At 36.6% G+C, this 57,671-nt stretch carries 43 protein-coding genes and 2 tRNA genes (1 of these 45 only partly in view); 24 read left to right on the top strand and 21 right to left on the bottom strand.

Annotation, left to right across the window (positions count from 1 at the left end; all coding sequences use genetic code 11):
* The 6 genes from AC07N0_RS21115 to AC07N0_RS21090 form a co-directional block, all read left to right on the top strand.
* Nucleotides 1–730 carry the 3' portion of a HAMP domain-containing sensor histidine kinase gene (locus AC07N0_RS21115; RefSeq protein ID WP_494590876.1) on the top strand. It extends 638 nt beyond the left edge of the window, so only the last 730 of its 1,368 coding nucleotides appear in the window; the start codon falls outside the window, past its left edge; the stop codon is at nt 728–730.
* Nucleotides 731–913: 183 nt separating this feature from the next.
* Nucleotides 914–2,173, top strand: coding sequence for a TolC family protein (locus AC07N0_RS21110; protein WP_494590875.1), 1,260 nt, complete (start codon nt 914–916; stop codon nt 2,171–2,173).
* Between the two features lie 4 nt (nt 2,174–2,177).
* Nucleotides 2,178–3,227: an efflux RND transporter periplasmic adaptor subunit gene (locus tag AC07N0_RS21105; protein ID WP_494590874.1), complete on the top strand. Its 1,050-nt coding sequence runs from the start codon at nt 2,178–2,180 to the stop codon at nt 3,225–3,227.
* 276 nt (nt 3,228–3,503) lie between these two features.
* Nucleotides 3,504–4,877 (top strand): magnesium transporter, encoded by a 1,374-nt coding sequence (mgtE, locus tag AC07N0_RS21100; protein WP_494590873.1) that lies wholly within the window; start codon nt 3,504–3,506, stop codon nt 4,875–4,877.
* An 11-nt stretch (nt 4,878–4,888) separates the two neighbouring features.
* The gene (locus AC07N0_RS21095; protein ID WP_323251916.1) at nt 4,889–5,191 is read left to right on the top strand and encodes a DUF190 domain-containing protein; all 303 of its coding nucleotides are present in this window, start codon (nt 4,889–4,891) and stop codon (nt 5,189–5,191) included.
* Nucleotides 5,192–8,329, top strand: a complete 3,138-nt coding sequence (locus tag AC07N0_RS21090) for an efflux RND transporter permease subunit (RefSeq protein WP_494590872.1) — start codon at nt 5,192–5,194, stop codon at nt 8,327–8,329.
* Between the two features lie 380 nt (nt 8,330–8,709).
* On the opposite strand, the gene AC07N0_RS21085 is transcribed toward AC07N0_RS21090, so the two are convergent.
* A tRNA-Ile gene (locus AC07N0_RS21085) sits at nt 8,710–8,783 on the bottom strand.
* A gap of 139 nt (nt 8,784–8,922) precedes the next feature.
* On the opposite strand from AC07N0_RS21085, the gene AC07N0_RS21080 reads away from it, so the two are divergent.
* From AC07N0_RS21080 to AC07N0_RS21055, 6 genes are all read left to right on the top strand, one after another.
* Complete coding sequence (locus AC07N0_RS21080) at nt 8,923–9,336, top strand: DUF4890 domain-containing protein (RefSeq protein WP_492801262.1); 414 nt, start codon at nt 8,923–8,925, stop codon at nt 9,334–9,336.
* Nucleotides 9,337–9,597: 261 nt separating this feature from the next.
* Entirely contained in the window at nt 9,598–10,830 is a 1,233-nt protein-coding gene (locus AC07N0_RS21075; RefSeq protein ID WP_494590871.1) for an HD domain-containing protein, read from the top strand.
* A 54-nt stretch (nt 10,831–10,884) separates the two neighbouring features.
* Nucleotides 10,885–11,919: a UDP-3-O-(3-hydroxymyristoyl)glucosamine N-acyltransferase gene (gene lpxD / locus AC07N0_RS21070; protein WP_492803637.1), complete on the top strand. Its 1,035-nt coding sequence runs from the start codon at nt 10,885–10,887 to the stop codon at nt 11,917–11,919.
* Complete coding sequence (locus AC07N0_RS21065; RefSeq protein ID WP_494590870.1) at nt 11,912–13,306, top strand: bifunctional UDP-3-O-[3-hydroxymyristoyl] N-acetylglucosamine deacetylase/3-hydroxyacyl-ACP dehydratase; 1,395 nt, start codon at nt 11,912–11,914, stop codon at nt 13,304–13,306. Before lpxD ends, AC07N0_RS21065 begins: the two co-directional genes overlap by 8 nt.
* Nucleotides 13,307–13,344: 38 nt before the next feature.
* Nucleotides 13,345–14,121, top strand: coding sequence for an acyl-ACP--UDP-N-acetylglucosamine O-acyltransferase (lpxA, locus tag AC07N0_RS21060; RefSeq protein WP_309922908.1), 777 nt, complete (start codon nt 13,345–13,347; stop codon nt 14,119–14,121).
* Between the two features lie 75 nt (nt 14,122–14,196).
* Nucleotides 14,197–14,817, top strand: a complete 621-nt coding sequence (locus AC07N0_RS21055; protein ID WP_494590869.1) for an ABC transporter ATP-binding protein — start codon at nt 14,197–14,199, stop codon at nt 14,815–14,817.
* A gap of 51 nt (nt 14,818–14,868) precedes the next feature.
* Here the strand turns inward: AC07N0_RS21055 and AC07N0_RS21050 are convergent, their stop codons facing one another.
* From AC07N0_RS21050 to AC07N0_RS21015, 8 genes are all read right to left on the bottom strand, one after another.
* Nucleotides 14,869–15,651, bottom strand: a complete 783-nt coding sequence (locus AC07N0_RS21050) for a fatty acid desaturase (RefSeq protein ID WP_494590868.1) — start codon at nt 15,649–15,651, stop codon at nt 14,869–14,871.
* Nucleotides 15,652–15,894: 243 nt separating this feature from the next.
* Nucleotides 15,895–15,966, bottom strand: a tRNA-Arg gene (locus AC07N0_RS21045).
* Between the two features lie 28 nt (nt 15,967–15,994).
* Nucleotides 15,995–16,714: an RluA family pseudouridine synthase gene (locus AC07N0_RS21040; RefSeq protein ID WP_492801258.1), complete on the bottom strand. Its 720-nt coding sequence runs from the start codon at nt 16,712–16,714 to the stop codon at nt 15,995–15,997.
* A 53-nt stretch (nt 16,715–16,767) separates the two neighbouring features.
* A complete protein-coding gene (locus AC07N0_RS21035) occupies nt 16,768–17,766 on the bottom strand; it encodes a PPK2 family polyphosphate kinase (protein ID WP_494590867.1) in 999 nt (332 codons plus the stop codon).
* 95 nt (nt 17,767–17,861) lie between these two features.
* Nucleotides 17,862–20,699 (bottom strand): excinuclease ABC subunit UvrA, encoded by a 2,838-nt coding sequence (uvrA, locus tag AC07N0_RS21030; protein ID WP_494590866.1) that lies wholly within the window; start codon nt 20,697–20,699, stop codon nt 17,862–17,864.
* A 119-nt stretch (nt 20,700–20,818) separates the two neighbouring features.
* Entirely contained in the window at nt 20,819–21,445 is a 627-nt protein-coding gene (locus AC07N0_RS21025) for a hypothetical protein (protein WP_309922926.1), read from the bottom strand.
* A gap of 50 nt (nt 21,446–21,495) precedes the next feature.
* Entirely contained in the window at nt 21,496–22,773 is a 1,278-nt protein-coding gene (locus AC07N0_RS21020) for a hemolysin family protein (protein WP_492801255.1), read from the bottom strand.
* 161 nt (nt 22,774–22,934) lie between these two features.
* Entirely contained in the window at nt 22,935–23,273 is a 339-nt protein-coding gene (locus AC07N0_RS21015; RefSeq protein ID WP_309922928.1) for a winged helix-turn-helix transcriptional regulator, read from the bottom strand.
* Between the two features lie 167 nt (nt 23,274–23,440).
* On the opposite strand from AC07N0_RS21015, the gene AC07N0_RS21010 reads away from it, so the two are divergent.
* The gene (locus tag AC07N0_RS21010) at nt 23,441–23,791 is read left to right on the top strand and encodes a DoxX family protein (RefSeq protein WP_494590865.1); all 351 of its coding nucleotides are present in this window, start codon (nt 23,441–23,443) and stop codon (nt 23,789–23,791) included.
* Nucleotides 23,792–23,867: 76 nt separating this feature from the next.
* Nucleotides 23,868–24,446, top strand: coding sequence for an NAD(P)H-dependent oxidoreductase (locus AC07N0_RS21005; RefSeq protein WP_494590864.1), 579 nt, complete (start codon nt 23,868–23,870; stop codon nt 24,444–24,446).
* 53 nt (nt 24,447–24,499) lie between these two features.
* Here the strand turns inward: AC07N0_RS21005 and AC07N0_RS21000 are convergent, their stop codons facing one another.
* The 3 genes from AC07N0_RS21000 to AC07N0_RS20990 all read right to left on the bottom strand — a co-directional run bounded on the left by AC07N0_RS21000 (nt 24,500) and on the right by AC07N0_RS20990 (nt 28,745).
* Nucleotides 24,500–25,825: a sensor histidine kinase gene (locus tag AC07N0_RS21000; protein WP_494590863.1), complete on the bottom strand. Its 1,326-nt coding sequence runs from the start codon at nt 25,823–25,825 to the stop codon at nt 24,500–24,502.
* Nucleotides 25,826–25,942: 117 nt separating this feature from the next.
* Entirely contained in the window at nt 25,943–27,310 is a 1,368-nt protein-coding gene (locus AC07N0_RS20995) for a sigma-54-dependent transcriptional regulator (RefSeq protein ID WP_494590862.1), read from the bottom strand.
* 235 nt (nt 27,311–27,545) lie between these two features.
* Nucleotides 27,546–28,745: an MFS transporter gene (locus AC07N0_RS20990; RefSeq protein WP_494590861.1), complete on the bottom strand. Its 1,200-nt coding sequence runs from the start codon at nt 28,743–28,745 to the stop codon at nt 27,546–27,548.
* 223 nt (nt 28,746–28,968) lie between these two features.
* On the opposite strand from AC07N0_RS20990, the gene AC07N0_RS20985 reads away from it, so the two are divergent.
* Complete coding sequence (locus AC07N0_RS20985; protein WP_492801249.1) at nt 28,969–29,181, top strand: hypothetical protein; 213 nt, start codon at nt 28,969–28,971, stop codon at nt 29,179–29,181.
* 38 nt (nt 29,182–29,219) lie between these two features.
* On the opposite strand, the gene uvrA (AC07N0_RS20980) is transcribed toward AC07N0_RS20985, so the two are convergent.
* Nucleotides 29,220–32,108: an excinuclease ABC subunit UvrA gene (uvrA, locus tag AC07N0_RS20980; protein ID WP_494590860.1), complete on the bottom strand. Its 2,889-nt coding sequence runs from the start codon at nt 32,106–32,108 to the stop codon at nt 29,220–29,222.
* 200 nt (nt 32,109–32,308) lie between these two features.
* On the opposite strand from uvrA (AC07N0_RS20980), the gene AC07N0_RS20975 reads away from it, so the two are divergent.
* The 5 genes from AC07N0_RS20975 to AC07N0_RS20955 all read left to right on the top strand — a co-directional run bounded on the left by AC07N0_RS20975 (nt 32,309) and on the right by AC07N0_RS20955 (nt 38,982).
* Entirely contained in the window at nt 32,309–32,872 is a 564-nt protein-coding gene (locus tag AC07N0_RS20975; protein WP_494590859.1) for a hypothetical protein, read from the top strand.
* Nucleotides 32,873–32,935: 63 nt separating this feature from the next.
* Complete coding sequence (locus AC07N0_RS20970) at nt 32,936–33,181, top strand: hypothetical protein (protein ID WP_492801246.1); 246 nt, start codon at nt 32,936–32,938, stop codon at nt 33,179–33,181.
* A 291-nt stretch (nt 33,182–33,472) separates the two neighbouring features.
* A complete protein-coding gene (locus AC07N0_RS20965; RefSeq protein ID WP_494590858.1) occupies nt 33,473–34,675 on the top strand; it encodes an anhydro-N-acetylmuramic acid kinase in 1,203 nt (400 codons plus the stop codon).
* A 210-nt stretch (nt 34,676–34,885) separates the two neighbouring features.
* Nucleotides 34,886–35,593, top strand: a complete 708-nt coding sequence (locus AC07N0_RS20960) for a head GIN domain-containing protein (protein ID WP_492801244.1) — start codon at nt 34,886–34,888, stop codon at nt 35,591–35,593.
* A gap of 347 nt (nt 35,594–35,940) precedes the next feature.
* Nucleotides 35,941–38,982 carry a serine hydrolase domain-containing protein gene (locus AC07N0_RS20955; RefSeq protein ID WP_494590857.1) on the top strand — a complete coding sequence of 1,014 codons (3,042 nt, stop codon included), beginning with the start codon at nt 35,941–35,943 and terminating at the stop codon, nt 38,980–38,982.
* 127 nt (nt 38,983–39,109) lie between these two features.
* Here the strand turns inward: AC07N0_RS20955 and AC07N0_RS20950 are convergent, their stop codons facing one another.
* The gene (locus tag AC07N0_RS20950) at nt 39,110–40,390 is read right to left on the bottom strand and encodes a DUF349 domain-containing protein (protein WP_492801242.1); all 1,281 of its coding nucleotides are present in this window, start codon (nt 40,388–40,390) and stop codon (nt 39,110–39,112) included.
* A 583-nt stretch (nt 40,391–40,973) separates the two neighbouring features.
* Here AC07N0_RS20950 and ettA point away from each other — a divergent pair.
* The gene (ettA, locus tag AC07N0_RS20945) at nt 40,974–42,644 is read left to right on the top strand and encodes an energy-dependent translational throttle protein EttA (protein WP_492801241.1); all 1,671 of its coding nucleotides are present in this window, start codon (nt 40,974–40,976) and stop codon (nt 42,642–42,644) included.
* Between the two features lie 114 nt (nt 42,645–42,758).
* Here ettA and AC07N0_RS20940 read toward each other — a convergent pair whose 3' ends face one another.
* Complete coding sequence (locus AC07N0_RS20940; protein ID WP_494590856.1) at nt 42,759–43,820, bottom strand: PorP/SprF family type IX secretion system membrane protein; 1,062 nt, start codon at nt 43,818–43,820, stop codon at nt 42,759–42,761.
* A gap of 395 nt (nt 43,821–44,215) precedes the next feature.
* Between AC07N0_RS20940 and AC07N0_RS20935 the strand changes: the two genes are divergently transcribed.
* Nucleotides 44,216–48,415 (top strand): T9SS type B sorting domain-containing protein, encoded by a 4,200-nt coding sequence (locus AC07N0_RS20935; protein ID WP_494590855.1) that lies wholly within the window; start codon nt 44,216–44,218, stop codon nt 48,413–48,415.
* A 254-nt stretch (nt 48,416–48,669) separates the two neighbouring features.
* Here AC07N0_RS20935 and AC07N0_RS20930 read toward each other — a convergent pair whose 3' ends face one another.
* Both AC07N0_RS20930 and AC07N0_RS20925 read right to left on the bottom strand, forming a co-directional pair.
* Nucleotides 48,670–51,252 carry a M14 family metallopeptidase gene (locus AC07N0_RS20930; protein ID WP_494590854.1) on the bottom strand — a complete coding sequence of 861 codons (2,583 nt, stop codon included), beginning with the start codon at nt 51,250–51,252 and terminating at the stop codon, nt 48,670–48,672.
* Between the two features lie 173 nt (nt 51,253–51,425).
* Nucleotides 51,426–51,818: a TraR/DksA family transcriptional regulator gene (locus AC07N0_RS20925; RefSeq protein WP_309922962.1), complete on the bottom strand. Its 393-nt coding sequence runs from the start codon at nt 51,816–51,818 to the stop codon at nt 51,426–51,428.
* A 418-nt stretch (nt 51,819–52,236) separates the two neighbouring features.
* On the opposite strand from AC07N0_RS20925, the gene AC07N0_RS20920 reads away from it, so the two are divergent.
* Entirely contained in the window at nt 52,237–53,511 is a 1,275-nt protein-coding gene (locus AC07N0_RS20920; protein WP_309922964.1) for a Glu/Leu/Phe/Val family dehydrogenase, read from the top strand.
* Nucleotides 53,512–53,635: 124 nt separating this feature from the next.
* Here the strand turns inward: AC07N0_RS20920 and AC07N0_RS20915 are convergent, their stop codons facing one another.
* The 4 genes from AC07N0_RS20915 to AC07N0_RS20900 all read right to left on the bottom strand — a co-directional run bounded on the left by AC07N0_RS20915 (nt 53,636) and on the right by AC07N0_RS20900 (nt 56,608).
* A complete protein-coding gene (locus AC07N0_RS20915; RefSeq protein ID WP_494590853.1) occupies nt 53,636–54,400 on the bottom strand; it encodes a phosphoglycerol geranylgeranyltransferase in 765 nt (254 codons plus the stop codon).
* Nucleotides 54,378–54,776 carry a hypothetical protein gene (locus AC07N0_RS20910; protein ID WP_494590852.1) on the bottom strand — a complete coding sequence of 133 codons (399 nt, stop codon included), beginning with the start codon at nt 54,774–54,776 and terminating at the stop codon, nt 54,378–54,380. Before AC07N0_RS20910 ends, AC07N0_RS20915 begins: the two co-directional genes overlap by 23 nt.
* A 139-nt stretch (nt 54,777–54,915) precedes the next feature.
* Nucleotides 54,916–55,269, bottom strand: a complete 354-nt coding sequence (locus AC07N0_RS20905) for a phage holin family protein (protein WP_494590851.1) — start codon at nt 55,267–55,269, stop codon at nt 54,916–54,918.
* A gap of 28 nt (nt 55,270–55,297) precedes the next feature.
* Complete coding sequence (locus AC07N0_RS20900; RefSeq protein ID WP_494590850.1) at nt 55,298–56,608, bottom strand: Nramp family divalent metal transporter; 1,311 nt, start codon at nt 56,606–56,608, stop codon at nt 55,298–55,300.
* Nucleotides 56,609–56,784: 176 nt separating this feature from the next.
* Between AC07N0_RS20900 and AC07N0_RS20895 the strand changes: the two genes are divergently transcribed.
* Nucleotides 56,785–57,450, top strand: a complete 666-nt coding sequence (locus tag AC07N0_RS20895) for a metal-dependent transcriptional regulator (protein WP_492801233.1) — start codon at nt 56,785–56,787, stop codon at nt 57,448–57,450.
* The last annotated feature ends 221 nt before the right edge of the window (nt 57,451–57,671 follow it).

Here is a 57,671-nt window from a genome sequence, read left to right as displayed (position 1 = left end):
AGAGCTTTCTAGCACTTTCAATGAAATGCTCGACCGTCTGGAAAAATCATTTGATGCTCAAAAACAATTTGTTTCTAATATTTCACACGAGCTCCGAACACCTCTGGCCTCGATAATTACCGAATTGGAGCTTTCGACTCATAAAGAAAGAAGCATTGCTGATTATCAAATCGTTATAGAGAATGTATTAACGGATGCTCAGAAATTAGCAAGACTTTCAACCAGTTTATTAGACTTTGCCAAAGCGAGTTATGACCCTTCGGAAATTTCATTTAAAGAAATTCGTTTAGACGAAATTCTATTGGATGCACGCCAACAAGTACAGCGAAAGAATCCTAGCTATCTGATTGACATTTTGTATGAAAATGAAGTAGAAAATGATGACGAGATTTCTATCAATGGTAATGAATATCTGCTAAAAGTAGCTTTTGCAAACCTTTTCGAAAATGCTTGTAAGTTTTCAGCAAACAAAAAGAGTGTGGTATCTATTTCGGTGCAAAATGAAAAAGTAGTCCTACATTTTGTAGACGAAGGTATCGGTATTGTTGAAGAAGAACTCGCTCAAATTTTCACGCCTTTCTATAGAGGTAGTAACAAAAAATATAGTGAAGGGCATGGCATTGGTTTATCGCTTACCCAAAAGATTGTAAAGCTACACGATGGCGAAATTGCTGTTACCTCTCAAGTAGGCAAAGGAACAAAATTCACCCTTGAATTTCCACATCTTTAATATCCCTGTAGGGGCGTATTGCATACGCCCTTTTCTGGAAAATGTGAAATACTTGGATAAGTACAAATACCATTCGTACCTACCTTAATTTTCTAATGATTTTCTAATAATTTTCTAAAAACCCTCTAACTAACATTCTCCCCTAAATAACCCAATTTTACCGCACAATCAAAGATTAATAAGATGATGCGGCTTCGAGAAATTCCCATAATTATTTGTCTTCTTGTACTAGGATGCTTTTCATCCATAGCACAAGAAATTTATACTTTACAAAAAGCCTTGCAAACGGCAAAAGCAAACAATCCTGTGCTGAATACGCAACAGTTGAATGTTGGTATTGCAGAATCAGACATTATTAGTTCAAAGCTTCGTCCTAATCCGAATTTGAACAATCAGACACTTGTTTTAACTCGCCCGTCTTTGTATCCTGCCAATACAGATTTGGCAAGTGCACAAAACCGACAAGTTTGGTGGCAATTGACTAAAGTAGTTCAGTTACCTGCACAACGACAAGCCAAAATAGACTTTGCTCAGAAAAATGCTATCCTTTCTCAGAAAGCTTTTGCAGAAACTGAACGCAATGTTTTGCAAGATGTAGCGATGAAGTGGCTAGATGTTTGGATTGCCCACAAACAATTAGGGATTCTGAGAATTGCTAAAAACAATACCGATAGTTTGGTGAGTATCAATAAAATCAGACTTGGTAAAGAAGTAATTACATCAACCGACCTTGCTAGAACTGAATTGTTGGCTAATCAATATGCCTTACAACTCAAATCAAACGAGCAAGTATATCAAAATGAATTATCCAATTTAAAATTTTTATTAGGTACCCAAGACAATATTGAGATTGATGTAAATGATAATTTTCTATTTACATTCTCGCCTCAATTAAACACTCTCTTACAGCAAGCATTAGGCAATAGAAGTGATATTCAGGCGTATCAGGCAAGTATTCAGGTAGCCGAAAGTAATATTAAGTTACAAAAATCACTGGCTATTCCACAGCCTACCTTGGGGGCTATTTATAACCCTCAAAATACGGTTCCTTATGTTGGTTTTTTTGGCTCAATAGATATTCCTTTTTTTGCTAGGAATCAGGGCGAAATAAAAAAGTCGTATTTACAAAAACAACAAGCTGAAAAAGGTTTGCAGGCAACACAAAGCCAGATTCAAACAGAAATTTATACAGCCTATAATGCTTATCAAGTACAAAAACAGAATATTGAGCAGTTTAAAGATTTGCTAACAAAGTCTGAGAATATTCTGAGTAGCGTAAAATATTCTTACTTACACGGAGGAACAACCATTGTAGATTATCTGGAAGCCCAACGCAGTTGGTTAGATACTCAGCAACAATATTACGATACATTACAACAATACCGCCAAAGCTATATTCAATTGCTGTATGCTTCTGGTTTAATTAATCAAATGGCTCAATAAGACGATGAAAAATACCTTAAAAATAACACTGTTTTCTGTTTGGTTCCTTGCTGCTTGCGGAGGAAAAGAAAATCAAGGCGTTAAGAAAGTAGATGTATTGCCAAAAGTGCAGGAGAATGGTAGCAAAATCGTTTTCCCAACTACGGCAAGCATGAGCTTTTTTGCTACGGAAACCTTAGGTAGCTCTTCGCTAAATGATGAAGTAACAGCGCCTGCTAAAGTTTCGGCTACGGTGGTGTCTTCACAAGAGGGAGCTTCTCAGAATATTATCTTATTTGAAAATTCTGATTTAGCAACCAACTATACGTCGTTACTACAACATTTACAAAATATCAGACAAAAAGCTACCATTATTCAGCAAAAGAAAACAGTTATCGCACGCAAGAATGTTGAAGTAAATAGATTTGAAGATTTGCTAAAAAACGGTGCAGGTACTGGAAAAGATGTAGCCAATGCCCAAGTAGATTTATTAAGTGCAGAAACAGAATTAGCGATTGTTCAAAATGATTTGGCCAACGAAAAAACAGCCATTATTGAACATGAAACTAAGCTAAAAACTGGAGGATTCAATCCAGAGGCTTTGAGAAAGGCTTCAGCAGGAAAGGCATTTATCATTTGTGATATTCCTGAAAATCAGATTAGTAAAATTAAAGAAGGTGGAAGTTGTACATTACAATTTACAGCTTTCCCTACCGAAAAGTTTACTGGTAAAATAGAAGAAGTAGCTGATGTAATTGACGAGTCGACAAGAATGGTGAAACTGAGAGTTAGCCTAAATAATCCTAACCAAAAATTGAAGGCAGGAATGTTTGCTACTGTCTCATTTGGTGTAAGCGAAGGGGCTCATATTAATGTTAATAAAAATGCGTTGGTAACGGTTCAAGGAAAAACCTATGTTTTTGTAAAAAATGATGGGAATACTTTTGACAGAAGAGAGGTAAGTATTGGAAATCAGATAGGTGATAGAATTATCATTTTTAGTGGACTGAATAATGGTGAAAGCATTGCGGTAAAAGGTGTAATGCAGTTGAAAGGATTGAGTTTTGGATATTAGGAAAGACTTTAGGATTGAGGGACTTTAAGATGGAAGATTAAAGAGTTGAGTTTTGATGTATTCCAGCTCTTATTAGCGTTATTTCGGCAATGAAAAGTCCAAAGCTTATCACTAGCGAGGGACTTAAGTCCCTCGCTAGTGATAATAAATAATTTTGAGAATCATGTTCTTAAAAGAGCTATATAACTATAACGTGAAAGCTAGTGTTGACAACCAATTAAAACTGATAGCTAAAATCCGACGACCGAAAGCATATTAAAGCTTACCATATACAAAATGAAAGATGTAAGAGCAAAAATTTTAAAAGGCGATTTCAGCACATTGTTGGGCTTGGATAGCGACAAAAATTTTGTGCATCCCAACGATGTAGCAATCCTTATTGGCTCTTTACCATTAGAGGTTGCCACACAGTCTTTGATTTCTCTACCCAAAGGCTCGCAAGCTAAAGTATTTGCCTACCTTACTTTCGACTGGCAGTTACAAATCATCAAAGGGATTTCTAAAGAAAAGGCTTCTGTCATCCTTAATAATTTACCTTCGGATGACCGTTTTGAATTCTTCTCAAAATTGGTAGGAATAGAACAATCTCATTTCCTTGAATATCTCTCAGAGAAAAATCGAGCTGAAACACATGATTTTTTTGGATATCCTACCAACAGCATTGCTCGCTTAATCAACACAGAATTTTCTACGATTTCAAGATACATGACTGTCGGTGAAGCGATTGAACATCTGAGGAGTAATCCTAACGATACTGAGACTGCCAATGTAATATATGTGATTGATGAAGAAGGCAGACTGGTAGATGATATTCCTATTCGCAAATTGGTGCTAAATGAATCATATAAATCTATCGAAAGTATTCTGGATGGTTTTTGTGTTAGTCTAAATATTGAAGATACAAAGGAACTAGCCATTGATAAATTTAAAGAATATGACCGTGATGTATTGCCAGTAGTGGGTGATAAAAATGTTTTGATTGGTGTATTAACAGCCGATGATGTGCTGGATTTTGCAGAACAAAGAGATACAGAAGATATTCAGAAATTCGGGGGATTAGAATCATTAGATTTCCCGTATGTAAAAACGCCAATACTCACGCTTATCAAAAAAAGGGCTGGTTGGTTGATTGTACTTTTCCTAAGTGAAATGTTGACGGCATCGGCAATGGGTTATTTCGATGAAGAGATTTCCAAAGCAGTGGTATTAGCCCTTTTCATTCCTTTGATTATTTCAAGCGGTGGTAACAGTGGCTCGCAAGCAGCAACGCTCATTATTCGTGCGATGGCTTTAAAAGAGATTTCTTTTAGTGACTGGTGGTTTGTGATGAAAAGAGAATTTTCATCAGGTATTGTACTAGGAATTATCCTTGGTGCTATTGGTTTTCTCAGAATTGTCCTTTGGCAACACCTGCATTGGTTTAATTATTCTGAACATTATTTATTAGTAGCCACCACGATATTTTTCTCGCTGATTGGCATTGTCATGTGGGGAACATTGAGCGGTTCAATGATACCGATTGCTTTGAAGAAATTAGGCTTTGACCCTGCCACCTCCTCCGCACCTTTTGTCGCTACTTTGGTAGATGTAACAGGACTTATCATTTATTTCAGCATTGCTGCTTTCCTATTAAAAGGAACGTTGCTTTAATTAAAAACACTATGCTACAAGCTCAGATTTATATCGACGAGGACGAACTCTTTGGCACAAAATCACTGCATGAGTTCATCATCCAATTCTTGATTGCCCAAAAAATACAAGGATTAACTGTTTTTAAAGGCATTTCAGGCTTTGGCTCCAACAAGCACTTCAATCGTCCAAACGATTTATTTAGCTTCGACGAAACCCCCATCATGATTACGTTCATCGATGAAACAGCAAAAGTGAGAGCGGTTTTAACGGCCCTTAGAGTAGAAGTAAAAAGCGGATTTATTATTACCAACCCAGTTGAACAGTGGAAATAGATGATTAAGAACTTGTTAGTATTCAGCCTTCGCAATCGCTGGATTGTTATTGCGATAAGTACTGTATTAATGGCTGTTGGCTATTGGTGCTTTACACAATTAAAAATAGAAGCCTATCCAGACATTGCCGACACGTGTGTAATTGTAGTGGCACAGTATGACGGTAGAGCTGCCGAAGAAGTAGAGCAACAAGTAACTGTACCGATAGAACGTGCCTTACAGAATACACCCAATGTATTAGACCGTAGGAGTCGTACTATTTTCGGGTTATCTGTTGTACAATTGACTTTCAAAGACGGTACAGACGATTATTTCGCTCGTCAGCAAGTAATCGAGCGATTAAGTAGTGCTGCTTTGCCTGCTGGTGTGAGTCCAGAATTAGCACCAATGAGTACGGCTGTGGGAGAAATTTACCGTTATGTAGTAGAAGCTCCCGCTAATTTCAGCCAAACTCAATTAAGAGATTTACAAGACTGGGTGATTAAACCTGCCCTATTGCAAGTACCAGGCATTGCAGACGTAGTAACTTTTGGCGGTCCGCTGAAACAATACCATATCATTACTTCACCTGAAAAGTTAAGAAAGTATAACCTTACATTACAAAATGTTACTGATGCAGTAAATGTAAATAACCAAAACACAGGAGGAAACATCTTAGCCCGTGGCGGACAAGGTTTTGCCGTAAGGGGCTTGGGAGCTATTAAAAACGAACAGGATATTCAAAATATCGTGTTGAAGTCTGATAATGGCATGCCTGTATTTATCCGAGATGTGGCCACTGTGGAGATTACTCCGCCACCCGCCAGTGGTGTTTTGGGTTATACCGTTACCAAAGATAAGCTTGATGTAAATAGTGGCGTAGAAGGCATCATTTTATTAAGACGTTACGAAAACCCAAGTGAAGTACTGAAACTGTTGAAAGAAAAAATGGCGGATTTGCAAGCAAGCGAATTGCCAGAAGGCGTGCATTTACGTCCCTTATACGACCGCAGTTTCTTGATTGACCATTCGTTGGAGACCGTAGCACATACGCTTTTTGAGGGAATCTCTATCGTAGTGATTCTATTGATATTTTTCTTAGGAAGTGTCCGTAGTGCTTTTGTCGTAGCATTGACGATTCCTTTCTCATTATTGTTTGCGTTTATATTAATGCGTTTGACGGGCATTCCTGCCAATTTACTTTCATTGGGTGCTATCGACTTTGGAATTATTGTAGATGGTGCCTGTTTAATGGCAGAACATTTAATCAGGAAATACCGAACAGCCACGGTTGAAGAAAAGAAACAAGGAATCATCAAAATTACCTTGCTTTCTGCTCAAGAGGTAGGTCGCGAAATTTTCTTTTCTGTTACTATCATCATTTTGGCGTATATGCCTATTTTATTGATGACTCGTGTAGAAGGCAAGTTATTTTCACCAATGGCCCTAACCTTAGCGTTTGCAGTAATAGGTTCGATGTTGGCGGCACTTACGTTTATTCCAGTACTAATTTCTTTCAGCTATAAAAAAGCGTTGGCAGATTTTGAAAAGCCAATGAAAGAACACAAAAATTATGTGTTGGATTTTCTGTCCAAACACTATGGCAATGTATTAGTAAAGTTGCTGAAACATTATAAAAGAACAGTAATAGTAGGTTTTACTATTGTAGCAACTTTTATCTTATGTGGACTGAAACTAGGCACAGAATTCTTACCGAGCTTGGATGAAGGCTCTATCTTCTTAAGAGGGAATTTCCCCGCAGGTATTACCATACAAGAAAACGCAAGTTATGCTCCTAAAATCAGAAGTATCATTGCGAAGTATCCGCAAATTGCTTTTGTAATTACACAAACAGGTAGAAACGACGACGGAACAGATCCATTTCCTGCGAATAGAAATGAAATTTTGGTCGGATTGAAGGATTATAGCCTCTGGAGCAAGACTATTTCTAAAAAAGAATTGGTTGATAAAATAAAAAATGACCTTCAGCAACAATTACCTTCTGTATCTTTTTCTTCTGGTCAGCCTATTATTGATCAGGTGATGGAAATCGTAACAGGTAGTGCCGCAGACCTCGCTATTTCCGTTGTAGGGGATGATTTGAAGATGATGCGCCAAAAAGCAGATAGCATTGCGGTCATTGTAAAGCAAACTACTGGTGCTGATAATGTTAACATAGAGCAAGAAGGACCACAAGACCAACTAGCAATTAATATAAATCGTGAGTCCGCCGCACGTTTTGGCATAAATATTGCTGATATACAAAATATGATTGAAGCGGCGATTGGAGGCAAAGCAATTTCAACTTTATATGATGGTACCAAACGTTATGATATCGTTGTTCGCTTTTTACCACAGTTCCGTAATTCAATCGATGCTATCAAAGATATTTTAGTACCCTCGGCAAATGGTTCGTTAATTCCCATGAGTCAATTAGCAGATATACACTTTGTAGAAGGTCAAACGAATATTTATCGTTACGGAAGCAAAAGGATGGTAACTGTTCGTACAAATATCAAAGGCAGAGACCAAGGTAGTTTTGTGAAAGAGTTACAAGATAAGATTGATGCCAAAGTACACGTACCAAAGGGTTACCAAATAATTTATGGTGGTCAGTACGAGAACCTTGAACGTGCAGGCAAGCAATTAGCTTTCACGATTCCGTTAACAATACTATTGGTTTTTCTTTTCTTGTTTATGTTATTCAAGAATTTGCCTAATACTTTGGTAACAATGAGTTGTATTTTATTTGCTTTGGGTGGAGGTATCGTCGCCTTATTAATACGAGGATACTACTTTAACGTTTCGGCAGGAGTTGGCTTCGTAAGTATTTTTGGTATTTCAGTAATGGCAGGCGTTTTATTAGTATCAGCCATTAATCGAGCGAAAGGATATAATGATGCCGAGTTACAACAAAACGTGCTAGTATCATCAAAAGAACAATTAAGAGCATTATTATCCATTTTAGTAGTTGCTATTATTGGTCTTGTACCAGCTGCTATTTCATCAGGAATTGGTTCAGATGTACAACGGCCTTTGGCAACGGTTATCATCGGTGGTTTGAGCAGTACTTTAATTTTTGCACCATTGATTTTACCATCACTTTATTTATGGTCAGAAAAAAATAGAAAAATAAAAGTTATTGAAGAAGCTGAATAATTATTATTTGAAGATATTAAAATGCCCTAATCTGCTTTATTAATTCATACGGGAGCGTTTACCAAAACGCTCTCATTTTTAAAACAATGCGTAATCACTTTTAATAAGAGTACCTAACCATTTATAACACAATGCCTAACCACTTTTAAAACATTACCTAACTGCTTTTAAAAACAATTTGTAACCACTTTTAAAAAATCACCTGACTGCTTTTAAAAAATAATGCGTAACCATTTATAAAAACAATGCCTAACCACTTTTAATAGAATACCTAACCCTTCATTATATATACAGTACCGTTTAGGCGTGTTATTTTATGAAAGTAAGATAGACGCCTAAACAAAAAAACTCATAATCGATTGATTATGAGTTTTTTATTGTGGGCCCACTTGGAATCGAACCAAGCACCTACTGATTATGAGTCAGTTGCTCTAACCGAATGAGCTATAGGCCCTACAAAGCTTTTAATTTCTTTGTGGTGCAAAATTAGATGTTTAAAAGCATTTTTACAAAATATCTTTTTAAAAAAACATTTAAACCTTTTCAAGTAGTAGTTATCTAAGACTTGTTTTTAAATATTAACTATCTCAGCAATGAAAAGGAAATTAATCTTCGCAGCGTGCTTAGTAGCCGCTACTTTTATGGTAAATGTTCAGACTTCTGTAGCCCAAAGTGCTGAAACACAAAATGGTGGTCAACAAGATATGACTCCTGAACAGAGAGTGGACAATCAATTAAAAAGATGGACTAAGGCTTTAAGTTTGACTACTGAGCAAGTAAATCAGGTTAAGCCTTTGTTGATGGAAAGAGCGACAAAAAGAGAGTCTTTAAGAAATGCAACTGATAGACGTGCTGCTATGCAAGAGTTACGCGACCTTACAAAGGCACAGGATGAAAAACTGAAAACTATTTTTACTGCTGAACAGCTTACTAAATATGCTGAACTACAAAATGAAATGAGAGACCGTGGTGGAAATGGCGGTGGTCGTAGAGATGGCAATAATTAAGTTTTTTAACGACTAAATAATTGAAAAAAATAGCGATGCAGGTTTTGTATCGCTATTTTTGTTGGTATGGTTCTTTGGGGATTTTTTTTGGATTGAGGACTTTAGGACTGGATGACTCTGAGACTAGAGGACACAAGACGCTAGACTTTTACCCTTAGCCCGTGACTTAAGTCACGGATTAGGAATAAAAGAAAAATTAAACCCTACACTTCAATTATTAGTTATTTATTCATCGCTCATTAATTCTCAACTAACAAATACATGAATAAACGTAAAATAGTTAATGACCCTGTTTATGGATTTATTAATATTTCGAGTGAATTAATTTTTGATTTGATTGAGCATCCTTATTATCAACGCTTAAGGAGAATCAAACAGTTAGGCATGGCAGAATATGTTTATCCAGGTGCTTTGCATACACGTTTTCATCATGCACTGGGGGCGATGTATTTAATGAACGAGGCCTTATCTACCCTAAAAAGCAAAGGACATGAAATTTCAGATGCAGAATGCGAATCTGCTCAAATTGCTATTTTACTGCATGATGTGGGTCATGGGCCATTTTCTCATGTACTAGAGTCTGTCATTTTAAATCATGTATCTCATGAGCATATTTCATTTTTGTTGATGGAGGAACTGAATAAGCAACTAGGCGGTGCTTTGACTTTAGCCATAAAGATGTTTACTGGCAATTATGAAAGGAAATTCTTTACGCAATTAATTTCAAGTCAGCTAGATGTTGACCGAATGGATTATTTAAACCGTGATAGTTTTTTTACGGGTGTACGCGAAGGCTTTATTGGTGCCGATAGAATTTTGAAAATGTTGGATATTGTCGACAACCAATTGGTCGTTGAGCAAAAAGGAATTTATTCTATTGAAAACTTTTTAACTGCCCGTCGATTGATGTATTGGCAAGTATATTTGCACAAAACCTCTATTTGTGCCGAAACAATGTTAATTCAAATCATTAAGCGAGCAAGAGAATTAATCAGGGCAGGCGAAAGCGTTTTTGCGACACCAGCCTTCATGGTTTTTTTACAAAAAGATGTAAGTCTAGATGATTTTGTTTCAGACAAATCTTATTTAGAAGCCTTTGCAGAAATGGATGATTATGACATTTGGGCTTGTGTAAAAATATGGGCAAAACATCCTGACAAATTGCTTTCTAATATCAGTAAAATGTTGTTAGATAGAGATTTATTCAAAATTCATATTTCAGACTCACCTATTGAACCATCTTTTCTTGAAAAAATTCAAATTGATTTATTAAGCCATCCTGGTGTAGAGGTAAGTGATTTACCTTATTTAATGATAGAAGGAAGCACCTCTAATGCTGCCTATGTATCTGGCAAACAGAACATTAATATCCTAACAAAAGACAAAAGAGTACTGGATATTGCAGAGGCTTCTGATTTACCTACAATAAAGGCATTAAGTAACATCGTCAAAAAATATTATATATGTTGGGCAAAGAATGTATATTTGCGGTAAAATATGTTAGGCGAAGCCGTCCAAAAACAAAACACAACGACCACCACCCTAAGAATGGAATTTACCGTTGAACAAATTGCTCTGATGCTAAATGGAGAAGTAAAGGGAGATAAAAGCCTTAAAATTAGCCAATTAGCCAAAATAGAAGATGGAACAGAAGGTTGTATTTCCTTCTTAGCGAATCTTAAATATGAGCATTTTTTATATACTACCCAAGCAACTGCTGTAATTGTTGACAAAACATTTGAGCCTAAAAAGGGCTATTCTCCTTCTTTAATCTTGGTTGAAAACGCATATTCGGCTTTTACTACACTTCTTCAAGAATATCAAAAAATCTTAGCAAATCAGAAAAAAGGCATTGAACAACCCTCATTTATCAGTAGTTCTGCTACAATCGGTGAAGGTGAATATGTTGGTGCTTTTAGTTATATTGCCAGTAATTGTAAAATTGGAAAAAACGTAAAAATATATCCTCACGTAACAATCTTAGAAGCAAGTATTATTGGTGACGACTGTACACTTTATTCAGGTGTAAAAATCTATCCAAATACACGTATCGGTAATCACTGTACTATCCATGCCAATGCAGTAATTGGTGCGGATGGTTTCGGCTTTGCACCACAGGCAGATGGCACTTATCAAACGATTCCTCAGTTAGGCAACGTTTTAATAGAAGATTATGTGAGTATTGGAGCAAATGCTACAATTGACCGTGCTACGATTGGCTCTACCATTATCAGAGAAGGCGTAAAAATTGATAATTTAGTTCAAATTGGGCATAATGTAGAAATCGGTAAAAACACGGTAATTGCTGCACAAACTGGCATCGCAGGCTCAGCAAAAATAGGTGCAAACTGTATGATTGGTGGGCAAGTGGGCATTAACGGACATATTAATATTCCCAACAAAACGATTGCATTAGGGCAATCGGGGATTTCTAAAGCTCCTAATAAAGAAGGAACGATTTTAAGCGGTACGCCAGCTACAGAAAACATAGACTACTTGAAAACACAGGCTCTTATTCGTAAACTTCCTGCTACAGAGAAACGATTGAGAGAAATAGAAAATAAGTTAAAAAGCAATGAATAACAAACAGCATACCATCAAAAAATCTGTTACGATGTCGGGGGTTGGCTTACACACTGGTGTTGTAGCTAATATGACGTTTTTGCCAGCACCGCCCAATCATGGATACAAGTTTCAAAGAACAGATTTACCAAATCAGCCCATTGCAGATGCTGACGTAGATCATGTAGTAGATGTTTCAAGAGGAACAACCATAGAACATAACGGAGCTAGAATTAATACCGTAGAACACGTATTAGCAGCAATGGTAGGCTGTCAGGTTGATAATGTTTTGATACAATTGGATGGCCCTGAACCACCAATAATGGATGGAAGTTCTATTAAATTTGTAGAAGCCATTTTAGAAACAGGTTTAGAGCAACAGGATGCTCATCGTAAATTTTTTGAAATTCCTTCTGAAATCAGGTATAAAGATGCTGAAAGAGGCGTTGAATTAGCCGCTTTACCTTTGAACGATTATCGTTTGACGGCAATGGTAGATTATAACTCAAAATTCTTGACAAGTCAGCATGCCAATTTAACGGCTATCAGCCAGTTTAATGAAAGCTTTGCTAAGTGTCGCACCTTCTGTTTTGTACATGAGCTAGAAGCTCTATACAAAGCTGATTTAATCAAAGGTGGTGATTTATCAAACGCTATCGTAATTGCTGACCGCGATTACTCTGAAGAAGAACTAAACCATTTAGCCATGGTTTTGGGCAAACCAAAAGTAAGTGTTTCTAAAGAAAAAGGTATTCTTAATAATTTAGAGCTATATTATAATAACGAGATGGCTCGCCATAAGTTATTAGATATGGTAGGAGATTTAGCCTTAGTGGGTCGCCCTATCAAAGCGCAAATCTTAGCAGCACGCCCAGGGCATGCAGCCAATGTAGAATTAGCGAAGAAAATCAAAAAGTTGATGTTAGAAACTGAGAAAAATAAAGTGCCTCAGTACGACCCAAAGCAACCCCCTATTTTCACTTTCGAGAGAATCTATCAATTACTTCCTCACCGTTATCCATTCCAAATGGTTGATAAAATCATTTACTTGGACGACCAAAGTGTAGTAGGTATTAAGAATGTAACCATGAATGAAAATTATTTCATGGGTCACTTTCCTAACAACCCTGTGATGCCGGGTGTTATGCAAGTAGAAGCAATGGCACAAACGGGTGGTATATTAGTGCTTAGTTCGGTACCAGATCCAGAAAACTACTGGCCATACCTAGTAGGAATTGAAAATTGCCGTTTCAGAAAAAGCGTAGTACCGGGCGATACGGTGGTTTTTAAATGTGATTTATTAGCCCCTATCAGAAGAGGTATTGCAAAAATGCACGGGGTAGCGTATGTAGGCGGACAAGTAGTTTGTGAAGCCGACATGACAGCTAGCTTAGTAAGAAAGAGTTAATTATTACGAATAATTATTCGTTGTTATCAATAAAAAATATGACACAACCCTTAGCGTACATACACCCCGACGCCAAACTTGCTCAAAATGTGGTCGTAGAACCTTTTACGGTGATTCATCAAAACGTGGAAATTGGTGAAGGTAGCTGGATTGGTTCAAACGTAACAATTTTTCCTGGGGCAAGAATTGGTAAAAATTGTCGTATTTTTCCGGGTGCCGTAATATCTGCTATTCCACAAGACTTAAAATTTCAAGGAGAAGAAACACTTGCCATCGTAGGTGATAATACTACAATTCGTGAATGTGTAACGTTAAACAGAGGTACTGTTGATAAATATAAAACTCAAGTTGGTAAAAATTGCTTGATTATGGCCTATTGCCATATCGCTCATGATTGTATCATTGGCGACAATGTAATTATTGCTAATAATGTACAGATGGCTGGACACGTAGAAGTGGGCGATTTTGCTCGTTTTGGTGGTACTGCCGCAGTACATCAGTTCGTGAAAATCGGGAAACATGTAATGATTTCGGGTGGTGCTTTGGTAAGAAAAGACATTCCCCCTTATACAAAATCTGCTCGCGAGCCACTTGGTTATGTAGGCATTAATTCAGTAGGATTAAGAAGAAGTGGTTTTTCGGAAGAACAAATCTCGCAAATTCAAGAAGCATACAGGTATATCTATTTGAAGAATCTGAATACATCTGATGCCCTTACTCAGATTGAAATTAATCTTCCTGCTTCTTCTGAACGTGATGAAATTGTCAACTTTATCCGTAATTCAGAAAGAGGTATCATGAAAGGTCTTTCATAATATTTATAAAAGGTTGATAATTGCTTTCTTGAAAGAATCTATTATCAACCTTTTTATTTAATCAAAGCATAACCCTTGAATATCAACGCTCAAAATCTCGGTAAAAAGTTTAGAAATGAATGGATTTTCAGAAAGCTAACGCTGGAATTTCAGACGGGTAATTCATATACTTTTACGGGAGCAAATGGTAGCGGGAAATCTACTTTATTACAAGTACTTTCAGGATTTATGCCTCATACTGAAGGCAATGTTGTTTTTCAAGAAGAAGATAAAATTCTTGAAATCGACCATTTTTATCAACATATCAGCATTACAGCTCCATATTTAGAATTGATAGAAGACTTCACCCTTAGCGAACTACTAGCTTTTCATACTAAATTTAAGCCTCTAAGAGATTCCTTCACTATCAATCAATTCATTGATTTTATTGAATTGCCCCAAGCTAAGAATAAAGAAGTAAAATATTTTTCGTCTGGCATGAAGCAAAGAGTAAAATTAGGGCTTTCCTTCCTATCTGACTGCGAGATTTTGATGCTTGACGAACCAACATCCAATCTTGATAATAACGCAGTGAATTGGTACCTAAAAAACGTGCAGGAGTATTCACAAAATCGTTTATTATTTATCTGTTCCAATCAGCCTTCAGAATACGAATTCTGTGATAAGGTTTTTAATATTCATGATTTTAAGGGGTAAATATCATGGTAATACGTTTAACATGTCTGACTAACAAACAATAGTAGTAAATTAGAATGTTTGCTTCTTTTCTATTTCAGGAAATGTCTGATCAATTCGTTTAGCAAGTTCAGGTAATTTAATGGTTGGCACAGCAGGAAATAAATGATGTTCTAAATGATAGAACATACTAAATGTCAGCTTGTTTTTCCAACTATCTCTTTGAGTTCTTGCAAATTCAGGGCTGTCGTGGGTGTCATGATGAACCGTCCAGACTGCAAAGAATGACATCAAAAACTCTCCGATAATCATAATAATAATATGGTAGATTAGAAAATCAATTCTATAATAGAATACAAGACAAACAAAAATTGCAATAGAAATAAGTTCAATAAGCACGTTTTGTATGTAATTTTTATTGCCAAGTTTGAGCGTGATTTTGTGAATGAGAAATACATGTATTGGCCCATATAAAATTGCCCCATACCAAGTCATTGCTGCTGATTTTCCTTCGTAATCCTCTTCCTCAAGACAGTATTTATGGTGTCTTATATGATTAAATTTAACGGCATGGATGGAAACAACCATTAAAATGCTATTAAGATATAAAGAAAGCCAAGTCAAAAACTTATTTGTACCCAACGAATTGTGGAATCCATTATGTACTTGCCTAAGTCCTGTTAAGAAAAAGAATGCTGAAAATGGTAAAGCAAGAAGATAATAATCAAAATATGCGAGCGATAGAGATATAATCAACCAAGGAATAGTAAGGTTATTTTCAATCAACATCTCTTTGATAGACAAACTTCTTAAATCTCTCCATTCGACCTTTTTTAATATCTCCTGATGTGTCATTGCAGTGTTATTAAGTATGTGTAAATAAATTCCAATTTAATAAACTATTCTGAAAGACAGTACTTTGTTTTATTACTTATTTATTCTATTCTAAGCTTTTTTTAAATAGTTTTCTTCCTTATAGACTTTAGGTTGCTTATACTTAATATGAACAAAATGCATGAAGCGGAATTATTGTTGCTTTTGTTAATTTAGATAAAGCCATAAAACACAAAGCCACTTTACTTTTGTAAAGTGGCTTTGTGACCCCGGAAGGAATCGAACCTTCATCTTAGGTACCGGAAACCTACATTCTATCCATTGAACTACGGAGCCAAGTGTCTTGAATCAGACGGGCGCAAAATTACGAAAACTTCTCTAACTGCTTTACCAAAACCTCAAAATCTTTCGGATAAGGAGCTTCTATCTTGATAATCTCTTCATTTAATAATTTGAATGTTAACGAACGAGAATGGAGGGCTACTCTTTTCATTAAAGGAAGTTCGTCTGTATCTTTTTTTAGGTTAAATTTTCTTTTTAAATCAGATAAGTAAATGTATTCTCCGCCATAAGTTGGGTCACAAACGATAGGAGCTTTTAAACATACTAAGTGAATCCTGATTTGGTGCATTCTACCTGTTACAGGCATACATTCTACTAAAGTATGGTTACGATATACTTTAATGGTATTGAAAATTGTCTCCGCTTCTTTCCCTTTCTGACGGTCTATCATTACTTGGGTACCATCTCTTTTCTGAGCGATGGGTAAATACACCGAAATCATTTCAAAATCATGAGCACCATTTACTACAGCATGGTAGCGTTTTTCTACCTGACGGTGTTCAAACTGCATGGCCAAGTGGCGATAGGCGGCTGGATTTTTAGCAATAGCCAATACACCAGAAGTCTCTTTGTCTAAACGGTGAGCCAGTTGAGCATCATCTGAGTATTCTTTGGCTAAACGCAAGATACTCTGCGAGTTATCCGCTTGTCGTTCGTCTAGTGAAGCAATGTATGGAGGTTTGTTGATAACAATATAATCGTCGTTCTCAAATATAATTAAGTCCTTGAAATTCAGTCGCATGGTAATCTTTTTGTCTTTAAGCCTGCAATTTACCAAAATTGTTTCACATTAGCTTATCCATTTTGTTGCTCGATTACTTTAATGAGTTGCTCCAAGGTAGCTTGTCGGGCTTCATCTGCTGCTGGATATTTCATATCAATCGACTTGAGATGATGTAAAATAATACTACTAACAATCAATCGCATATTCTTTTTATCATCCGCTGGAATCACGTACCAAGGTGCATATTTCGCTGCGGTTTGGTTGACCATTTCTTCATAGGCGGATTGGTAATCATTCCAAAAATCACGTTCTTTTACATCGCCCTCTTCAAATTTCCAGTTTTTAGTAGGGTCTTGAATACGCTCAATTAAGCGTTCTCCTTGTACTTTTTTAGAAACATTTAGGTAAATCTTCAACACAATTGTACCATTTCTGTTGAGATACTTTTCATAATTACGAATGTCTTCATAACGATGCGCCCATACTTTATCTAAATCATTCGTAAACTCCGTTGGTATTTTTTCACTATTAAGCAATATCTCAGGATGGACTTTCACCACCAATAATTCTTCGTAATAAGAACGGTTATGAAAAACCATTTTCCCTCTTTCTGGCATCTTCAGCATATTTCGCCACATGAAATCATGGTCTAACTCTTCTGTAGTTGGTCTTTTGAAGCTATGTACCGCAATACCCGCAGGATTTACCCCCGAAAGCACTGCTCTTATCGTTCCATCTTTACCTGCCGCATCCGAAGCCTGTAACATAATCAACATCGCATAACGGTTATCAGCATACATCAAACTCTGGAGTTTGTCAATCTTATCTTTTATCTCCGCTATCAGTAGTTCATACTGTTCCTCAGATTCGTAAAAATCCTTGATTTTGGTAGGTGTCTTTTTGATTTTAAATTTCTTATCTCCGTTATACTCAAAATCTTTGATGTCTATTTTCATGATTGTTTTTGGTAAAATTGTTTGTCTACTGAAATGATTTTCAAGCGGGCTTTCGCCGTGGGCTGTGTCTTCACAGTCCACCACACAAACGATTTCTCTTGAAATTATTTTCAACAGGCAAGATATTTAATACTTCGACATTGTGGGCTGTTAGGACACAACCCACGGACAAATAGTTTATAAAATAATTATACCATTAAACTATTCACTCAAGCCAATTCTTCCTTCAAAAATCTAGCCGTATGGCTTCCTTTTACTTTGGCTACTTGTTCGGGTGTGCCTTCGGCAATAATTGTTCCGCCTTTTTGTCCACCTTCAGGCCCAACATCAATGATATGGTCTGATACCTTGATAACATCTAAATTATGTTCGATAATCAATACCGTATTGCCTTTATCTGCCAAACGGTCTAGTACTTCCATCAACGCTTTAATATCTTGAAAATGTAACCCTGTCGTTGGTTCGTCCAAAATATACATGGTTTTACCTGTATCTCTTTTAGAAAGCTCCTCCGCTAATTTTACTCGTTGTGCTTCTCCCCCAGAAAGCGTAGTTGCTTGTTGACCAATAGTGATATAGCCCAAGCCTACTTCTTTTAACATCTGTACTTTACGAGAGATTTTTGGCTGATTTTCAAAGTATTCTACGGCTTGCTCTACTGTCATGTCTAATACATCAGCAATGGATTTCCCTTTGAAACGAACTTCTAAGGTTTCACGATTGAATCGTTTTCCTTTACAGGTTTCACAGGCAACATGAACATCTGGCAAAAATTCCATTTCAATCTTTTTCATCCCCGCTCCTTCGCAATCTTCACAACGTCCACCTTTTACATTAAAACTGAATCGCCCTGCTTTATACCCTCGAATCTTTGATTCTGGCAATTCTGCAAAAAGGGTACGAATATCTGTAAACATTCCTGTATAGGTAGCAGGATTCGAACGTGGCGTTCTACCAATCGGCGACTGGTCTACTTCTATCACTTTATCCAAATGTTCTAACCCTTCTACCGATTTATGAGGCATTGGTTCGCGTTTGGCATTGAAAAAATGGCGATTTAAAATAGGATACATGGTATCGTGAATCAAAGAAGATTTCCCCGAACCACTTACGCCTGTCACAGAAATCATCTTACCGAGGGGCAATTTCAAGGTAACATTTTTTAAATTATTCCCTGTTGCTCCTTTAATTATCAAGAAATTACCATTGCCTTTTCTGCGTTGTTTAGGCACTTCAATACCTATTTCTCCGCTCAGAAATTTAGCCGTTGTTGAATTGTTCTTTAAGAATTCTTCTGGTGTTCCTTGTCCAACGATTGAACCTCCATGACGACCAGCTCCTGGACCGATATCCACCACATAGTCGGATGCCAACATCATGTCTTTATCATGCTCAACTACCAAAATAGAATTACCCAAATCACGTAAATCTTTTAAGGCTTGAATCAACTTTACGTTATCACGTTGGTGCAAACCAATGCTTGGTTCATCCATGATATATAATACATTGGTCAGTTGTGTACCAATCTGTGTAGCCAAACGAATACGCTGTGCCTCGCCACCAGACAACGTTCTTAATGAACGATTAAGCGTTAAATATTCCAAGCCTATGCCCGTTAAGAAGCCTATTCGTTTTCTGATTTCTTTCAGAATTTCTTTAGCAATAACGTTTTGACGCTCGTTCATGCGTGCTTCCAACCCTACAAACCATTCTGCTAGTTCAGCAATATCCAATTCCGCCAATTGGGCTATATTTTTATGGTCTATTTTAAAATGCAGAGATTCTTTTTTCAATCGTAAACCTTTGCAATCTGGACAAGTATTTACGACCATAAAATCCTTTAACCATTCTTGTATTTTCTCAGAGCCTGTCTCTTGCTGACGTTTCAAGAAAACTATAATACCTTCGTACTTGGTATTCCAGTCTGTTCCTTCATATTTTTTTGAGGGTACAGGTACGGGTTCATCGGTGCCATACAACATAATCTTGATGGCCTCCTCAGGAAATTTTTCTAGGGGCGTAGCCAAGCTTACCTTAAAGGGTTTTAGCAGTACTTCTAATTGTTTGAAAATCCACATATCGCGGTATTCTCCTAAAGGTGCAATCGCTCCTTTATTGATACTAAGGGTTCTGTCTGGCAAAATAGAATCTTCGGTAATTTCTTCTACTTTCCCCAAACCTTGGCAAGTCGGGCACCAACCATAAGGCGAGTTAAAAGAAAAATTATTAGGCGAGGGTTCGTCATAAGAAACCCCAGAAATAGGGTCCATCAAATACTTTGAAAAATTGCGAACTTCGCCTTTTTCATCATGCGTCATCATCAAGCCTTTCCCTTGATTCAATGCCGTTTGAACGGATTGTGATAAACGGAAACGTTCTTCGGTTTTTACCACAATTCTATCTACTACAATCTCAATATCATGAATCTTAAAGCGGTCGAGTTGCATTTTGGGCTGAATATCCATCACCACTCCATCGACTCTTACTTTTGTATAACCCAATTTGGCAATCTGTACAAAGAGTTCACGGTAATGCCCTTTTCTACCTTTTACGACAGGGGCTAGAAGAATCAATTTTTGGTCTTGATAATCATGTAAGATTACTTCAATGATTTGGTCGATAGACTGCTTAATCATTCTTTCGCCCGTTACATAACTAAAAGCCTCCGCAGCACGAGCATACAATAAACGCATAAAATCGTAAATCTCGGTAACAGTGCCGACCGTCGAACGTGGGTTTTTAGAAGTCGTTTTCTGCTCAATAGAAATAACAGGAGAAAGCCCATTGATTTTATCTACGTCGGGGCGTTCCATATTACCTAAAAAACTACGGGCATACGCCGAAAAGCTTTCCATATAACGACGTTGCCCTTCTGCATAAATAGTATCAAATGCCAGTGAAGACTTTCCAGAGCCTGAAATGCCAGTGAAGACTACTAGTTTATTACGAGGAATGATTAAATCTATATTTTTAAGGTTATGTTCTCTAGCACCGAGAATTTCTATTTGTTCATAACCAGTAATATCTGAATGTTTGTTGTTGGGCATAATGTTTTAAAATCGTGATATGAATTTAACACGTAAAGCAATAGTAAAGTTACCAAAAAAGCCCATGTTTTTGACATGGGCTCGATTTTGTTATTTTGCTTTTTATCAAGTTGTGCGTGTTATCTTTCTATCGCATCAATTGTTTTGATAATCCTGTATTTTATTCCTTGTAGTTTTACATCTGAGTTTTTACTCGACATTCTATCCAGAATACTGTATACATTATCTTTTTCTAAATAATTGAACCCTCTTAGTCCTACCTTTTTTCCTTTAGGAATAAACTTCTTTACATCTTCATCTTCGAATAATATATAGTTTTTAAGGATGTGGATGTCTTTGGGTAATGCTTTTATATTTGTCTCGAAATCTTCTGTAAATGATGCAATCGGTGATGGCTTTTTGCCTTTTTCAAAGATAGGAAAAGCATAAAAACCTACGATGTAGTTCTTTTTATCTTCCCAGTTTTTAGCTTTGATAAATACAATTTTTACCAATTTTGCATTTTCTTTGTCAGGTGTTTTTGTCCATAATTGTGGCAGCAACCCTGCATAATAGTCATTTTCATCTGTCGGATATACTTCATGAGCAAAATTCAATGAAGTATAGGTGATGCCATGCTCTTTGGTGAATCCAAAATTTGAATTTTTCAAATCCTCTTCGGTAGACTCCGCTTGCCATTGATTAGAATTCCAATCAACTGTCGCCAGAATACCAAAGTACTTTTCTGCAATAATTTTATTTGTCATATTTTCTTTTAATTATTTGTAGGTAGCTGTAGAAACAGTTTTCTAGGCAATCAGCTTTCAGTATTCATTTTCACCAAAACCTTATCCAACTTAGCACCATCCATATCAATGATTTCAAAAATCAGATTTTGCCAAATGATAGTATCACCTTGCTGAGGAATTTGCCCTAACTCATTCAATAAAAGTCCTGCTAACGTATTAAATGGATATTCGCTAATGTATTCACTCAATTCAAAATATTGAAGGAAATCTGCCAAAGGGTATTGTCCATCTACTAGCCAAGTACCATCCGCTCGATGGTCTAGGCGATAGCCTTCATGATCAAAGTCAGAAACGTTCCCTACTAGCGATTCGAGCAAATCATTAAGCGTTACAATACCCTGTGTTTGCCCATATTCATCAATCACAATTCCATAATGTACCCTACTATCCTTGAATCGTTGCATGGCCTGATAGGCCGAAGCTGTTTCCATGATAAACTGTGGTGCTTGCAAATAGGCTTGTAAATTAAAATCAGGTTTGCTTAAAGGTAAAAACAAGTCTTTGAGCCTAACAATACCTATGATATGGTCTTTATCTTTATCATAAACAGGATATAGCGAATGTAACTCTTCGCTGACAACCTCCACAATCCGTTCTGCTGAATAAGACAGTTTTATAAATACTAAGTCATTGCGGTGAGTCATCAAAGAAGACACATTCCTATCACCCAAACTAAATACTCTGCCTACAATATCCTGTTCCATTTCGTGTACCTCGCCACTGTCTGCTCCCTCCTGTACGATTGCCTTAATTTCCTCCTCGGTTACTTTACTATCTGTAGATGGCTTGATATTAAGTATTTTAATCAATAAATCAGAAGAAAAAGTAAGTAACCAAACAAACGGTGAAGTAATTAAAGAAAGAATATTCATGGGGCGTGCTACCGCCTTAGCAATAAATTCAGGATTTGTAAGTCCAATACGTTTGGGTACTAATTCACCAAAAACTAATGAAAAATATGTAATTAATAATACAACAATGGCAACGGCAATAGTATGTTGATAGGGGGCTAATAAAGTAAATTGAGCTACAAATGCTTGAATATCGTTAGTTACTTTTTCTCCACTGAAAATACCCGTTAAAATACCAATCAACGTAATACCTATTTGAACGGTAGAGAAAAATCTGTTTGGGTCGTTGGCAATATCTAAAGCAATTTTGGCATTACTGTCTCCTTTCTTAGCAGAAGCCTCAAGCCTCGCTTTTCGAGAAGAAACCAATGCTATTTCAGACATCGAGAAAATACCATTTATTAAAATTAAAACAAAAATGATAAGGAGTTCCATAATTTGGGAATGAGAGTAGGCTGAATGCTTGCTTTTAAGACTACCTATTGTGTGTTATATATCTTCTAAAGTTAAAGATTAATAGACAAATTTATAGCTAATATCATGAATATTGGTTGTTATTTGCCATGAAGGGTTACGATATATGTTTTATACCTACATTATTTTCCCATGATTACTTTTCGGTGCGCTAAACCCCAATGATATAATTCGTCCATAAGTTTCTGAATGGACATACCATGCGCTGTAATTGAGTATTCTACTGTTGGCGGAAAAGTATCGAAAACCTCTCTTTTTATCAATTTATTCGCTTCTAACGTTTTCAATTCTTTGGAAAGCATTTTATCCGTAATGCCATAAACTTCTTTTGATATTTGCGTAAAACGCTTATTCCCTGTTGATAGAGATAGCATTATTAGCAATTTCCATCTACCTTCTAATGCTTCTAAAGCATCTTTGATAGCAAGTACATTCTGAGGGCATCCTTCCCGTGTCAGCATTTTATTTTTCGTTGTCTCTTTTATCTTATTGCGTTACTATCCGTTTGGATAGTGCTATCCAAACGGATAGTACTATACCAAGGATAGTAAATGTAACTAATTTTGGTCGATTATTAACCGATAAAATTAAGATGAATAAAACAACACGCATTTTTTCCATTATACTAATGGCGATTCCTTCTATAGTACTTATCATGGGCGGAGTAATGAAAATTATTGGAGCAGAACCCGAATCTGTGATGCAATTTTTAACCAAAATGGGCTTTGGTAATTACATCACTGTCCTTGGCCTAACTGAATTAATCATTGCTGGATTATTCATGTATCCTAAAACCAACAAAATAGGGTTCTTATTAGCCAGCTGTTACTTTGCGGGAGCTTTGTGTTTAGAAATAGCTGGGGGACAGGTCATCGCCTCTTCCATTTTCTTGGCTATTCTTTGGATTGGAATGTTTTTAAGGAATAAGGAAGTGTTCCTATCAGTACCTATTATTTATCCTTCAAAGACTTCTGAATAGTTTACAAAAATCATTTTTTTATCCGACAAATGTCCTTTCTACAAAGTTAGACACAGCCCAACTTTGTAGAAAAAACATGAAACAAGTATTAATTATTAATGGGCATCCTGATAAGGAAAGCTTCAACTATGCATTGGCAAATGCTTACAAAGAAGGACTTAGCAAAACCGATGTTGAGATGACGGAAATTAATATCCAAGATTTGAATTTTAATGTTAATCTTCAACATGGTTACAGGCAACGTGTTGAGTTAGAACCCGACCTGTTAGACGCCATTGAAAAGATAAAAAATGCTAATCATATCGTTTGGGTTTTCCCGATGTGGTGGTATGGTTATCCTGCCCTTATGAAAGGCTTTATTGATAGGACATTTTTGCCAGGGATTACTTTTGAATTTGTTGAAGGAAGTCCATTTCCTAAAAAACTATTGAAGGGAAAAACTGCAAGAATTATCATTACTGCGGATACTCCACGGTGGTATGACTGGCTATTTATGCGAAGCCCAGCCCTCAATCAATTCAAAAAAGGAACGCTTGAATTTTGTGGTATCAGTCCAGTAAAAGTGACTTATATTGCCCCAATAAGATATTCAACACCTGATTTTCGTGAGAAATGGTTGAAAAAAGTGTATAATTTGGGGATGAAGGGAGCTTAATTTATTAATGCTATTATACTAAAAACAGTCTCAAATAAACTAATTACTCTTTATTAAAACGACAACCTAAAAGCTGTTCCCTGTCCTTCTACTGAATTGACAGTGATACTTCCCTTATGCAATGCCATGATTTGTTTTGATAAACTTAGACCAATACCCGAACCATTGGTTTTGGAAGTGAAAAACGGTACAAAGATTTTATCCATTAATTCAGCCGACATCCCAATTCCATTATCTTTTACTTCAATCACTACTTTATCTTGTTGGTTGAGGTAAGCTCCTATTTCGATTTTGGGATTAGCTGATTCTTTTACGGCATCTATGGCATTAATCATTAAATTAATAATTACTTGTTCTATCAAAGCCAAGTCGCCTTCTATTTGTAAATCAAAATCTTTTAAAATGACATCAAATTCTATATTTTTCTGTTCTATTTGGTTTTCAAGCAGAATTTCTACGCTTTCAAATAAATCTCTGATATAAAAAACTGAAAAAGACGTAATAGAAACCTTGGCTAGTTGTCGGTAAGTATCGGCAAATTTCAATAAGTTAGCACTCCGTTTTTTGATGGTCGAAATTCCTAAAGTAATATCTTCTAGCAATTGTGCATTGTTAGCATTTTGACCTTTTTTCAATCTTCCTTCCATCGTTTCAGCCAAAGAGGCAATCGGTGCTACAGAATTCATGATTTCGTGGGTCATTACTCTCAATAATTTCTGATAAGCCTGTGCTTCGGTATCTTCAATGGCTTCGTTAACATTCTGGAAAGCAATCAAATGTGTTAACTTTCCATCATTTAGAAAGGTGGTTTTGGCTAACAACACTTGCTTCTGGTCTATTTTTACTAATTGATTTTCGCCACTATTTAAAGAACTAATAGCCTGAAAAACATAAAGATTTCGCTTTTCTAAGGAAGATATATTTCTTAAATAAGGAATACTTAACATCCTTTTGAATGCCTCATTCATCCAACCTACTTCGCCGTTTTGGTCGTAAGATAGAATTCCTGTATCCACTAATTCTAAGATTTTTTGGAGGTATTGATATTGTTCTTCGCGTTCAGACGACAGTTGTTTAAACGTTCCGTTTATCTGATTGAATGCCCTGCGGAGTTGTCGTACAGAAACAGGGGCATTTTTTTCAGCAAATTGCAAAGAAAAATCTCGGTACTGAACGGCTTCTATAAATTGAGTAAGTTCGGTATTGGTTTTATTGATGAATTGTACAAAACTCAGGATTTGAAAAAACAGTACTAAACCGATGAAAAACAATAGGGTAAATTTTTCATTAACAATACAAAATGCCGCTAAAGTAATACTTGCCAACAGCAAAAGTACCCTTAGCGTCAGACTGACTTCATAGCGATTGAGTTTGAACATAAAATTGTAAATAAATAGCTATGAGCACTAAGCCTTGAGCTATGAGATTTTATTACTGATTGCTCATATTAAAATATGTATCCGAAAGCTCAAAGCTGACCACTCACCGCTCAAAACTCATATATCATATTTCCCTAACCTACGGTATAAGGCTGTGCGGGTTAAACCTAGTTCTCGAGCAGCTTTGGTGATATTTCCGTCATGCCTTTCTATAGCCTTCAAGATAGTTGATTTTTCCATTTCATCTATCCGTAAGGTATTGCTTTCGTTAACAATACTGATTGGATTTTCTATCGAAGAACTCAAATCTAAATCACGAGCCGTTAATACTTGTTCGTCCGACATGATTACTGCTCGCTCAATAGCATGTTGTAACTCACGGATGTTCCCTGGGAAAGCATATTTACGCAATTTTTCTTTTGCTTTATCATCTATCTCACGGAGGTTTTTATGATATTGTTGTGCGTATGATTTGGTAAAATATTCGGCTAATATTACTACATCGTCCCCACGGTTACGAAGCGGAGGTAACGTAATTTCGATGGTATTCAATCGATAAATTAAATCTTTACGGTATTGATTCTGTGCAGACATTTCCTTGATAGGGGCATTAGTTGCAGAAATCAAGCGAATATCAATAGGTACTGGAGCGTTGGTACCCAAACGGGTTACTTCACGGTTTTGTAAGACCGTCAGCAATTTGGCTTGCTGTGGCAAAGAGATATTCCCGATTTCATCTAAAAACAACGTGCCTTTATTGGCTGATTCAAAACGACCAGCACGGTCTTCTCGTGCATCTGTGAAAGCTCCTTTTTTATGTCCAAATAGTTCAGATTCAAATAAACTTTCAGTCAACGAACCTAAATCAGCATGAACAAAAGGTTTACCTGCTCTTAATGATTTTTGATGAATCAATTTAGCTACTTCGCCTTTTCCTGTTCCGTTTTCACCGAAAATCAGGATATTGGCATCGGTTGGAGCAATTTTTTCAATTTTATAGAAAATATCCTGCATGGCCTCACTTTTACCAAGTAACGAGTTGGTACTTATCGGAGATGCAGTTTTTTTGTTTTTATTTGAGATGGGATTTTCTAAAGCTGATTTTTCAAGGGCTTCCTCAATCGTAACCAATAGCTTTTCGTTCCTCCAAGGTTTTAATACAAAGTCTGTCGCTCCTTCTTTTACTGAACGCACTGCCAAATCAATATCTCCATAGGCTGTAATCATTATTACGGCCACAGATTTATTAATTTCTCTAATTTTCCTAAGCCAGAAAATACCTTCGTTCCCAGTATTGAGCGAGCTTTTATAGTTCATATCCAACAGAATCAAATCGAACTGGGTTTGTGCCAATAATGATTGAATACGTTCTGGATTTTTCTCGGTAACGATTTCTTTTACTTCTGGTCGAAGCAACATTTTAACAGCAATCAGTACGTCTGGGTCATCGTCGATGGCTAATATTTTGGCGTTTTTTAGAGACATATTAAATTTATTTAGCGGTATTTTGAAAAAGCTTTGAGCTGTCAGACTTGAGCTATGAGCTTTTAGTCGTCGACTGTCGCTTTTTTGCTATTTTAGAGCACAACTTTACTTTTGTCAACGACTGAAAGTCGAATGCTAAAGACCTAAAGCTGATAACAGAAAACTGAAAGCTGATAGCTCAAAGCTAACACCTTACTCAAAGATACAATATTGCCCCTAAAGGTTGCATCAGATTTTATTTCAATCGTCTCAAATAAATAAAACCTAATGTCGACAGCATACAAAAGCTACCCATTACATACCATAAAGTAGTAAATCCAAAATGTTCGGCTAATTGAGCCCCAATCGTTGGCGAGGAAATTTGTGCAAAAGAATAACACATAGAATACATCGCAATATATTGCCCACGATTAGATTCATCTGACCGTTCTATCGAAAAACTCTGCATAAATGGCATCGCAAACATTTCTCCAACGGTATTCAAAATAATAGAAATCCAGAGAACGCTTACGGCAAAATAAACATTGAATATCCAAAATGAAAAAGCCGTCAATAATGTACCTATTGCAATCAGGTTTGTTTTCAAAAACTTACCATCTAATTGATGTACCAATATCATTTCTATGAATGCAATCATTAAGCCATTACAAACCATCAATAATCCGATTTGAGACTCAGGCAAATGATACACCTTTCTAAAATAGAGGGGTTCTAAGCTAAACAATTGAAAAAATGAAATGGCATAGAGCGTAACACAAAGAGCAAAAAACCAATATACAGTATCACGGTAAGGTGAGCGTACTACAGGTTTTTCTATCGTCATTTCACTCGTTTCATGGCTTACTTTTATAGGTACCTTCAGCAATAATTTCAATAGCATAGCTGCTACGATACACGTAATGCCATCTGCCCAAAAAAGTAAATCATAATCTATTTCAGCAAGAATCCCTCCTATTCCTCCGCCAATAGACCAGCCCAGATTGATAGCCAGACGATTCAAAGAAAAAGAACGAGTACGATTTTGAGGTTCACTATAATAGGCTAATGCGGCAGCGTTGGCAGGTCGAAAGCTATCGCCCAATGTAGTAAAAATAAATACGCCTACACAAATAGCATAAAAACTAGTAAGGTGCATTAGCACCAGTAACATAATACCAGCAAATAGTAGACTAAAAAACTGGATGTAATAAAAACCTATTTTATCGGTAAGTCTTCCGCCCAAGAAAGTACCACACAAAGCCCCTACCCCATACACTGCCATGATAATTCCAGCATCTGCTACGCTATAATGAAGCTTCTGTGTTAAATATAATGATAGAAAAGGCAAGACCATCGTCCCGCTTCTGTTTACAAACATTACTCCCGACAGCAACCATACCGACTTGGGCAAACCTAAATAAGCATTTCGATAGAGTTGGATAGATTTAGCAAACATTATGGGTAAACAATTTGTTATAGTGCGATTTTGATATTAAAAAAACAAAAAATAGGACGATTTCAATAGCATTTTTAGGTTAAAAAAGAAAAACAGGGTTGTTTGGCAAAAAAAAATGGCGAAAAATCATTTTTCTTTCAAACAAAAATATTAACTTATGTTCATAATTAACGACTCTTACTTCTCTTGAATACGTAATTTACTTTAGCCACCCTTAAATTCGATGAACAGAAAACCACTTTTACTAAAGGTCGATTCAATTGAAGCCTTAGTGACAAACATCGCCGAAGAGTTATTAAAAGGACAGAACACTTATAAATCTGAAACCGACGCACTAAAACGAAAGATTAAAATTGGGATGTTAAGAACGATTACGTATCAAGAACTAATCCGACATCGACAACAATTATCATCTAACCACCAACGTAGTTATTAGTTTTTTTATCTTACCGCCATAAGATTAAAAAAACATCATTACGAAAGCTTTTGCTTTAAAAAATCAGCGGTGTAATTTCCTTCTAATTTCACCATCTGTTCGGGTGTTCCTTCAAAGGTAACAAACCCACCTTTTTCACCACCTTCTGGGCCTAAATCAATGATATAATCAGATGATTTTATCACTTCCATGTTATGCTCAATAATAATGACCGAATCGCCTTGTTCCACCAATGCGTTGATGGCCTTTAGTAATTTTTTAATATCATGGAAGTGTAACCCAGTGGTAGGTTCATCAAAAATAAAAAGTGTTTTTCCTTTATTTGGATTGCCTTTGCCTAAGAAACTCGCTAGTTTTACTCTTTGGGCTTCTCCGCCTGATAATGAATTAGACGACTGCCCCAATTTCACATAGCCTAGCCCTACTTCCTGTAAAGGCAATAGTTTGTCGGCTAATTTTGGTTGATCTTTTCTGAACAATTCAATGGCTTCATCAACGGTCATGTCCAACAAATCGGCGATGTCCTTATCATTGAATTTGATGTCTAAAATTTCTTGTTTAAAACGTTTTCCTCCGCACGACTCACACTTCAGTTTTACATCTGCCATAAACTGCATTTCTATCGTCACAAAGCCCTCACCTTGGCAGGTTTCACAACGTCCCCCTTCTACATTGAACGAAAAATGGGCAGGTTTATACCCTCTGGCTTTGGCAACAGGTTGCTCAGAATACAATAAGCGTATTTGGTCATAAGCCTTCACGTAGGTCACAGGATTAGAGCGAGACGATTTACCAATTGGATTTTGGTCAACCATTTCTACAGCCTCAATCTTGCCTATACTTCCGCTAATTTCTGCATATTTTCCTGCTTCGTCTGTATAAGTACCTAAATGACGCCCAAGGGCTGGATATAATATTTTTCGGATTAACGTAGATTTCCCTGACCCACTTACGCCCGTCACAGCAATCAAAATGCCTAAAGGGAATTTCACATTTACGTCTTTGAGATTATTTTCATAAGCTCCTTTTACTTCAATAAAGCTTGTAGATTTTCTGCGGAATTTCGGCACTTCAATCGTATCTCTACCCGTCAGAAAATTAATTGTATGCGAAAATCCAGCATCTGGATTCGCCTTTGCATCAATATCATTGATGGTTTCCCAGTTTCCTTGAAAAACCAATTTTCCACCATTACTTCCCGCATCAGGGCCAATATCTATAATCTGGTCGGCAGCACGCATTACTTCTTCTTCATGTTCAACCACAATAACGGTATTGCCCATATCTCGTAATGATTCCAGCACAGATACTAATCTCTGTGTATCTCGTGGATGTAATCCAATAGAAGGTTCATCTAGGATATACATTGAGCCTACCAAAGCACTTCCTAACGATGTTGCTAATTTAATGCGTTGGAACTCACCTCCAGAAAGAGTTGACGATAATCTGTTAAGGGTTAAATAACCTAACCCTACTTTCTCCATATATTCCAAACGAGTTTCAATTTCTATCAAAATTCGTTTAGAAACGCCATATTGATAATCGGGCAAATCAAGATTTTGAAAGAAATCGCTTACATCACTCAAAGGCATCAGTACCAAATCGATGATTGATTTACCTGAAATTTTCACATACCCTGCATCTTTTCTTAAGCGAGACCCTTTACAGTCTGGACAAGTAGTACGCCCACGGTAACGCGACAACATTACCCTGTACTGAATTTTGTGCGTTTCTTTTTCCAACATCGCAAAGAAATCATTCAGTCCATGGAAATATTCATTGCCAGTCCAAAGTAATTCTTTTTGTTCGTTGGTTAAATCTTTATAAGGACGATGGATAGGAAAATCAAACTTTGTGGCATTTTTCAACAATGGTACCAACCATTCGCTCATTTTTTCAGTTCGCCAAGGGGCTATTGCACCTTCATAAATAGAAACGCCTTTGTCTGGAATAATCAAGTCGGGGTCTAGTCCCAATATTCTCCCAAAACCCTCACAACGCTTACAAGCACCATAGGGATTGTTAAAACTGAGGAGATTTAAAGAAGGTTCTTCAAAAACTAATCCGTCGGCCTCGAAGCGGTCAGAGAATGTTTTAGTTTCGTCACCAATAATTTCGATAAAGCAAGTACCATTTCCTTCAAAAAAAGCTGTCTGTACAGAATCCGACAAACGGAACTGTGTTTCCTCGTCGGGTTGACTGTCAGCTTCTTTTTTAATGACTACACGGTCAATCAGAATTTTATAATTATTACTAAATAAATCTATGGCAGGCAGATTTTTGAGTGCCGTTTTATCATCCAAAAGTTCTTCTAGAAATTTGGTTTCGCCATCAATCACAATACGCGTATAGCCTTTTTGAAGTAAAATTTTCATTTCTTCAGCCAACTTCCTTCCCTCTTTTAAATACAAGGGCGAAAGCACCATTACTCTTTGTCCTTCTTCTTTGGTAAACAAATAATTGACAACATCTGTAACGGTATCTTTTCTTACTTCATTTCCAGAAATAGGAGAATAAGTAATGCCTATTCTAGCAAAAAGTAGTTTTAGGTAGTCATATATTTCGGTAGTAGTTCCTACGGTAGAGCGTGGATTTTTACTCGACACTTTTTGTTCAATGGCGATAGCAGGAGAAATGCCTTTGATGTAATCAACATCAGGTTTTTCCATTCTTCCCAAGAACTGACGCGTATAGGCACTTAAACTTTCTACATACATCCGTTGCCCTTCTGCAAAGAGGGTATCAAAAGCCAAGGACGATTTCCCCGAACCCGACAAGCCCGTAATCACTACTAGTTTATTGCGAGGAATGGCAACATCTATATTTTTTAAGTTGTTTACTCTTGCCCCTTTGATAATGATATTACGTTTGGGGTCAAGGTCTTCAAAAGCGATATGATTCTGGTCGATGATTTCGGTATTATTCATGAAACAAAGATAAGGAATTCTAGTTTGCTAAAATTTGCATTAAGGTCATCAAGTAATCAGAAAAGACAAAAAAATGAACCTCCTTATAATCAGACACGTTTTCTAAAAAGATTGTTTCGTGCTTTACAAGAAAATAGCTAATCTTTGCGTTAAATTAGCGGATTCTATCAATGTTTCTAAGAAACTAATAAATTATAACCATGCAAAAATTACTTTTCATTATTCTAATTTCTATAACTGCTTATACCACTTCTTTTTCACAAGCTCCTGTTGTTATCAAACAAGATAGTTCTGTTCGGGATTTAGACGAAGAACAAGATGTAAGAGATTTACCTTTCAGACAAAGACTTAAATTTGGAGGAGGCCTCAATGGCTTGCAGTTTGGTACCCCAACAGTTATTGGAGTTTCACCAATGGTAGGTTATCAAGCTACTAATGATTTTATTGTTGGCTTTGCTCTCGACTACCAGTATTATAAAGCATACAGCGTATCTCAGAATCAATATGGGCCACGTGTTTTTGGACAATATCGTTTACATTTTTTAGATAATATTGCTTCAAATATGTTTGCTCAGGCAGAAGTACAAAAATATTATTATAAATACTCGGGAACGTCTTATGAGTTTCCTATTCAAACTTTAGCAGGTATTGGCTTTGGTTTTGGAGGTTTCCAAATTACTGCTTTGTATAATTTGACTTACGATAAATTTAATTCTCCTTATGGAAGTCCGTTAGTACTTAGAGTGGGTGGCTTTTTCTTTTAATGCATTAATGATATAATAAGAAATAATATAAGGCGGGTTTTGAATCCGCCTATTTTTTTGACAATGGAAAATAAGAAATCGGTTTTTGATAAACTTCGTCCTCTTTTATTATCAACGGTTGTAGCTATCTTGTCTTTATTTATTGTAGTTGAGGCTATCCTAATCGCCTTTTTAATTTATATTTGGTATGCAGACCCAGCCAATAATTCTTCAAACCATATTGAAGAAGGTATCATTGCTTTAATTATTTTAACCCTTCTGACTTATGTGATGAAGGTTAGATTTAGTAAATTGGTTGAGAAAAAATAATAGGGATTTTTACCCGCTGATTTACGGAGATTGTAGAAGCTTATGTGATATTTACTAATCTGCATCATGAGTGCATTTTTTCAGCGTAAATAACGAGTATTTTTTTACTCGCTGATTGCAGAGATTTTAAACCGCTGATTTACGGAGATTATTAGAGATTATGTGATATTTAATAATCTGCATCATCAGCGTATTTTTTCAGCGTGAATCTGCGGGCAAAAAATATATTAGCGAGGTATTTAAGCCCTATATAATAATAGAATAGCTAATATTCATTCAATACAAAAATCCATGAATAAAAACGTACAAAAACTTTATCAACTAGCAGGAAAATCTTCTCGTAAAATTATTGGTCTTATGTCTGGCACATCAATGGATGGCCTTGATGTAGCCCTTTGTGAAATAACTGGTAGTGGCGAAGACACCGCAGTAACCCTTCTAAATTTTGAAACCGCAGATTATTCTGATGCCGTTAAAACTGAAATCAGGAAAGTATTTGCTAAAAAAACGATTGACTTTCAGCACCTTGCTTTGCTGAATGAATGGATTGGTTTACTTCATGCTGAAATGATATTGGATTGCTTAAAAAAGTGGAATATTACTAGTGAAGAGGTAGATTTAGTAGCTTCGCACGGACAAACCGTTATGCATGCTCCTAAAATTTTGCATCAACAGGAAATGTTCACTAATGCTACTTTACAAATTGGTGATGGCGACCATATTGCAGTAAAAACTAATATTATTACACTTTCAGACTTCAGACAAAAACATATTGCCGCAGGAGGCGAAGGTGCTCCATTAGCCGTATATGGCGATTATTATATTTTTGGTAAGAAAGGCGAAAACCGCATTATGCTTAATATGGGTGGTATTGCCAATTTTACATTCTTACCTGCCAGCATGAACCCAGAAGAAGTGTTTGTTACCGATACGGGGACGGGGAATACATTAATAGATGCATTTACAAGATTTTATTTCCCAGAAATGGCTTATGACAAAGATGCCAATATTGCTAAAGAAGGCATCGTAAATGCTAGATTGCTTGAAGTATTAAAGGCCGATGATTTCTTTTTTAGTCCTTTCCCAAAAACCACTGGCCCAGAATTATTTAGTATTGATTATGTCAAAAATGCTCAGGTAATCAGTAGGACTGAAAATATTTCAGTAAACGATTTATTGGCTACCCTTACCCGTTTTAGTGCTGAAACCATCTCCGAGGCCATTCATTGGGCTGTAGGTTCACAATCTTTAGCAGATTTCAATATCTATCTTTCTGGCGGAGGAATGCATAATCCCTTATTAGTACAATGGCTAAAAGAATTGATTCCTGCCAATTTCTTTAAAACAGACGATTTAGGTATTTCGGGCGATGCTAAAGAAGCTGTACTCTTCGCTATTTTAGCGAATGAAACCGTAGCAGGGGGCGAATCTGACTTTGGTACTAGAAAAGGGATTCCATCAGTATCTATGGGTAAAATTTCTTTTCCTAACTAGTGCAACCTTTAATGACTGCTTTGCATCTTATGAGAGAATTGAGCATAAGTGATTACTTCATTTCGAAATCAGGTAATCACGTTGAACGATTATAGTAAATGGTATTTCGCTATCAAAACAATATTAGAGAACGATATTAATCATCCATTTATAACCGCGGTGGCGGATCACTAACTCACAATTTACTCATTCACAATCAATTAACATATTATGAAAAATTTAACTAAATCTCTTTTAATATTACTTGTTACCATCATCTCTGTTATCGAGGTTTCGGCACAAACGACTAAAGAAAACCGCTCAATTACGGGCTTCAAAACGATTCGTGTTACCAGCGGTATTGATTTATACATCAAGCAAGGAAGTGCTGAATCTGTAACGGTTAGTGCTGATAAAGACAAACAAGATAATATCATTACTGAAATCAAAGATGGGGGCTTGAATATCTATGTTGAAAACTCTAAATGGAGTTGGTTCAACTGGAATTCAAAACCAGTAAAAGTGTACGTTACGATTAAAGATATTACGAGTATCTCTGCGACAGGTGGCTCTGATGTTTATTCAGAAAACAAATTAGATTTAATTAAACTGAATGTAAGCGCAACAGGTGGGTCAGATGTTAAACTAGAAGTAGATGCTGACGAACTTACGTGTCACTCAACAGGAGGGTCAGATGTTATTTTAACAGGTACTGCTACTGTATTTAAAGCTACTTCAACAGGTGGAAGTGATTTAAAAGCTACTGGATTAAAAACAAGCTATTGCAGTGTTTCCTCTACAGGTGGTTCTGACGCTTATGTATGGGCTGAAAAAGAAATCAGTATTTCTGCTACTGGTGGTAGCGACGTATATCACAAAGGAAATGCTAGAGTTGTAAAATCAAGCTCTTCAGGTGGTTCAGATATTCATAAACAATAAATTGCTATTTGCTTAGTATTCAAAGGTCAGTTCAGATTTGGGCTGACTTTTTTATTGTTAATAAAGCTATTCCTCTCATTGACACCGACTTGTGAATATTTTTTTTTAAGCTTAAAATATTCCAAACAAAATCTATCAAGAATCCGCATAATATTCCCCTATTCTTCGTTATCTGAGTACTTCTAAGCATTAGTATTTTAATACATCCGATCTTCCTCCAACTAACCTGTATTATCATTTAGGTTTATTTTTTTATACTTTCAAATTTTCTCTTCCTATTTAATTAGCGTTAATTTTATTGTAAATTCGTATCTTTTTTATTTGTATCCCAACCATTAATTGATAAAATGTATAAGCAGTTTTCTTGGTTTTCGATTACACTTATTCTCCTTTGGTTCGTACTAAAACTACCCCTTATCGGAGCATTAAACAATACTTTTTTATATTCCCTAACGGCAAAAAAGGAAGCAACTGTAACAAAGCAATTTGTTAAGAAACAACGTGTATTAAATCCAACCAAATTCATTAACAATAGTCAATTACTAGAAACCCAATGGGTTGATAGCGTATTTGCTACGATGGATAACGACCAAAAAATTGGTCAGTTTTTTATGGTGGCGGTAAACCCTACTCACGGGGAAGCTCATTTCAAAAAGCTAGAAAGCCTTATTCAAAATAATTATATCGGTGGGTTAATTTTCTTTCAGGGCGACCCTACGGCTTATGCTAATTTAAACAATCGTTTTCAGTCAACTACCAAAATACCTTTGTTAATCGGCATCGATGGCGAATGGGGTTTGGCTATGCGTGTCAATGCTACGATGGCTTTTCCCAAACAAATTACGTTGGGAGCCATCCAAGATAACTCACTGATTTACAACATGGGTACAGAGATTGCCCGTCAGTGTAAACGCTTAGGGATTCATTTGAATTTTGCACCCGTAGTAGATATCAACTCTAATCCACAAAACCCTATTATTGGTTTTCGTTCTTTTGGCGAAATTCCTGAAAATGTAGCGGCTAAAAGTAGTGCCTATATGAAAGGCATGCAAAACAATCAGCTTTTGGCTTGTGCCAAGCACTTTCCGGGTCATGGCGATACCCATACCGATTCGCACTTTACACTCCCACAAGTGTCGTATGGTTTCGAACGTATGCATAATATTGAATTGGTTCCTTTCAAGCAATTGATTGATGATTCTATCAAGAGTATGATAGTTGGTCACTTACAAATACCTTTTTATGATTGGCGACCAGCAACGCTTTCACAGAGCATCATTACCAATCTTTTAAAAAAAGAAATGGGCTTCAAGGGCTTGGTAATTACCGATGCCTTGAATATGAAAGGCGTTCGGAATGGACAAGGAGTATCGTCGGCTGAAATAGATTTGCAGGCTTTTGTAGCAGGAAACGACATCTTGTTATATTCTGAAAATATTCCAGAAGGCATCAATAAAATCAAAGATGCCATACAGTCGGGATTGATTAAGCAAACAGAAATTGATAGTCGTGTAAAGAAAATATTACACGCCAAATATTGGGTAGGGTTAAATCAATTCAAGTATATCGAATCCAATAATTTATATCAAGACTTACATACTCCTCAGGCACAACAAATCAAACAAGAGTTATTTGACAATGCCATTACTGTGGTAAAAGATGCTAGAAAACTTTTGCCCCTTGCACCAGATAATAATAAGCTGGTTTCTGTCAGCTTAGATATTGCCACTAACAACCGTTTTCAACAAGCTTTAAGTGCTGTTGTACCAATGGCACAGTATGCTAGCGTAGCCAAAAATGATGAAGGCTTATTCAATGAGGTACTCAAAAACGTAGACTCTACCCATACTGTCATTCTAAGTGTTCATAATATCAATAAAAAATCTGCCAGTAGATTAGACTTGAATTATGGCGTACAGGATTTTATCAAAAGACTTGAAAAAAAGACACCCAATATCGTAGTATGTGTGTTTGGTAATCCTTATAGTTTAAAATTCTTTCCAGAAGTCTCTAATCTGGTGTGTGGATACGAAGACGATGATGCCGCTTATGCAGCAATGGCAAAAGTATTATTCGGGCAAATACCCGCTACGGGAAAATTGCCAGTTTCTGTAGAAAATCTATACATCGCAGGGGATGGCATTACGCTAAGAAAACAAGGGCAATTAGAAAAAGCATCTCCCGAAAGCGTGGGCATGAGTTCTGATGAGCTTAAAGGTATTGACCCCATTATTGTTTCATCCATTAATCAAAAAGTATTCCCAGGGTGTCAGGTATTAGTTGCTAGAAAAGGTAAAATCATTTTGAATAAAAACTATGGGCAACTTGGATATGAACCCAATAGCCCACCAGTGACTAACCAAACGGTATATGACTTGGCATCAGTTACAAAAGTATCAGCAACGCTTCAAGCCGTTATGTATCTTTATGACCAAAAGAAGCTTAATCTGGATGAAAAAATAGTTACTTATCTTCCAGAACTCAGAGGAACTAATAAAGAAAATATGACTATCCGCGACATCCTCTGGCATCAGGCAGGGTTGGTTGCTTATATTCCATTTTGGGAAAGAACACGTATTCCTTTAGGATGGAAAAAAGAGTTTTATAGTACCACGCAATCATTAGATTATCCATTGCAAGTTGCAGACGATATGTATGCCAAAACGGCTATTAGAGACTCTGTTTGGAAATGGGTAATAAAATCGCCTTTAATTAATAAACACGACCGTGATGGTTCTTTTAGCTATGTCTATAGTGATTTGGGCTTGATGATTATGCAACATGTAGTGGAACGAATCTTGGGGCAAGGATTAGATGTCTTTACGGCGTCTTATCTGTATGAGCCACTAGGTATGAGAACAACAGGCTTTAATCCGTTAAAGAGAACAGAAAAAGCCAAAATAGCCCCTACTGAAAACGACCGTTTGTTCAGAGAAAGAAATCTACAAGGTACTGTTCAAGACCAGACGGCAGCGATGCTCGGTGGCGTATCTGGTCATGCTGGTGTATTTAGTTCAGCGTCAGATTTGGTGAAGCTGTTTGAGATGAACCTTGAAAAAGGAAGTATTAATAACTTGATTTTTTATAATAAAGAAACCGTAAACACTTTTACGAACAGTGTTTCTACAAAAGGAGAAAGAGCTTTAGGATGGGACAAACTTCCAGCAGATGGTGAAAGTAATTATATTTCAGCCTCGGTTTCACCCAATTCTTATGGACATTCAGGCTATACAGGCACGTTGGTTTGGGTAGACCCAGAGAAAGAGTTAGTATTTATCTTTTTATCAAACAGAGTAAACCCTTCTGTAAGTAACAATAAAATAAACGCCTTAAAAATCCGAAGAAAAGTAATGGATATCGTATATAGGTCTATTGAGGATGTAAAGTAATAAGAATATAAAAGCCTCCTGATACAAATCGGGAGGCTTTTATATTCTTATCTCAATTCAAATTGTTAGTAATCCTCAGTCTTACTCCTTTTGTTTTGAGTCTTCAATCTTAAAGTCTAAACAAAATCTACTGATCTAACAAAATCTCAAGTTCTTTCTTGAACTCAATTAGTAATGTTTCTTTCATAGAGATTTTACGTTTTTGTGTGTTGATTTTATTCATCACCAACTTATCTCCCATCTGACCATTGTAATTAGCATCAGAGATAAATGAATCTAGTTCGTTTTTCTCTTTCTTAGTCATGTAATCCATTTGATTAATCATGATTTTCAATTGCTCAATTCTTGGCTTTTCATGTAAAGCAGGGTGGCGATAGCTGATTACTCTTAATAAGTAATTCATTTCGAAAATCTTATCACAGATATTTCTGAAACGTTCAGCAATTCCTCTATCAACATTTTTGGCAAGAGCCGATAGCTCTTTCCATTTTACTAAATATCCTTTTGCCTTTTCCGAAGTTTGTGGAATCAATTCTTGTTGTTTGAACAATCCTTCCAATTCGGTGGTCATATCCTTCATCTGTTGTAACCTTGGATCAACTCTTGGTGTTGATACAATACCTTTCTCACGGTTATAACGCTCAAAGAAGAAATCACTTGAACGTTTGAACTGTTTCCAAAGTTGGCTTTGCTTTTTAGGCGGAACCTGACTGATTGTTTTCCATTCGCGTTGTAAATCCTTGATTTTAAGGAATCCAGCATCTACATCTTTTTCATAACGTAAATTACGGGCATCATCAACAATGCGTTGAAGTGTCGCTAATTTTTCGTCGATGATTCTGTTTTTCTCAGCATAATACTCACGGCGTCTCACAAAGAAATCATCTACAATCGCATTGAATTCTTCTTCAACGCTATCTTGTAAAGATTTGTCAACAGGACCAGTCTTTAACCATTTGGTTTTTATTTCCATAATGGCCTCTGTAGTTTCTGCCCACTCTTCGCTTTTACTTGCTTCTCTCAACTCTTCAATCAAAGCTCTTTTTATTTCAAGATTTTTGATTTGGTTGTGTAGAATAAGCTCTCTTAATTCCAATTCTAAGCCATCCAAACGTTCGAGTAAGGGCATAAAATTTCCTAAGCCATCAAATTCTACAAGATTTTTGCGAAGCTGAAGTAGTTTGGTAAGGTAAGAACCTTTGTTCTGAGCTTCTTCTACTTGTTCAAAAAGTAAGGCTACTTTATTTTCAGCAATCGTAAAACGATTAACGAAATATTGTAAGGCCTCCTCTTCTGTGTTTCTAACAACACCAATCTGACGTTCTGGATATTCTGAATATCCTTTCAAAAAGACCTTACCATCTTTACAATAGCCATAGTCGGCGGAGTTCTTAACTGTATTTTCCATTGGTTTACATTACATGATTAGAGTGTCTGGCAAGGCTCATAACTCTAAGAGATTCATGGTTTAGGTTGAATTTATTTTAGTAGTTTTGCGATTGTTTAAAAAGTCTGATTTTTCTATTATTAATGAAACGAATCTAATTGAAAATAATTTCAAAATTCTAAAATTAACAAATTTTGAAAATGGAAACTCTTCTTACACCTAAATTTTTCGCAATTTACTGATTTTCAGCAAAAAATCTAATGATTTGTTTACATTATCAATCTATTCATAGTTTTTTTATTTTAACGCTTAAATACAGCCCAAAATAAACGATAAATGAATATAAGTGAACCTCAAATGGTTAAATTATTATTGTAAAATATACGTATTGCTTAAATTAAGCGATTTAAATGACAAATACAGCTATCATACAAGAAAGGTAAGGAGGCTTTGATTAAATATACTATCTTTGAATAAATGATTATAAAATTTATTTGAAATAAATTGATACTAATTAAATGACAAGTAAATCTGTTTTCTGTTGCATAAACTTTGGCATTTTTTTGAATCGATAAAAAATTACATTAAACGATAAATTAACCCGATGAGTCAGGAAACCATTATTTTTTCTATGGAACGTGTTTCTAAAACCGTTCCACCCCAAAAACAAATACTCAAAAATATCTACTTATCATTTTTCTACGGAGCAAAAATTGGAGTTTTAGGTCTAAACGGTTCTGGGAAATCTTCACTCTTAAGAATTATTGCTGGTAAAGACAAAAGCTATACTGGTGATATTGTTTTCTCGGCGGGTTATTCTGTCGGAATGTTGGAACAAGAGCCAGAGCTTGACCCAACCAAAACAGTGAAGGAAGTAGTAGAAGAGGGCGTGGCTGAAATTGTAGCTTTGTTGAAAGAATTTGACGACATCAACGAAGCTTTTGGTGACCCTGATGCAGATTTTGATAAGCTTTTAGAACGCCAAGGTGAGGTTCAAGAAAAACTAGACCATTATAATGCTTGGGAACTAGATACTCGCTTAGAAAGAGCGATGGATGCCTTGCGTTGCCCGCCTTCGGATGCCAACGTTGCCAACCTTTCTGGGGGTGAAAAACGCCGTGTTGCTTTGTGTCGTTTGTTGTTACAAGAGCCAGACGTACTTTTATTAGATGAACCTACCAACCACTTGGATGCCGAGTCTGTTTTGTGGTTAGAAGAACACTTACGTCAATACAAAGGAACAGTAATTGCCGTAACCCACGACCGTTATTTCTTAGATAACGTAGCAGGTTGGATTTTAGAACTAGACAGAGGTGAGGGTATTCCATGGAAAGGAAATTATTCTTCTTGGTTAGAGCAGAAACAAAATCGTTTAGCGCAAGAAGAAAAGACAGAATCTCGTCGTCAGAAAACGTTACAACGTGAATTAGAATGGGTGCGCATGGCGCCGAAAGCGCGTCAGGCAAAATCTAAAGCACGTTTAGAGGCCTACGACAAATTGATGTCGGAAGAAAACCGTCAGAAAGAAGATAAGCTAGAATTATTTATCCCTGCTGGTCCACGCTTAGGGAATAAAGTAATTGAAGTAAACAATGTAACAAAGGCTTACGGAGATAAATTATTGTTTGATAACCTTACCTTCTCGTTACCGCCTGCTGGTATTGTTGGAGTAATCGGGCCAAATGGTGCGGGTAAAACTACGTTGTTTAAATTGATTACGGGACAAGCTCAACCAGATGCAGGAACATTTGAAGTGGGTGATACCGTACAAATGGCTTACGTTGACCAAGAACATAATCAATTAAAAGGTGAAAAATCTGTTTTTGAAACCATTTCTGGGGGTACAGAACATACGATGTTGGGTGGCAAGCAAGTAAATGCCAGAGCCTATGTAAGTAAATTCAATTTCAATGGAGCTGATCAGGAAAAGAAAATTGGTAATCTTTCAGGTGGAGAACGTAACCGTGTACACTTGGCAATGATGCTGAAAGAAGGCGCCAACCTTCTATTGCTGGATGAGCCTACCAATGATTTGGACGTAAACACATTACGTGCCTTAGAAGAAGCCCTCGAAAACTTTGGGGGTTGTGCAGTAGTCATCTCCCATGATAGATGGTTCTTAGATAGAATCGCGACGCATATTTTAGCATTTGAAGGTAATTCGCAAGTATATTGGTTTGAAGGAAACTTCTCTGATTATGAAGAAAACCGTAAAAAACGTCTAGGCAATGATGCTACGCCAAAACGTATTCGTTATAAGAAGTTAGGAGAGTAAAACTATTCTGTATATGAAAAGCAACAAAAGTTCACTTGTCATAAGTGAGCTTTTGTTGCTTTTTACTTTATTAATTATCAAGCCCTTAGAAAAATCAGACTTTGTATAAAGATTTTAAAACTTCGGGCACTTTAGTTCTCCTTTTCTTGGACGATTACTCTTTTTAGACTGAATCAAATCCGTGAAAATATAAGAAATTGATAGCTCGTGAGCACCACCTGTCGAGCTTAGAGAAGAAATGGTGGCATCGTAGCTGTAGCCAATAGAAAAATTATCTTGACGATAGCCTACCAAAAACACCAAGGCATCATGGCTAACGATACTTACATTATCTTTCTTATAAGATTTCAAAGGAATACCTCTGTACCATGCCCCAATTACAATAGGAGCATAAGTTAAATAAGCACCCACATCTAATTGGTCTGATTGTCCTTGACGTCTGTAGTGAACTACAGGAGTAATACTTTTTTCTTTATCAACCGCATCGCCAAGATTATTCCCTAACATATAGTCGGCCAAAGGAATATTATAGCCTGCCTGAATACCTATGCGCATAGGCAAAGCGGCATTGGCATTAGAAAATGACTGGTTAGGTTGATTGATATGATGGAATGAAGCCCCCACCCAAAATTGTTCCCCATACAAAAGAGCACCCGTTGAAAAATCCCAATATTTTAATTGAGGAGTCAAATTGTTACCACCTTGTAAAATCTGATCAGACGAATAACGTGGATATGCTCCTGTAGTTAAATAAGTATTAATTTGGTCACCAAACGTATAGTCTGCAAAATTTACACCACGTGTTACATACGAACCTTGTATCCCTAAATTTGCCCTTAATCCATCATTTATTTTAAGGTGATAAGAATACAAAGCACCAATATCCGTTGTTACCAAGTTAGTAAACTGACGGTCTGAGGTAAGTAATATCCCTACGCCACTATTGATTTTATCTAAATACATATCAGCCGAAAGTGAAGACGTCACAAAGTTAGCACTTAACGATGGCCACTGATTTCTGTGATTTAAACTGACACGAGCTGCTTTAGCAGACCCAGCAAAAGCTGGATTAAGAAACATAGGTGCTGCATAAAACTGTGAATATTGAGGGTCTTGTGCCTCTGCAAAAGACCAAGTTAACATACAAAATACAAACAGGAAACTTCTTTTCAACATGGAATTCGGAATGGTTAAATGCATCTTTATCAACAGTAAATCATAATGTTAAATCTTAATAAGATATTTTTCTTTAAATAATACTTTTATCTACAAAATGTACTTTATCTACATAATTTTGTACCATTTTGTGTTTTCTATAATTTTAAGCATTATATTCCGTTAGAAAAGTGCTATACTCTTATAAATTTCGTTTATATTATCGGTGCTTGATAATTTTGTTTATTTGAACGATGAACAATAAACTCTAGTTTATTTAACACAGAAAAATCTAAATTTAAAGAAGATTTTTTTATTAAAATCAATTTTTATAATAAGTATTTTCACATCCAACCTTTTAGGTATAATAGCTGTCTATATAAAAGCAAAGAGTATTTATTTTTTATAACGAAAGAATGTTTAGAATTAGTAGCATACATCGTTTTTTTTTGCTCATCACCTCTGTTTTTATTACATGGGTTTGTACAAACACGGCTAGTGCTCAATTCAGTGCAACAAAAACTTGTTTGTCGGAATGTTCAGATTCTACAGCAGCAACAATTTTTAAAGATTTAGGCACAACAGTGGCAACTGCTTGGCGGTGGGATTTTGGTGACCCTAGTAGTACCCTAAAAAACGTTTCTACTTTACAAAATCCTGCACACTTATATTCTACCCCTGGCCCTAAATTGGTAACACTTATTCGTACAGAAAATGGTGTTCCTGTAACTTATACAAAAACAATTACGATTAATGCTCCTCCACAAGCTTTCTTTTTGGGGCAAACACCATCACAACAAGACACAACGATTTGTAAGGGCAATACAATACTATTAGACCCTTATAGAAATGGCGGCGCACAACCTCAATATAAATATCGCTGGTTTCCTAAAGGTGATTCTACGCAGACGTTAATTGCCGATACAACAAGCTGTTATTCGGTACAAGTAACCGATACGATAACTGGCTGTTCGGCTCAAAATAAAATCAATGTTCAACTTTGTGTACCTCCTCCACCCAAACCACCAGAAACCTCATGGTTCTTTGGAAATAATGCTGGTATTAAGTTCTCTAATGGTTCAGCCACGCCAGATACTGAAGGAAAGTTAAATACCGTAGAAGGGGTATCGTCGATAGCAGACCAAAATGGTAATTTATTGTTTTATACCGACGGTAGAAAAGTATATGACAAAGACGGAAACGAAATGGGTGCGATTAATCCTGCTGATACTTTAAAGGGAAGCTCGTATTCCACCCAATCGGCTGTGATTGTACCTCAGCCTAGCTGTCAAGGCTGTCAGTCATATTATTATATTTTTACTACCACAGAAATTAATGGTGAAAAGAAATTAACGTATTCAATTGTTGATATCCGATTGAATGAAGGAAAAGGGAAAGTTATTCAAAAAAACCTTCCTTTAGACGACGTTTCTTCGACTGAAAACCTTATCTCAACTTTTGTAAAAAAAGACTCTACTTATTGGGTCATCTCACACGATTATAATACAAATACTTACCGTATGTATCGTGTGACAAAAAATGGTATTTCTATTTCTAAAACGATTAATATTGGTTCCAAAATAGATTCTGTAGAGAAAGCGCAGGGATATTTAAAGGTCTCGCAAGATGCCACTAAATTAGCCATTGCCATTCCTGGCGGTGCAAGAAATCTCGTAGAAGTGTATGACTTTGCAGATTCGACGGGAGCAATTACCAATAAAAGAATTATTGATTTAGGGTCAGCTCCACCAACGGTGTATGGCATTGAATTCTCTCCAGATAGTAAAACACTGTTTGTAACGATGAAGGCGGATACCATTAAAAAGCCCAATTCGTATTCTTCGTTATTACGCTATGATTTAACCCAAGGTGACTCAACATCTTTGGCTACCTCAAAAATCACGTTAGATTCTTCCAAAAAAGAATATTATGGTTCGGTACAGCTAGGGCCTGATGGGAAAATTTATCTTGCCGTTCAAGGTACTGATACCTTGGGAGTGATAAAACTGCCCAATGATACTGTATCTTATACCAATGCTAATAAAATAAAAATTGATACTTCATACTACCAAAGGGATGCCTTTAGCCTAAGTGGCAAAACTAGTCAATTAGGACTACCCACTACGGCAACTCTTGTAGTCACCAAAAGCTCTGGTGTGGGTATTATGGCTTCAGATACTTGTTTTGGGTCACCTTCTAATTTTCAGACGAATCATCTTTGTGAGGGAGAAACCTTTAAAAATACTAAGACCAACTGGAGATTTTATGCCGGCCCTGCTCCTCAAGCTGGCAATGATGGGAAATATACGCCCGTCGGGTCACCCGTTTATAGTGTAACGGGTGGTGCAGGTGATGCAGGCTTAAAGGTTTCTTATACTTTCCTTGCCCCAGGTAAATACCATGTTTTTGTCAACATGGGTAATCAATGTTTGTCCGATACGTTACTACCTCCACAGGAGTTCGAAATATTTGCTATACCCAATGCTGATTTAGGCAATGATATTAACCTTTGTCAGAATACTACTACTCTGACTACAGCGAATAACCTTCCTAATAGCCACTATGCATGGTTAATAGATGGTACTTTTTCGCCTAGAGATACCCTTCGTACTTTAGTAGCCACGAAGTCTGGAAAATATACGGTATTGGTAGAGAAAAATGGTTGTATGGCCGAAGACTCTGTAAATGTAAATTTGTATGCAGCCAAGCCTTTTAATTTAGGAGCAGATACTACCATTTGCCAGAATGCTTCGTTCGTTTTATCTGCAAGCAATGCTGGCACTAGCACAACAACTACTTTTTTATGGAATACTGGACAAACTACACCAAGTATAGTAGTAACTAGCGCGGGTACTTATGCAGTAACAGTTAAAGAGAGTACGACGAATTGTGAAGTAAAAGACCAAGTCACGGTACGAACATTGCCAAAACCAAGTTTTATTGTCAATAGAAAACTGCCGAGTAGCTGTAATATTAAAGACGGGCAAATTGATATATTGAACTTATCCCCTGCTGATACCTATACGTTTGTATGGTATAAAGACGGTATTGCCATAACAGGTCAAACACAAAGTTCATTGAAGGGCATAGAGGCAGGTAGCTACCGTGTATCTATTCAAAGTACAATTTCTTGTGATACTACGTTCAATATTACTTTATTGGCTTTGGGTTCTAATCCAAACATTATTGTAAGACCGACTGATACCTATTGCGACGTACTCAATAGCGGTTCAATCGCTTTTACTGTCAATACGAATAGTGGTGTGCAACCTACCACGTATGATTTAAAATTGAATGGCAATCCTGACGCTTCTGTTAGAAGTGGTTCTGTGGGTTCAATATTGGTATCATCCAGAAATTACTTAATTAGCGGTCTTGGCGCTGGCACTTATACCTTAGATTTATCAGACCCTTCGGGCTGTAAGTATATTGAAAGTAATTTAGTCATCGCCATTCGCCCAAGAACGGTTACAAGCATTACTGTGCCTCCATTGGTTTGTCAAGGCGATACGATTGTTTTGAAGGCTAATAATGCTAACACTGGAACGATATCATGGAGTACGGGTGAAAATACGCCTGAAATCAAGGTTTCTAGGGCTGGTCAGTATACTGTAACAGTTATGGATGCTACTGGAAAGTGTGTCAGTACAGCCAAATCTTTAGTTTCTTTCAAGCCTGTTCCTGTTATCAATCCTAATGTCCCGAATGAAGTATGCGAAAATAGTCGCCCAATACAGTTATTAGCGAGCCCAGTAGCAGGGGTTTGGAAAGGAACGAATGTAACTCCTGGTGGACTTTATACGCCTTCTTCTTATCCACAAACTGATATTGTACGTTATGAGGTAGCGGGTGCGAATGGTTGTGTTGGCAGTTCAACTAGTATAATTAAAATAGCTCAATCGCCTAAAGTAGATTTAGGAGCAGATAGAGACGTTTGTAGAAATGGTTTTGATTTTATTGGTACTAACCTTGAATCGGGCGTTACTTATCGCTGGAATACGGGACAAACAACTAATTTTATTTATCCAACTCAGCAAGGGGCATATACGTTAAATGCTAATCTTGGCAATTGCAGAGCTACTGATGATATTATTATTCGTTTATTGCCATCTCCTTTTATTCCTTTAAAATCTGAATTACCACTTTGTGTGCCAGATGCTTTACCGATAAAATTGGATGCTGGTGGCGGAGCAGGGCAAACGTATAGATGGTTCCCAACTGGGCAAACCGACCAAACTATCTTTGTATCAAACGTAGGAATTTATACCGTAGAAGTAACCAACACATTAGGATGCACTAGTCGCGCAAGTACTAATGTGGTAGATAGATGCGAACCTAGTATTTTAGTGCCTGATATCTTCACGCCTAATGGTGATATCCAGAATGATTCATTTCAGGTATTTACAGCTCATATCAGAGATTTTGAATTAAAGGTATTTAACCGTTGGGGCGAGTTATTATTCATCTCTAAACGTCCAGAAGACCGTTGGGATGGCAAATACAAAGGTGTATTAGTAAAACCAGATTCATTCGTTTGGCAGATTACTTACACCGCTGAATACTTCCCCGAAAGAGGTACATTAAAAAAACAAGGAGCTGTTACGGTGGCTTGGTAGCTTTTGGGCTGTCGGGTGTCGGTCTTCGCATGTCAGCTTTTTTATCTGAATCGAATGTAGGGACGAATTGCATTCGTCCTTTGTAGCAAAAAAATATCAGTAAAGGACGAATGCAATTCGTCCCTACGGTTTTTATCATGCTGATAATCCTAAAATAAAAAAGTCGGCTTCCGATAAACCGAAAGCCGACTGATAATAAATTATTTGAATCTCAATAGCCGATGACCGACAGCTGAAATCTGATAGCTAAAAGCTTAATCCTCATCTCCCCCACGTACTCCTGAAAGTATTGTTGAGCCAAAGAAAATAGCATTTAAAAACAATTTGTTAGTACCATACCAAAATGCTCTGAAGTTTGGATTATCTGTCATTACAATCACCTTTCCTGCTCCAAAAGCTGTTGCTACTACCGAAGGAGTATTTTTCATTAACTTCTTGTTACGTTCAGTGATATAACCACTTACCAGAGGGTCGTTAGTATAAATCAATGGTGCATTGTATGGGTCTTTAATTTTCTCTAAATAAATATTATTATCTCTGAAAACGCTTAGCGTTTGGTCTTTATAGCCATAACCAATTGGGTGCGTAGGGTCTAATTTAACTTGGAAAATAGCCCCACTTGTTTGTTGTGCACCTTTATAGCGTTCTGCCAACGCATAAGGCTTAGCAGTAGCAGTATCAGCAGGAATATTTTTAATTTTTACAGGTGATAAGCCTTTTGCCGAAGCCCATTCTACTGCATCCGTTAAAGCGATTAAAGTACCGCCGCCTCTCACCCATGTTTTTATTTTCTCTTCATTCAAAGTACTATATTCCCCACTTGAAAGAATCAACGTATTGTATTTCTCTAAACTCATGCGGTTTACTTGCGTAATATCCGACATTGATAGTGGAATGTTTACCCTTGTATCTAATAAATGCCAAATCTCACCCGCATCGTTCGGATTCACGCCCGTACCTGTCAACATCAAAACCTTCGGTTGGCGCATCGGTGCGAAATAGCTACTTCCTAAATCAATTCCTGATGGTGTTAAGCCTGTTTGTAAAGCATAGAAATCAATGCCATCTCTTTCAGCCAGTGTTTGTAACAATGTTTTCAAGGCAACGAAATCTGCTTGTTGATTTGAACCAACGGTGATTTCTACTGTACCATAGCTAAATGCTTTTGTTCCCCCTTCAAACACTCCTGTAAAAGGCTCAGTAGCTACTTTTAGTTTGTAGCCTTTCTTCTGTAATTCATAGGCTGCTCTTGGCGCAAAATAGCTATCCCACTCAAACACATACCCGTAAGTGGTATTACCAATGATTTTTCCTTTCGGAAACTCATTCTTGGTTAACTTATCTCCTAAAGTTAAAGCAATCTTAGCTTCTGAATAAGGCACATTAAAACAATGAGGCATAGACCACGCCGAAATATCATAGAAAAGAGAATCTTCAAAAGTAGTACGTTTTTCAAAAATCCCTTGTACTAAACGGTATTGTGGCTGACTTAAAGGCACTACAAATGCTTCTCCCTTTTTAAAGGTTTTTCCATCCAATGTTTCATCTTTTGATACATTGAAAACATCTATTTCGTGTTGACGAAGGATATTAATCATTTCCCAAACCTTTACTTTATCAGTACCTCCACCAAAAACATAAGCTTTGGTAGCCGAAGTAGATTTTTCTTGATAGAAACTTCTTTGATAATCTAACAAATCCTGACGCATCGCTTTGGCTGCACGCAACGTAGAAAGCGTAGTAACAAATTGGTTTCTAACGGTAAAGGCAAAACTCATATTGCCGTTCTGAGTTTCCTGTAAATGTCCACGAGAACTCGCTTGTTCAAACAGAATACCAATGCTTCCTTGTACGTCTGGGAAGGTTGAGCCTTTTCCGTAGTAAAAATCGTCATAACCTTCTTTCGTAAAGTATAATGACCCGATTTTATCTAATGCTGCCGCATGAAACTTACCAATTACTTCGGTTAAGTCTATATTTTTCTTTGGCGTAAGTGGGTGTGTTCTTGCTGGAATACCGGGTTGAAAGAAGAATGATGAATTAGGCCCCATCTCATGGTGGTCAGTCAAGATATTTGGTTTCCATTCATGAAATTTCTGTATTCTGCCTTTACTTTCTGGATGTTGCGTATAAAGCCAGTCACGGTTAAGGTCGAACCAATAATGGTTATAACGTCCACCCGGCCACATCTCATTCAGTTCTCTACTGTTCGGGTCAGACACCATGTTCATGCTTTTGTTAGCATTCACCCAACTTGAAAAACGCTCGCCACCATCTGGATTAATGCGTGGGTCGAGTAAAATGACTGATTCGTTCAAGATAGAATCTATTTCAGCCCCTTGAGCCGCTGCCAAATAATATAATGCCAGTACAGAAGCATTGGTACCACTGGCTTCGTTTCCGTGTACAGAATAGCCCATCCACACTACGATAGGCATATTTTTAGTATCTAAGCTCGACGATTTATCAGGCTCTACTAATTTATGATGATCAGCTTTAATTTTGTCAGCATTCGCAAGGTTTTTAGGAGACGAAATCGTCAGTAATAACAATTGTCTGTTTTCGTAACTACGCCCATATTCGCTTAGCTCAACTCTGTCTGACAATTCAGCTACTTTTTTCATATAGCCCATCAGTTGCTCATGCTGGATGTGCCAATCGCCTACCTGATACCCCAAATATTGTTGTGGCGTAGGAATTTTAGGGTCATAACTAATATTCTGTGGCAGAAAGTAGCTATTAGGTACTTGTCCGAAGCAAGTACGAATAAGCATAAAAAACAAAAAAGCGGTTAACCGCTTTTTGCTAGGAATGTAAAGAGGAAAGTTGTTTGTCATATTGATTAGTTTGATGATGATGCACAATTAAAATAAGCTATAAGATGCTATAGCCTTAAAATACTTTTGAATTTTGAATGAGCGAAACAAATAAGAGGGCACAATAAATAGTCTATAGAGATTTTATTAGAAAAACTCTATCATCAATAATACTAAAATTGCCTTTCAGATAATTAGCGTTGTTTCATCAACTTCGCTTCAATTGTCTGTTGTGTATGAGGTACAGCTCTTAAACGTTCTTTAGGAATCAATTTTCCAGTATCGATACATACACCATAAGTGCCATTTTTGATACGGATTAAAGCATTCTCTAACTGAGTAGCAAATTTTTGCAAACGTGCTGCTAATTGGCTCATACTTTCTTTTTCAGAAGTATCAGCACCATCTTCCATTGGCTTAGAGCTACCTGCTGTCACATCTGTTCCCGGATCATTACGTTTGTGTAATGCTTCACGAATGTAGTTTAACTCGCCACGTGCATCTTCCAATTTGTTAGTGATAAGCACTTCAAATTCTTTTAGCTCTTCCTCAGAGTATCGCGTTTTTTCTTCTACAATTGTGTTCATATTCAATTGGGCTGTTTGGGTTGAATATTAAATTAATAGCATTTAAAATTTTTGCAAAGATAAGTTGTTGATTTTAAAATTTGCAATATTTCAAGAATAAATTAAATTTTTCTAAAATTTTATAATTCCTTAATTTTAAGAATTAACCAACGATTATTTGGCAAACGCATCTATCTTCCATAAAGTTAAAAAGCAAAAAGCAAAAATACCTCAAATTTATGTTTTTTGATTAAAAATCAGGTATTTATACTTACATACAAAGTACTTGTTTTTGTCGTTTCAAGTGTGTTATGTTTGTGCATAATCAACAAAAACAAATCTCAAGGCCTGATTACCACTTATTTAGAGAAAAACAGGAAATAGTATTTTCCTAATATTTCAATCTCCTATAATAATGGTAGTCGGATATATAAAAACAATGACTTATTTAGAGCCCGCTCCTATCAAGGACAAAGAAAACCCGCTAGAATCCATGATGCAACGCTTTGACAAAGCAGTTGAATTATTGGGAATTTCTGATGAAATGTATTATATCCTTAAAGTCCCTGCCCGTCAGGTAACAGTGGGATTACCCATCACAATGGATAATGGAAGTATTAAGGTATTTGAAGGCTACCGTGTGATACACTCTAATATCCTTGGGCCATCAAAAGGAGGAATTCGTTTTGACCCTGCTGTAAATATTGATGAAGTACGCGCATTAGCTGCTTGGATGACATGGAAATGTGCTGTAGTAGATATTCCTTATGGCGGAGCAAAAGGTGGTATCGCTTGCAATCCTCGTGAAATGTCGGCTGGCGAGATGGAACGTTTAATGCGTGCTTATACAGTATCGATGTTAGATGTGTTTGGTCCAGACAGAGACATTCCCGCACCAGATATGGGTACTGGCCCTCGCGAAATGGCTTGGTTAATGGATGAATACTCTAAAGCAAAAGGAATGACGGTCAATGCTGTTGTAACAGGTAAACCTTTGGTTTTGGGTGGTTCGTTAGGTCGTACAGAAGCAACAGGTCGTGGCGTAATGGTTTCAGCTTTGGCAGGCATGGATAAACTTAAAATCAACCCTTATAAATCTACTGCCGCCGTTCAGGGTTTTGGTAATGTGGGTTCGCATGCAGCTAGTTTATTGCATGAACGTGGTGTAATGATAAAAGCAATTTCTGATATTTCTGGTGCTTATTACAACGAGAACGGTATCGATATTGAAGGTGCTATTAAATTCAGAGACTTAAACAAAGGCACATTAGCAAATTTCCCTGGAGCTGAAAGAATCTCGAATGAAGAGCTATTGACTTTAGACGTGGATGTATTAGTACCTGCTGCTAAAGAAGATGTCATTACTATCGAAAACGCACCTTATATTCAAGCAAAATTGATTGTTGAAGGAGCCAATGGCCCAACGTCTGCTTCTGCTGATGATATTATTAATGAAAAAGGAATATTAGTAGTGCCAGATATTCTAGCGAATGCTGGTGGTGTTACGGTATCTTATTTTGAATGGGTTCAAAACCGTATGGGTTATAAATGGAATCTCGATCGTATCAATCGTCGTTCAGATAGAATTATGAAAGATGCTTTTGATAAAGTATTCTTAACATCCCAACAGTTTAAAGTACCTATGCGTATTGCGGCTTATATCGTGGCTATCAAAAAGGTTGCCGATACTTATAAATTCCGTGGAGGGTATTAAAAATATTTTTCTGTTATTCCTAGCGAGTGACTTAAGTCACTCGCTAGGAATAACAGAAGTTTAAACTGTTTACACCGTGATCTGTGTGCCACAGACCACGGTTAAGCTTATTTTATTGCCATTCCTAAGCAAGTGAATTCACTTCATTGAAGCTCCTTACAGTTTTAGCAATATCTTTGATTAATTCTATTCGTTCTTCAATAGCATTTCCAACCACGATAATATCTGCACCCGCCCTTAAAGCATCATGCGCTTTTTTAGCAGTATTTATTCCTCCTCCTACGATAATAGGTACATCCACAGATTGTTGTACTGCGGCAATCATTTCTGGCGAAACAGCATTATATGCTCCTGAACCCGCATCCATATAGATTAATTTCAACCCTAACATTTCACCTGCCATAGCCGTACAAGCGGCAATACTTGGTTTGTCGTGCGGAATGGGTGTGGTATTAGAAATATACGAAACTGTAGTTTGGCGACCGCTATCAATAATCATATAGCCCGTCGGTAATACTTCTATGCCGCTTCTTTTCAGAATAGGGGCAGAAATTACTTGTTGACCTATCAGGTAATCAGGGTTTCTACCCGAAATCAAAGACAGAAATAATACACCATCTACTTTATTATTAAGATGCAAGCTATTACCAGGAAATAGCACCACTGGTATATCACAATTAGCCTTAATATCCGTAATTACCTTTTCCATGATAAAGCTAGTAATTAAACTACCGCCCACAAAAAAGAAATCTACTGCTTGCTCTTTACTTAAGCTTATTAAATGCGAAAAGCTGTCATCATTGACTTTGTCGGGGTCAATCAAGACAGCAAATGCTTTTTTGCCTTGAGCTTTCAGCTCATAAAATTTATTGAGAAGATTTCTCTGCATAATTTTCTTTTAAAATCGAAAGGGCTTCTATGATTTTATCTTTGGCAATGGCCATTAAAAATGACAACATATACCCTTTGATAGATGAAACAAGCCACGATTCTTTCGCTTTTTCTTTTTTTACAATAACAGGTAAATTACCGTTTTCTGATATTTTGGCAGATACTTTTTTTTCATCATCCGAGGTCAAATAGCTAAATAGTAAATAACTAGTAGCTAAAACACCACCAATGATAAGGGCTCTCGTACCTATACGAGTAGCTTCTGATTTAAGGTTGCTAACCTGTCCATCAATCGTTTCTTTATATGCTTTCGCTTCTAAATGTAATTGTCGCTTACGTTCAGAGATTTTTTTGGGGCTAACTGCTGGAAACATAATCTTTACGTTATTCTGTTATTGTCCGAGTAAATTCATTGCACAAATCGCTGACACAATAACTGTGTACGTATCTAAAACTATTCAAAAGTAATAAAAATTGCTTTTTTGCGTAAAAATTTAAAGAAAGAATTATCTTTTAATTTTCTTGAAAGTTGGATTGAGTTTCTACTTCGATACTTTCTGTAATTGTATCAGGTTTTAGTAGTTTTTTTCCAAGATAAAAAACAAATGTTATCACAATGGCTAGGAAAACTGTAACTGCTAGAAAACCAAGGTATTCGCTTTTGAAAACATGGTTTAAAAATAATGCCAAAGTAAGAAGGAAGAATAAGAGAAGTAACAAGCCAGATAATACAAGGATTGCTCCGATAATCAATTTTTTAATCGTTTCCTGAACTCTTTCTTCTACTTCAAGTTTTGCAATTTCTACATACGTTTGTACATACTTATAGATGTTGTCAATCAATCCGTTTGTCTCTGGTATTTTCATGGCTTAGTTATTTTTGCAATACAAATAACTAAAAAATAGTATCCCAAAGCAAATATCCATTTAATACAATGATAATAATTACGACAATCCAAGAACAGATTTTCATAAATGTAGAATTAACAAATTCACCCATCTGAGTTTTATCATTTGTGAAAAGAATCAAAGGTACTACCGCAAAACTAAGTTGCAATGATAATATCACTTGGCTAAGTACCAGTAATTCGCCCGTTCCTCTTTCTCCATAAAGTATCGTTACTATCAAAGCAGGAATCACTGCTATTAAGCGCGTTATTAGTCTTCTCAACCATGGCTTTAATCTCAAATTCAAAAAGCCTTCCATCACGATTTGCCCTGCTAACGTACCTGTTAACGTAGAGTTTTGTCCAGAAGCCAATAAAGCTACAGCAAAAAATATTCCAGCAAACTTTACCCCCAAAACTGGGTCAAGCAAGTGATAAGCATCGTTGATATCTGCCACATTTTGATTTCCTGTATGGTGGAACGTAGCGGCAGAAATGATTAAAATAGCAGCGTTGATAAAGAATGCTATTGATAACGATAAGTTTGAGTCTATCGTCGCAAAAAATATTGCAGAGCGTTTACCTTCACTATTTTTTTCAAAATTTCGGGTTTGAACAATACTAGAATGTAGGTATAAATTATGAGGCATTACCGTAGCACCCAAGATACCAATGGCAACGTACAGCATTTCAGGGTTAGTCAGGATTTCAGGTTTAGGTAAAATATTCCCGAAAATTTCTTTGATGGAAGGTTGAGATACAAATATCTCATACCCGAAACAACAAAAAATCATAAAGATTAATCCTGCCACAATAGATTCTAGTGTTCTAAATCCCTTTCCTTGGAAATATAAGAGTACCAAGACATCTAAAACGGTAATTACGACTCCTACTGAGAGGGGTAGACCAAAAAGTAAATTAATAGCTATTGCAGAACCTATGACTTCTGCTAAATCGCAAGCGGCGATGGCAATCTCGCACAAAACCCATAGTGTGATGGCAACAGGTTTTGAATAAGCATGGCGACAAGCCTGTGCTAGGTCTCGTCCTGTGGCAATTCCTAGTTTTAATGATAGATGCTGGAGTAGCATCGCAAAAATATTAGAAATAAGGATTACCGAAATGAGTGTATAGCCAAATTTTGCACCCCCAGCAATATCTGTTGCCCAGTTTCCAGGGTCCATGTACCCCACTGCAACCATTAAGCCTGGGCCTGTAAAAGCCCATAGTTTTTTGGAAAAAGAACCATTTTTAGGCACTTGTATTGAACCATATACTTCTGGTAACGACTGATTTATAATTGTATTTTTAAGGTCCATGCTAAATATTGTATTAAATTGTAAGGGGCTGACTTAGATATATAACGTAAATTTATTTTTTGTTCACTACAATTCAAAATTTATTTTTAGATTAACCTAAAATTTATTTTTTCACTTATTAAATAATATCTTTGTAATACAAACAACTACTGTTATTGTCCCAAAGAATATTTGTCATGACTTCATTCACGGAAGAAAACTACCTTAAAATAATTTATAAGCTTTCTGCGGAAACTGGCAGTGAAGTCAGTACTAATGCTGTAGCTGAACTGACGCTTACGAAAGCGGCATCGGTTTCGGATATGCTTAGAAAACTTTCTGAAAAGCAACTGGTTAATTACCAAAAATATCAGGGTGTGAGGCTGACAGAGTTGGGTGAGGCTGTGGCATTAAAGGTGATTAGAAAACACCGTTTATGGGAAGTTTTTTTAGTAGAGAAATTAGGCTTTAATTGGGATGAAGTACATGAAATTGCTGAGCAATTAGAACATATCGATTCTGAAGAGTTGGTTGAAAGACTTGACGAATTTTTAGGCTTTCCTAAGTTTGATCCACACGGTGACCCAATTCCAGATACTTTCGGAGTGATGCCTGAATTACGATATCAGAATCTGTCCGAAATTGCAGTCGGACAACATGTTGTAATGGTTGGGGTATCTGAACACTCCCCTACCTTTTTACAGTACTTGGCCAAGATAGGCCTAACTCTAGGTTGCCACATTGTCGTAAAGGAATTGAATGAATTTGATAAATCGCTATGTGTTAGTCTTGGGGAAACCTCTAATCATTTCATTAGCCACGAAGTAGCCAAGAATCTGTTAGTAAAAAGTATCAAAAATTGATTTTGAATAAAAACATAAAAAAAACCTAACAACGCCGCCACGTTATTAGGTTAAAAAATCTGCGTTCTATGAACACATTACAAAGATAGAAAAAATGGAGTTTAAGTCAAGCATTTTCAAAGAAATCCTTGTATAAACTTATAAAATATTACACGAACCAAGAATATTTCTTTATGAACTCCACGAATTTGTTTACGAAACGGCAAATTCTTTCTATCTAA

The organism is Arcicella sp. GW821-FHT09D11 (assembly GCF_059416265.1).
The sequence above is the reverse complement of the archived record's forward strand: the minus strand, read 5'-3'. Positions and strand labels throughout refer to the sequence as shown.

Bases quoted from the DNA above. Each gene is read 5' to 3' on its own strand.
- AC07N0_RS21010 (WP_494590865.1), top strand. From the start codon at position 23,441: ATGGCGATTCCTTCTATAGTACTTATCATGGGCGGAGTAATGAAAATT.
- AC07N0_RS21095 (WP_323251916.1), top strand. From the start codon at position 4,889: ATGCTACAAGCTCAGATTTATATCGACGAGGACGAACTCTTTGGCACA.
- AC07N0_RS21065 (WP_494590870.1), top strand. From the start codon at position 11,912: ATGAATAACAAACAGCATACCATCAAAAAATCTGTTACGATGTCGGGG.
- AC07N0_RS20960 (WP_492801244.1), top strand. From the start codon at position 34,886: ATGAAAAATTTAACTAAATCTCTTTTAATATTACTTGTTACCATCATC.
- AC07N0_RS21040 (WP_492801258.1), bottom strand. From the start codon at position 16,714: ATGCGACTGAATTTCAAGGACTTAATTATATTTGAGAACGACGATTAT.
- AC07N0_RS21000 (WP_494590863.1), bottom strand. From the start codon at position 25,825: ATGTTCAAACTCAATCGCTATGAAGTCAGTCTGACGCTAAGGGTACTT.
- AC07N0_RS20910 (WP_494590852.1), bottom strand. From the start codon at position 54,776: ATGTTTCCAGCAGTTAGCCCCAAAAAAATCTCTGAACGTAAGCGACAA.
- AC07N0_RS21075 (WP_494590871.1), top strand. From the start codon at position 9,598: ATGAATAAACGTAAAATAGTTAATGACCCTGTTTATGGATTTATTAAT.
- ettA (WP_492801241.1), top strand. From the start codon at position 40,974: ATGAGTCAGGAAACCATTATTTTTTCTATGGAACGTGTTTCTAAAACC.
- lpxD (WP_492803637.1), top strand. From the start codon at position 10,885: ATGGAATTTACCGTTGAACAAATTGCTCTGATGCTAAATGGAGAAGTA.
- AC07N0_RS20965 (WP_494590858.1), top strand. From the start codon at position 33,473: ATGAATAAAAACGTACAAAAACTTTATCAACTAGCAGGAAAATCTTCT.
- uvrA (WP_494590860.1), bottom strand. From the start codon at position 32,108: ATGAATAATACCGAAATCATCGACCAGAATCATATCGCTTTTGAAGAC.
- lpxA (WP_309922908.1), top strand. From the start codon at position 13,345: ATGACACAACCCTTAGCGTACATACACCCCGACGCCAAACTTGCTCAA.
- AC07N0_RS20985 (WP_492801249.1), top strand. From the start codon at position 28,969: ATGAACAGAAAACCACTTTTACTAAAGGTCGATTCAATTGAAGCCTTA.
- AC07N0_RS20930 (WP_494590854.1), bottom strand. From the start codon at position 51,252: ATGACAAACAACTTTCCTCTTTACATTCCTAGCAAAAAGCGGTTAACC.
- AC07N0_RS20915 (WP_494590853.1), bottom strand. From the start codon at position 54,400: ATGCAGAGAAATCTTCTCAATAAATTTTATGAGCTGAAAGCTCAAGGC.
- AC07N0_RS21105 (WP_494590874.1), top strand. From the start codon at position 2,178: ATGAAAAATACCTTAAAAATAACACTGTTTTCTGTTTGGTTCCTTGCT.
- AC07N0_RS21080 (WP_492801262.1), top strand. From the start codon at position 8,923: ATGAAAAGGAAATTAATCTTCGCAGCGTGCTTAGTAGCCGCTACTTTT.
- AC07N0_RS20970 (WP_492801246.1), top strand. From the start codon at position 32,936: ATGGAAAATAAGAAATCGGTTTTTGATAAACTTCGTCCTCTTTTATTA.
- AC07N0_RS20940 (WP_494590856.1), bottom strand. From the start codon at position 43,820: ATGTTGAAAAGAAGTTTCCTGTTTGTATTTTGTATGTTAACTTGGTCT.
- AC07N0_RS20905 (WP_494590851.1), bottom strand. From the start codon at position 55,269: ATGAAAATACCAGAGACAAACGGATTGATTGACAACATCTATAAGTAT.
- AC07N0_RS20995 (WP_494590862.1), bottom strand. From the start codon at position 27,310: ATGTCTCTAAAAAACGCCAAAATATTAGCCATCGACGATGACCCAGAC.
- AC07N0_RS20895 (WP_492801233.1), top strand. From the start codon at position 56,785: ATGACTTCATTCACGGAAGAAAACTACCTTAAAATAATTTATAAGCTT.
- AC07N0_RS21020 (WP_492801255.1), bottom strand. From the start codon at position 22,773: ATGGAACTCCTTATCATTTTTGTTTTAATTTTAATAAATGGTATTTTC.
- AC07N0_RS20990 (WP_494590861.1), bottom strand. From the start codon at position 28,745: ATGTTTGCTAAATCTATCCAACTCTATCGAAATGCTTATTTAGGTTTG.
- AC07N0_RS21090 (WP_494590872.1), top strand. From the start codon at position 5,192: ATGATTAAGAACTTGTTAGTATTCAGCCTTCGCAATCGCTGGATTGTT.
- AC07N0_RS20925 (WP_309922962.1), bottom strand. From the start codon at position 51,818: ATGAACACAATTGTAGAAGAAAAAACGCGATACTCTGAGGAAGAGCTA.
- AC07N0_RS20975 (WP_494590859.1), top strand. From the start codon at position 32,309: ATGCAAAAATTACTTTTCATTATTCTAATTTCTATAACTGCTTATACC.
- AC07N0_RS20935 (WP_494590855.1), top strand. From the start codon at position 44,216: ATGTTTAGAATTAGTAGCATACATCGTTTTTTTTTGCTCATCACCTCT.
- AC07N0_RS21005 (WP_494590864.1), top strand. From the start codon at position 23,868: ATGAAACAAGTATTAATTATTAATGGGCATCCTGATAAGGAAAGCTTC.
- uvrA (WP_494590866.1), bottom strand. From the start codon at position 20,699: ATGCCCAACAACAAACATTCAGATATTACTGGTTATGAACAAATAGAA.
- AC07N0_RS20955 (WP_494590857.1), top strand. From the start codon at position 35,941: ATGTATAAGCAGTTTTCTTGGTTTTCGATTACACTTATTCTCCTTTGG.
- AC07N0_RS20920 (WP_309922964.1), top strand. From the start codon at position 52,237: ATGACTTATTTAGAGCCCGCTCCTATCAAGGACAAAGAAAACCCGCTA.
- AC07N0_RS21015 (WP_309922928.1), bottom strand. From the start codon at position 23,273: ATGCTGACACGGGAAGGATGCCCTCAGAATGTACTTGCTATCAAAGAT.
- mgtE (WP_494590873.1), top strand. From the start codon at position 3,504: ATGAAAGATGTAAGAGCAAAAATTTTAAAAGGCGATTTCAGCACATTG.
- AC07N0_RS20950 (WP_492801242.1), bottom strand. From the start codon at position 40,390: ATGGAAAATACAGTTAAGAACTCCGCCGACTATGGCTATTGTAAAGAT.
- AC07N0_RS20900 (WP_494590850.1), bottom strand. From the start codon at position 56,608: ATGGACCTTAAAAATACAATTATAAATCAGTCGTTACCAGAAGTATAT.
- AC07N0_RS21110 (WP_494590875.1), top strand. From the start codon at position 914: ATGATGCGGCTTCGAGAAATTCCCATAATTATTTGTCTTCTTGTACTA.
- AC07N0_RS21050 (WP_494590868.1), bottom strand. From the start codon at position 15,651: ATGACACATCAGGAGATATTAAAAAAGGTCGAATGGAGAGATTTAAGA.
- AC07N0_RS21025 (WP_309922926.1), bottom strand. From the start codon at position 21,445: ATGACAAATAAAATTATTGCAGAAAAGTACTTTGGTATTCTGGCGACA.